Raw genomic sequence first — 56,435 nt, 5'->3', positions numbered from 1 at the left:
TCGCGTCGCTCCCCGCGGACTCATGATGCCGATCCCGGGTCGTGTGTCACAACCAGGGCGCTGTCGCGCGAGTCTTCCCAGGGGTCGGACACGAGCGTCATTCTCGTCTGCATCTCCAGTTCTTCCAGCGCATGCAGGTACACCTGCGTCGTGGTTACGCTCTTATGCCCCAGCCGTTGCCGAACCCAGTCGAGCGGGTCACCGAATACCCGCGTGTAATGGTTGCGCTGCGCTGGATTCAGATGCGTGAGCGACGCGATGTGTCCTCGTTGCAGTTGCTCCAGCGTCAGGACCGCGAAGGTGTGGCGCAGCATGTGCGCATGGGCGGAAACACCGATGTCGTGTTTCGCGCACCTTTGGTTCGCTTGGCGGAAAAGGTCCTTCCATGTAGACGTGGAGATCGGCATTCCTTCCTCGCTTAGCCACAACGATGCCGGTTCCCAGCCTGACTGCCCGCGCATCAGCAGGAGGCGGCGCTCCTCTGCCGTCAGATGCTCGAGTCTGACGGAGACACTCGAGGATTGGTCCTCCATAGGCGTGTCGTGCACGCGCAATCGGTCGTCGAGGTAAAGAAACCCGCCATTCGCACGTTCATAAGTGCCTCGTCGCTGAGCTCGAGCGATTGAAACTCGCCGATCGATGTCCATGTACGAGTGCAAGGCGCGAAGGAGACGAGTAGGCACATACACCCAGCGAGCGGACCCTCCTTTTGCGATTGCTTCCGGCAACCAGAACCGGTGATACCCGTGGGCGGACTGAACCCCTGGAAGCTCAATCGTCGTTAATGCGGACTGTTCGGCGAGCCGCAAACCGGTGCGGACCATGAGGTCAGTAAACACAGCGTTTCGATCAGCCCACCGGCCGCGGAAGAGCGGGTCCCTCAGACCGTCATGCCCGTATCCGCGCAGACCAACGTCGCGCCATATGCGATACGAACGAGCAGGTAGCCAGGTAATCCGTCCGCGTCTAGCCGAATGCGAATAGGTCGCTGGCGTCAGACCAGGCGCCGACGGGAAGCCGTCTCGAGCTAGATTGCGCTTTGCGCGCTGCGGAATGGGATGCGTCGCGACCTGACGGTTATCGACCTGCCACCGGTAGAAGCGGTCCACCGCGCTCACGCCACGGTCCCACGTACTTGGACTAACGCGCGGGCCAGTCACGTCCTCCCGTCGCCACACCAGATAGGCGCGGTGGTCTTCGGCATTCGCGTCCCGCCATCCCGTGCCATTGCGGCCGTACTCGAGGAAATCCAGGAAGCCCTTCAGATCTCTCGCGTAGCCCAGTCGCGTCGACATACGTGAAGCCAACATGTCGACCGAATAGAAGAACTTGTTCAGCTGGACGTCGTACCTGAGGTCAGGCGCGATGAGAAAGGGCGTACCCAGGGGAATCCCGTTCGTAGACCGCCAGTAGCGCCACTCGGGTTCCGAAAGGGCCGACAATGCTGCGAACTGCGGCGGGGCGAAGGCATCACGCACGCGATACAGCGTCCAACGGCTGCGAGAGTCTGTCACATCGGCGAACGTATGATCACCCCTTTGCACTGGACACCGGACACGCCGCAAACCCCAGCCACAAGCTCGCCACCAATCCGTGCCCGTGCGGCGACTACGGCATCCGCGGCGGCACGTGCACCTGTCCCCCGGCGGCGATCCGGCGCTATCTCGGGCGCCTCTCCGGCCCGCTGCTGGACCGCATCGACATCGAGCTGACCCTCGCGCGCGTCTCCGTGGCGCAGCGCGAACTGGGCCGCGCCGCCACGACCACCGCCGAGGCGAGGGCGCGGGTCTCCGACGCCCGGGCACGCACTGCGCGGCGTCTCGCCGGCACCCCCTGGCGCCTCAACGCACAGGTGCCCGGAACCTGGCTGCGCGAGGGCCCGGGCGCGCCTCCTCCGGCCGTGCGCCGCCCGCTCGATGCCGCTCTGCATCGTGGGGCCCTCACGCTGCGCGGCTACGACCGCGTTCTGCGGGTGGCGTGGTCGCTCGCCGATCTCGGTGGGCATGCCCAGCTGGGCGCGGACCAGATCGGCCGCGCGCTCTACCTCAAGAAGGGAATCGCACTGTGACGCGCTTCGACATCTCCCCCGGTATGGCACGGCGCGCGCTGGCGCCGCTCGGGCATCCGGACGACTCCGACCGGGAAGTGATCGAGCGGTATGCCACCGTCGTCTGGTCGCACCTGGTGGAACCGGGCGACTCCGCCGCAGGGCGCCTGGTCAGAGCGCTCGGTCCACAGGACGCCCTGCGGGTGGTGGTGGCGGACGGGGCGTGGACGCAGGCCGTCGATCCGCGCGACATCACCGAGGGCCGAAAGCGGTGGATGCCTCGGCTCGATGCCGACGCGATCGCTCTGGGCCTTCAGAGCGCGGGAAAGGCGGGCGTATCGCTCGTCACCCGCGCCGACGACGCGTGGCCGCACCAGCTCGACGACCTCGAGACGCATGCGCCGATGTGCCTCTGGCTGCGGGGAGACGCGGAGGCGCTGCAGCGGCTCCGGCCATCCGTCGCCATCGTCGGCGCGCGAGCCGCCACCTCGTACGGAGACCATGTCGCGCTCGAGCTCGCGGCCGAGCTGGCGGGAGGTGGCATCCCCGTCGTCTCGGGCGGGGCCTACGGGATCGACGGGGCCGCACACCGCGCCGCGCTCCAGGTGGGCGGTCTCACGGTCGCGCTGCTCGCCGGCGGCGTGGATCGGGCCTACCCCGCAGGACACGCCGACCTGATCGAGCGCGTGGCGGCAGCCGGCGCGGTCGTCAGCGAAGTGCCGTGCGGCTCGGCGCCGACCAAGTGGCGCTTCCTCCAGCGGAATCGTCTGATCGCAGCACTCACCGACGCCACGGTGGTGGTCGAGGCCGGATGGCGCAGCGGCTCCCTCAACACCGCCGGGCACGCCGCGGCATTGTCCCGTCGGCTGGGCGCGGTTCCCGGTCCCATCACCTCGGCAGCCTCCGCGGGCACGCACCGGCTCCTCCGCGAATACGGCGCTCAGTGCATCACGAGCGCGGCCGATGTCCGGGATCTGCTGGGCCTCAGCCACACGCTCCCGGATCCGAGGGGTGACGGGCGCCCGCACACCGACGACACCACGCGGGTGCGAGACGCGCTCAGCGTGCGAGCCTGGCGAGACTCCGCCGACATCGCGCGCCGGGCGGGAATGGCCGCCGAAGAGGTCGAGGCGATCCTCGGACTGCTGCACCTGGAAGGCGCCGCGACGCGCGGCACAGCAGGCTGGCGCATGGCTCCGACCGAAGGGTGATCGGCCCGGCGAAGTGGCTCAGGTGTCGAGCGAGAGCTCTTCAGGAAGGTGGAAGTCGCGGCGCTGGAGCTCTTCGACGTTGACGTCCTTGAAGGTCAGCACGCGCACGGCCTTGACGAAGCGGTCCGCCCGATAGATGTCCCAGACCCAGACGTCCGTCATCGAGATCTCGAAGTAGAAGTCGTGCTCGGTGTCGCGACGGACGACGTTCACCTCATTGGCGAGATAGAAGCGCCGCTCGGTCTCGATCACGTACTGGAACTGAGAGACGACGTCGCGGTACTCGCGGTACAGCGCGAGCTCCAGCTCCCGGTCGTAGTCCTCGAAGACTTCGTCATCCATGGTGAGTCCATCCTATGGGCGCGAACGGATGCCGCGCCTCCGCTCTCGGTCGGTGGCCGGCCGATCAGAACAGCGTGGGGGCATCGCCCATCGACCACGTGGCGCGGTGGTGGGCACTGATGCCGTGCTCGCGGATGGCTTCACGATGGTCCGGACTCGCGTAGCCCTTGTTGCGGGCCCAATTGTAGGCGGGGAGCTCATCGTGCAGCTGCGTCATCAGCGCGTCGCGCGCCACCTTGGCGATGACGGATGCCGCGGCCGCCGACGCGCAGTCGCGGTCGGCCTTGATGACCGGCCGAACGCGGAGCCCTCGGGCACCCGCGGCGGTGATGTAGTCGTAGTTGCCGTCGAGGATCACGATGGCGTCCTCGGGCACGACGCCGAGCGCCCGCAGATCGGCGATCGCCCGAATGGAGGCGAGCCCCAGTGCCCGGATGATCCCGACCTCGTCGATCTCCGCCGAACTCGCCCAGCCGACCGAGCTCGCCGACACCCACGAGGCTGCTCGTGCGGCGACGTCGGCGCGCTTGGGCTCGGGCACGAGCTTGGAGTCACGCAGTCCGAGCGGGATGCGCTTGCGCGAGCGGGCCGCATCGATCACCGCAGCACCCACCGCCACGGGCCCCGCGAGCGCGCCCCGGCCCACCTCATCACACGCGATCACGATCGCATGCTCCTGGAGGAGCTTCCGCTCCAGCGTCAGGCGCGGCTCGGCGACGGTCATCGAGCGGGCTCCTCCGCGGAGGGCTCGGGGACGCCGGCGAAGTCGTCGTGATGGAAGTCGAGCATCCCGAACCGATCGAGCGGCCAGGTCACGAGGAATGCGCGTCCGACGACGTTCTCGAGGGGCACGAACCCCTTGCCCGGCTGATCCTGGTTGTAGCGGGAGTCCTTCGACCGGTAGCGGTTGTCGCCCAGCACCCAGAGGCTCTCCTCGGGCACGACGATGTCGAAGGGGTCGCCCGACGCCGCGGACTCGCCGGACGGGAGCTTGATGTAGTCCGTCTCATCGACGGGCACGCCGTTGATGGTGACCTGCCCGAGAGGGTTGCAGCACACCACGTGATCGCCGGGAAGCCCGATGATGCGCTTCACGAGGTGGTCGTCGCTGTCGGGGGCCGAAAGTCCGACGAGCGAGAGCACCCAGTCGACGGCCTCGATGACGGGGGGTCTGGCAGGCTCGCTGCTCGGCGGGAGCCAGCCGCCCGGATCCTGGAACACCACGATGTCGCCGCGGTCGTAGGAGCCGAACCGGGGGGTGATCTCGTCGACCAGGATGCGGTCGTTGATGTGGAGCGTGTCCTCCATCGAACCCGAGGGGATGTAGAACGACCGCACCAGGAACGTCTTGACGAGGAACGAGACCAGCACCGCGATCAGGATGATCACCAGGACGTCCCGCAGGAACGTCAGCCAGCCGCGGCGGCGGCGGTGGATGGTCGCCTCACCGGCCGACGGCTGCGAGGGTGTCGGCTCGGCTGAGGCCGTCGTCTCGGTCGTCATTCGGGATCCTCCACCGGCACGCCGCGGATCGGAGGGCCTGTCTCAAGGGTCCCACATTCCTCGGGCCGAGACGTGCCGCGGCCGGGACTTCGCGGAACGTTGCCAGCGGGGATCGACCGCGCACACGACGAAGCCCCGGACCACATGGTCCGGGGCTTGGTCGAGAGAGCGTCAGCGGTCGCGCTTCTCCTTGATCTTGGCCTTCTTGCCGCGAAGGTTGCGCAGGTAGTAGAGCTTCGCGCGGCGGACGTCACCGCGGGTGACGACCTCGATGTGGTCGAGCACCGGGCTGTGCACCGGGAAGGTGCGCTCGACGCCCACCTGGAAGCTGATCTTGCGGACCGTGAAGGTCTCGCGAACGCCGTCACCCGAGCGGCCGATGACGACACCCTGGAAGACCTGGATGCGCGAGCGGTTGCCCTCGGTGATGTTGACGTGCACCTTGACGGTGTCGCCGGCGTTGAAGACGGGGATGTCGGAGCGGAGCGAAGCCGCGTCGACCGAATCGAGGATCTGCATGATCGAGTCTCTCTGCAGCCGCCACAGGTCGACTACGGGAAGTGATTGAAAAGGATGTCGGTGCCCGAAGCCGACGGCATCACACCGGACGGCTGGCTCCCCTGAGGCAGAACCTGGTCAGGGCACAATCATCCATTCTGCCATGGATGACGCGCCCGGCCAAAACGATCAGGGGGCGGACCGGCCCTGCTTCTCGTTGACGATGATGACGTCCTGCACGACCCCCTCCGGCCGCTCCTGCATCGGCGGAAGGTACGCGACGCCGTCGACCGTGTGCATCACGATGCGCGACGGCTTCGCCTCACGCCACAGCTGCCACAGCGCGAGCCAGAAGACCCCGATCCCCACGAGCACGGTCACGACCATGACCGGTGCCCACCAGGCCTGGTTGAAGAAGCCGAGCGATAGCACCAGCAGGTGCCACACGGAGAAGCCGAGAACGTCCCACCACGAGACCGCACGATGCGCTCGGACGGTGCCGCGTGCGCGCACCAGCAGCGTGAGCAGCAGCTGCCACAGGAAGACGCCGGGGATGGCGAGGAACAGCACCCACAGGAACGCCCAGCCACCGGCGTTGAACGCGGCCCAGCCGACGAGCAGCCAGACGGGCAGCACGAACGCGGCGGGGATCATCCACCAGAAGAATGCGCGACGAAGCCACATGGCTTGAATGGTACGCCCGTCGGCACCGCGGTGGCACGGTGTCCGGTGGGTCACGGGGCATCCTCACAGCCCGGAGCGCAGACGTCCGACAGAATGGAGACGACGAGAGGACCACGATGATCGAGCTGCGCACACCCGCTGAGATCGAAGCGATGAAGCCCGCGGGGCGATTCGTCGCCGAGACCCTGGCGACGCTGCGCGACGAGACGAAGGTGGGCACCAACCTGCTCTCGATCGACCGTCGGGCTCACGACCTCATCCGCCGGGCGGGAGCCGAGTCCTGCTACATCGACTATCACCCGTCGTTCGGCGCCAGCCCGTTCGGCAAGGTGATCTGCACCTCCGTCAACGACGCCGTGCTGCACGGGCTCCCCCACGACTACACGCTCCGCGACGGCGACCTGGTCTCGCTCGACTTCGCCGTCTCGGTGGACGGCTGGGTCGCAGACTCGGCGGTCTCGTTCGTCGTCGGGACCGCGCGCGACGAGGATCTTGCACTCATCGACACCACCGAGCGGGCACTGGATGCCGCCATCCGCACCGCGACGGTGCAGCACCGCATCGGCGACATCTCGGCTGCGATCGCCGCCGTCTCCCACGAGGGCGGCTACTCGATCAACACGGACTTCGGCGGGCACGGGGTCGGCCGCATCATGCACGGCGACCCGCACATTCCCAACGACGGCAAGGCCGGACGCGGCTACCCCCTGCGTGCCGGGCTGGTGGTCGCACTCGAGCCCTGGCTCCTGCAGACCACCGACGAGCTCGTCACCGACCCGGACGGGTGGACGCTGCGCTCGGTCGACGGCTCTCGCGGCTCGCACTCCGAGCACACGGTGGCCATCACCGAGGACGGCCCGATCATCCTCACGGACCGGTCCTGGCTCGGAGTGAACTGACGCGGACCGTCAGACCGCGACGATGACCGCCGCGCTGCGCGGCGGAAGCAGCAGCGATCCCCGCACGACGGCGACGGCCGGATCCGTCGCCAGGGCCGGAACCGCGCCGTCGCCGACGGTGAGCGACAGGTCCTCGTTCCCGAAGTTGACGAGGATCTCCGCGGTCCCGCGGCGCAGCCGGAACCACCGCCGCTCCTCGTCCGCCTCGGCCGACAGGGCGTCGAAGCCAGGGTCCGTGAACGCGGGCGTCCGGCGGCGCAGGGCGATGAGCTCGCGGTAGAGGTGCAGCATGCGGGCGTGGGGCGCGGCATCCGTCTCCTCCCAGCGGAGCTTCGACCGTCGAAAGGTCTCGGGATCCTGGGGGTCGGGCACGACGGACTCGTCCCAGCCCATCCTGGCGAACTCCTCGATGCGCCCCCGCGCGGTTGCCTCGCCGAGTTCGGGCTCGGGGTGCGACGTGAAGAACTGCCACGGCGTGGTGGCCGCCCACTCCTCGCCCATGAAGAGCATGGGCGTGAAAGGTCCGAGGACCGTGAGGACCGCGGCGATCGCGAGGCCGCCCTCGTCGAGGGTCTGCGAGAGCCTGTCGCCGGCCGCCCGATTGCCGATCTGGTCGTGGTCCTGAGCGAAGACGACGAGCCGCCACACCGGGATGCGGGGGTCGATCGGACGGCCGTGCTCGCGACCTCGGAAGCTCGACCACGTGCCATCATGGAAGAAGCCGCGGGTCGCCGCCTTCGCGAGGGCCGACAGCGGGGCGAAGTCGGCGTAATAGCCCGTCGTCTCGCCGGTCACCGCAACGTGGAGCGCGTGGTGGTAGTCGTCGCTCCACTGCGCCGTCAGCCCGTAGCCGTCCGCCTCGCGTGCGGTGATGAGGCGGGCGTCGTTGAGGTCGGACTCGGCGATGAGCGTGAGCGGCCGGCCCAGCTGGGCGCTCAGTGCGTCGACGCGCTCGGCGAGCTCCTGGAGGATGTGCGTCGGCGAGCTGTCGTGCAGCGCATGGACGGCGTCGAGCCGCAGGCCGTCGACGTGGAAGTCGCGCAGCCACATGAGGGCGTTGTCGACGATGTAGTCGCGCACCTCGGGTTGGTCGAGATCCACCGAGGATCCCCACGTGGTGCGCTGCGCGTCCCGCAGATACGGGCCGAACTCGGGCAGGTAGTTGCCGCTCGGGCCGAGGTGGTTGTAGACGACGTCCTGGATGACCCCGAGGCCGCGCGCGTGGCAGGCGTCCACGAAGCGCTGATAGGCCTCCGGACCGCCGTAGGCCTCGTGCACGGCGTACCAGAGGACGCCGTCGTAGCCCCAGTTGTGGGTGCCGTTGAACGCGTTGACCGGCAGCAGCTCGACGAGGTCGATGCCGAGGTCGACGAGGTGATCGAGGCGGCGGGCGGCGGCATCCAGCGTCCCCTCGGGCGTGAAGGTGCCGACGTGCAGTTCGTAGATCACGGACCCGGCGAGCTGGCGACCGGTCCAGGCGGCGTCGCGCCACTCGAGATGCGCGGGGTCGAATACGGCGCTCAGGCCGTGAACCCCGTCGGGCTGACGGTGCGAGCGCGGGTCCGGGCGCGCCGCCGCGGTGTCGTCGATCACGAAGCCGTACCGCTCACCCGGCTCGAGCGCGATCGGACCACGCCACCACCCCGCGCCGTCGCGGGCGAGCGGGACGTCCGCGCCGCGCGTCGGCACCCGGAGCGAGACACGGGATGCCCGCGGCGCCCACACCTCGGGGATCACGTCTCCTCCGCCACGAGCAGTGCCACCGGGTAGAGGTCGAGCAGCTCGGCCAGGCGGATGGCTCCCTGGAAGCGCCGACCCGTGAAGACGTCGGTCGTGGGTCCGGCGTGTCTCAGCAAGGTGGTGTCCCCCCAGCCTGTCCCCGACCGCGCCGCCCGTGCCGCCAAGGCGATCGGCAGGCGCGTCGCGACCACGAGTGCGCCGCCCCGGTCCACCGCGACGGCATGGTGCGCGGCGGGCCCGACGACGGTGGCCGGCGTGTAGCGGGTGAACAGCTCGGGCCGCTCCCGCCGCAGCCGCAGCGTCCGCGACGTCACGAGCAGCTTCACCGCCCCGGAGCCGTCGACCAAGGGCTGCTCCCCGCCGTCGATCGCTCCGAGCAGCCGGCGGCGAGCGTCGAAGTCGACGGTGCGCCGGTTGTCGGGGTCGACGAGGCTCTGCTCCCAGAGCTCGCTGCCCTGGTAGACGTCGGGCACGCCCGGACCGGCCAACTGCAGGAGCTTGGCGCCGAGCGCGTTGGACCAGCCGGCGGGCTCGATCTCCGCGACGAAGGACTCGACGCGAGCACGGAGATCGGCGTCGTCGAAGACCCGATCGACGAGGGCGTGCATGCCCCGCTCGAACGCCTCGTCGGGCGCGAGCCAGGACGTCGCCTCGCCGGACTCGCGCGACGCCTTCTCGGCATAGGCGTGCAGTCGTTCGCGGGATGCCGGCCACGCTCCGACGATCGCCTGCCACAGCAGCGCATCGAAGGGTCCGTCGCCGGTGGTGGCGGCATCCCGCAGCTCGTCCAGCACGTCGCCCCACCGATCGGGGATCTCGGCGAGCACGGAGAGCCGGGCACGTACGTCCTCGCCGCGCTTGGTGTCGTGCGTCGACAGCGTCGTCATGGTGTGCGGCCAGACGGCCTGACGCAGCGCCTGGGCGCGATGGAACTCTTCGACCGAGAGAGCGAACTGCGACGGGTCGGCGCCCACCTCGGTCAGCGTGCCGAGCCGGGTGAAGCGGTAGAAGGCGGTGTCCTCGACCCCCTTGGCCATGACCATGCCGCTCGTCTGCTGGAAGCGAAGGGCGGCCGGATGCCGCGGATCGCCGAGCGACGGCAGCACCGCGTCGATGGCCTCCGCCAGATCGGGGCGCCGGTCGCGCGCGTGTGCCGCGGCCCGCTCGAGGTGCTCGGCGCCCGCCGGCAGGTACGAGCGATAGACGGGGAAGTTCGCCAGCAGCTCGGCGAGCGCATCGGCGACATCGTCGCGGGGCAGAGCGAGCTCGCGCTCCAGGCGGCGCACCTCGGACTGCAGGATGCCGTCGGCCACTGCGCGCTTCGTGCTCGCGATCAGCGGCTCCCACCCGGGGTTCGGCTCCAGGCCGGTCGCGGCGCGCAGCCGGCGGTCGAGCTCGTCCAGACCGGTCTCACCGGCCGCGTCGACGAACACGCGGTCGAACTCGGCCAGGGCGTCGTAGCCGGTCGTGCCGTCCGCGGCGAAGAACTGGGGCAGCTGTTCGCCGCGCTCGAGGATCTTCTCGACCAGCGTGTAGGCGCCACCGCTCAGGGCTGCGAGGCGTTCGAGGTAGTCGACCGGCGCCCTCAGCCCGTCGGGATGGTCGATGCGCAGCCCGTCCACGAGTCCGTCGCCGATCCAGCGCGCCACCTCCGCGTGCGCCGCGTCGAACACGTCGTCCTCCTCGACGCGGAGCGCGGCGAGGCTCGACACCCCGAAGAACCGGCGGTAGTTGAGGTCGTACGCCTCGCGCCGCCAGTCCATCAGCTCGTAGTGCTGGCGCCCGTGCACCTCGAGGACCTCGTCGCCGTCTGCACGGCTTCCGGGCGCGAGCGGGAACCGATGGTCGTGGTAGCGCAGCTCGCCGCCCTCGACGCGCAGGGAACCTGACGCCGCCGCGTCGGCGAGGCTCTCGCCGAGGACGGGCACCCGCAGCTTGCCGGCGCCGAACTCCCAGTCGATGTCGAAGTAGTGCGCGAAGCGCGACCCGGCGCCATGGGCCAGCACGTCCCACCACCAGGCGTTCTCCTCGGCGCGTGCGACGCCGACGTGGTTGGGCACGATGTCGACGAGGACGCGGAGCCCCCGATCGTGGAACGCCCGGGCCGCGGCGTCGAGCCCGTCCGCTCCCCCGCGCGCGGGGTCCACCGCGCCCGGATCGACGACGTCGTAGCCGTGATCCGAGCCGCCGGAACTCGTCAGCACGGGCGACAGGTAGACGGCGTCAACGCCGAGATCGTGCAGGTAGTCGGCGAGCGCCGCCGCGTGCTCGAGCGTGAACGACGGCCGGACCTGAAGCCGGTACGTGGAGCGTGGGGACCGCGCAGGGGCCATGTCCGCCTCCGTCAATGCTCGATCTCGGCCTTCGGGGCGGCGCCGGGCATGTCGTCGGTGGCCGGGGACGGGGCCACCGCCAGGGACGCGGCCACCGAGTGATCGGGCTCGACCTCGGCGAGCTCATGTTCGCGCAGCACCATGAGCGACCGTGCCTCGACGCGGACGATGGCTCCCGGCTCGATCGGGGCGCCGTCGGCGCGCTCGCCCGCGGTGTCGATGAGCACGTCCCACTCGGGGCTGAACTCCACCGCCGGGATCACGAAGTCCACGGCCTCGTCGCCGGCGTTGAAGAGGATGAAGAAGTGGCTGTCGGAGATCGGCTGCCCGCGGCGGTCCCGCTCGCGGATGCCGTCGCCGTTGAGGAACACCGCGACCGCGCGCCCGAACCCGGAGTCCCAGTCCTCCGGCTGCATCTGGGTGCCGTCCGGCCGTCCCCACACGATGTCGGGGATCGGCGCCCCCTCTTCTCGGCGCACCGGCCGGCCGTCGAAGAACCGGCGGCGGCGGAACGTCGGATGCAGCCGGCGGAGGCGGGCCATGGCGGCCGTGAACTCGATCAGCGGCTGATCGGCCGCCTCCCAATCCACCCACGTCGTCTCGTTGTCCTGCGCGTACCCGTTGTTGTTGCCGTTCTGGGTGCGACCGAGCTCGTCGCCGTGCGACAGCATCGGCACCCCCTGCGACAGCATCAGCGTCGCGATGAAGTTGCGCTGCTGCCGAGCCCGCAGCCTCAGCACCTCCGGATCGTCGGTCGGCCCCTCGACGCCGCCGTTCCACGACCGGTTGTCGTCTGCGCCGTCGCGGTTGTCCTCGCCGTTGGCCTCGTTGTGCTTGTCGTTGTACGAGACGAGATCGCGCAGCGTGAAGCCGTCGTGGGCGGTGACGAAGTTGATCGACGCCACCGGGCGGCGTCCGGAGTGCTCGTACAGATCGGCCGACCCCGTCAGGCGGGACGCGTACTCGCCGAGGGTCGCCGGCTCTCCTCGCCAGAAGTCGCGCACCGTGTCGCGGTACTTGCCGTTCCACTCGGTCCACTGCGGGGGGAAGTTGCCGACCTGGTACCCGCCGGGCCCGACATCCCAGGGCTCGGCGATGAGCTTGACCTGCGAGACCACCGGATCCTGCTGGACGAGCTCGAAGAAGGTCGACAGCTTGTCCACCTCGTAGAACTCCCGGGCGAGCGTGGAGGCCAGGTCGAACCGGAAGCCGTCGACGTGCATCTCCAGCACCCAGTAGCGCAGCGAGTCCATGATCAGCTGGAGCGTGTGCGGGTTCCCCGCGTTGAGGCTGTTCCCCGTGCCGGTGTAGTCGGTGTAGTACCGCTTGTCCTTGTCCTCCAGCCGGTAGTAGGCCTCGTTGTCGATGCCCCGCATCGAGAGCGTCGGACCGAGGTGGTTCCCCTCCGCCGTGTGGTTGTAGACGACATCGAGGATCACCTCGATGCCCGCGGCGTGCAGCGCCTTCACCATCCCCTTGAACTCCTGCACCTGCTGGCCGCGCTGGCCCGTCGAGGCGTAGGTGTTCTGCGGCGCGAAGAACGCGATGGTGTTGTAGCCCCAGTAGTTCGAGAGCCCCTTCTCCTGGAGGATCGAATCGTCGACGAACTGGTGCACCGGCATCAGCTCGATGGCGGTGACGCCGAGCTTGTGCAGGTGCTCGATGATCGCCGGGTGCGCGATCGCGCTGTAGCTGCCGCGGATCTCGTCGGGGATCGCCGGATGCCGCATCGTCAGGCCCCGCACGTGAGCCTCGTAGATCAGCGACTCGGAGTAGGGCGTCTTCGGCAGCCGGTCGCCGGCCCAGTCGAAGAACGGATTGACGACGACCCCGAGCATCTGGTGGCGCGCCGAGTCCTCGTCGTTGCGCGAGTCAGGGTCGCCGAACGTGTAGCCGAACACCGGCTGACCCCACTCGATCTGCCCGTCGACGGCCTTGGCGTAGGGATCGAGCAGCAGCTTCGACGGGTTGAACCGCTTGCCCTTCGCAGGGTCGAACTCCCCGTGGATCCGATAGCCGTAGCGCATGCCGGGCTGAACGCTGGGCACGTAGCCGTGGTGGACGAAAGCGTCGACGTCGACGAGATCGACGCGGGTCTCCTTGCCGCGATCGCCGAACAGGCAGAGCTCGACGCGCTCGGCCCCCTCGCTGAACACCGCGAAGTTCGTCCCGTTCCCATCGAACGTGGCTCCGAGCGGGTAGGACGAGCCGGGCCAGATCTGCATGGGACCTCCAAGTCGGCGAGACCTCACGATATCGAGGAATCGGATGCCGCAGCCCGGGGTGGCGGGATCGGGGCGCCGTGGGGTAATGAGCGGGCGCGTCCTGCTCGACGGCGCCTCCGGAACCTCACATCAGGCGGCCGGACGGTGTGAGGGAAACGTTCGCTCGAGGTAACCGGCGATGGCCGGGCGTCGAAACACCGCTCTCCTACCGTGAGGGTCACCGAGAGATCTTCCGTCGATCAGGAGACGCCATGACCGAGGAATCACCCCGCACCGCGGCGAACGACCGCACCGCCGTCGTCAAGAGCCCGAAACATGGCGCTGACTCGCCCGCAACATCGCCCGCGTACGGTGACGGCATGGAGCCCACCCCCCGCCCCGGCAGGCATGTCGTCGTGGTGGGCGCAGGGATGGTGGCTCACCGGTTCGTCGAGAGCCTGCTGAGCCGCGCCGGCGAGGACTGGCGGGTGACCCTCATCGGCGAGGAGCCGCGCCACCCCTACGATCGCGTCGGGCTCACGGGGTTCTTCGGCGGGGCGTCGCCCGATGACCTGACCCTCGACCGCTCGGTGCTGGACGGAGACGAGCGCCTCCGCTTCGTGCGCGGCGACGCCGCCGCTCGCATCGACCGCACCGCGCGCCGCGTCACCACCAAGAGCGGCCTCAGCGTCGCGTACGACCGACTCGTCCTCGCGACCGGGTCGTATGCCGCACGTCTGTCCGTCGACGGCTTCGGGCTGGACGGCTGCTTCGTCTACCGCACGCTCGACGACGTCGAGAAGCTGCGGGCCTTCGTCGAGAAGCGCACCCGCGAGCTCGGCCGGCCGCTCACCGGGACGGTCATCGGCGGCGGCCTGCTCGGCCTCGAGGCCGCGGGGGCGCTGCAGGGACTCGACGTCTCCCCCACGGTCGTGCAGTCCTCCGACCGCCTCATGTCGGCTCAGCTGGACCTCTCGGGCGGAAACTCGCTGCGCCGCCTCATCGAGGCGCGCGGCATCCGCGTGCGCACCGACACGATCACCACGCGGCTCGACCCCGACCGCAGCGGCCAGGTGACCGGGCTCGAGTTCCGCGACGGCACCTACGAGCGCACCGACGTCGTCGTGTTCACCGTCGGGGTGCGCCCCCGCGACGAACTCGCCCGGAGCGCGGATCTCGCGGTTCACGAGCGCGGCGGCGTGCTCATCGACGACGGGTGCCACACCTCCGACCCGCGGGTCCTCGCGATCGGCGAGGTCGCCAATTTCGACGGCATGTGCGTGGGCCTGGTCGCGCCGGGCTATGCGATGGCGGAGGTCGCGGCCACCCGGCTGCTCGGGGGCGAGGCATCCTTCCCCGGCTACGATCTCTCGACCAAGCTCAAGCTCTCCGGCGTCGACGTGGCGAGCTTCGGCGACGCCTTCGCCACCACGCCCGGTGCGCTGGACGTCGTCTACGCCGACCCCGTGGCGGGCGTCTACAAGAAGCTCGTGCTGTCGGACGACGCGAAGACCCTGCTCGGCGGCATCCTCGTCGGCGACGCGTCGGCGTACGGCTCACTCCGCCCGCTCGTCGGCGGGGCACTCGGCGGCGATCCCGCGGCGTACCTGATGCCCGAGGGCGGCGTCGCGGCGCCGACCGGCGAGCTTCCCGACGAGGCGCTGGTCTGCTCGTGCAACAGCGTGACCGCCGGCGCCATCCGCCACGCCGTGCACGAGGAGGGCTGCAGCGACGTCGCGGCGATCAAGTCGTGCACCAAGGCCGGGGCCGCGTGCGGCTCCTGCGTGATGATGGTCAAGAAGATCGTCGGGACCGAGCTCGCCAAGTCCGGCGCCGCGCTCAGCAACGCGCTGTGCGAGCACTTCGACATGTCGCGCCGGCAGCTGTTCGATGCCGTCCGCGTGTCGGGGCTGTCCACCTTCAGCGCGGTCATCGAGCGCTTCGGCGTCGGGCGCGGCTGCGACATCTGCAAGCCCGCGCTCGCCAGCATCCTGTCGACGCTCGTGGGCAAGCACGTGCTCGACGGCGAGAACGCCACCCTGCAGGACACCAACGACCACGTCATGGCGAACCTCCAGAAGGACGGCAGCTACTCGGTCGTCCCGCGCATCCCCGGCGGCGAGGTCACCCCCGAGGGACTCGTCGTGATCGGCCAGGTCGCGCAGGACTTCGGGCTCTACACGAAGATCACCGGCGGCCAGCGCATCGACCTGTTCGGCGCACGCCTCGAGCAGCTCCCCGACATCTGGAAGCGCCTCGTCGATGCCGGCTTCGAGTCCGGCCACGCCTACGGCAAGTCGCTGCGCACCGTGAAGTCCTGCGTCGGATCCACCTGGTGCCGCTACGGCGTGCAGGACTCCGTGGGCATGGCCGTGCAGCTCGAGCTGCGCTACCGCGGCCTCCGCTCGCCGCACAAGATCAAGCTCGGGGTCTCGGGTTGCGCCCGCGAGTGCGCCGAGGCGCGCGGCAAGGACGTCGGCGTCATCGCCACCGAGGCGGGCTGGAACATGTACGTCGGCGGCAACGGCGGTTTCACGCCTCGCCACGCCGTGCTCCTGGCCGAGGGTCTGAGCGACGAGGAGCTGCTCACCGCGATCGACCGGTTCCTGATGTACTACATCTTCACCGCGGACCGCCTCCAGCGCACCGCGCCGTGGTTCGAGGACCTGGAAGGCGGGATCGACGCCCTGCGCGCGGTGATCTTCGACGACAGCCTCGGCATCTGCGCCGACCTGGACGCGGCCATGGCCACCCACGTCGACTCCTACGAGGACGAGTGGAAGGCGACGCTGGAGGACCCCGAGAAGGTCCGCCGATTCGCCTCCTTCGTCAACGCCCCGACCACCCCCGACCCTTCGCTCGCCTACACCGCCGAGCGCGGTCAGGGCCGTCCTGCCACCGAAGCGGAGCGCGAGAGCGGCGGCGTCCTGATCGCCGGAACGATCCTGGAGGTGCGCCGATGACGCTCGTCGACCCGCAGACCACGGCCGCCGATGCGCCGCCGAGCGGATGGGTGCGCGTGTGCGCCGTGAGCGACCTCGAGGTCGAGCGCGGCCGCGCCGCCCTGCTCGGGGGCACCCAGATCGCCCTGTTCCTGCTGCACGGAGCCGACGGGAAGCCCGGCCGCGTGCACGCCGTGTCGAACTTCGACCCGTACAGCCGCGCGAACGTCATCTCGCGCGGCATCGTCGGCACCCGTCAGGATGCCCCGACCATCGCCTCGCCGATGTACAAGCAGGTGTTCGACCTGCGCACCGGCGCCTGCCTCGACACGCAGGGCAAGGAGCCCATCGGACTCCACGTCTGGCCCGTGGCCGTGAGCGACGGCGACGTGCTGGTGCGGTGGGAGGCGGCGTCATGACCACGATGCTGGGCGTCTCGCTCGCCGGCCGGTCCGTCGTGATGGTCGGCGGCGGCTCGGTCACGGCCCGCCGGCTCGAGCGCTTCCTCGCCGACGGCGCCGACGTCACGGTCATCGCCCCCGAGCTCACCGACGCCGTGCGGGAGCTGGTCGACGCGCACGAGCTGACCTGGCTCCCCCGCCGTGCCCGCGCGGCCGATGTAGCCGGCGCCTGGCTGGTCCACACCGCGACCGGGGACGCCCGGGCCGACGCCGATGTCGCCGCGACCTGCGAGCGGCGGCGCGTGCTGTGCATCAATGCCTCCGACGGCGCTCACGGATCGGCCCGCCTGGCTGCCGAGACCCGCTCCGGCGACGTGATCGTCGGCGTGGTGTCCGACGCGGGCGTCGACCCCGGCCGCGCGGCGCGGCTGCGGGATGCCGTCGCCGACCTGCTCCGCCGGGGCACCCTTCCGCTCCGCCGGCGCCGCGCCACGCCGCAGGGCCGTGTCGACCTCGTCGGCGGCGGGCCTGGTCCCGCCGACCTCATGACCATCCGCGGACGACGGCTGCTCGCCGAGGCGGACGTCGTCGTGGCCGATCGCCTCAGCCCGACGGACGTGCTCGCCGAGCTCGACCCCGAGGTCGAGATCATCGACGTGGGCAAGCGCCCCGGCCACCACCCCGTGCCGCAGGCGGAGATCAACGCGCTGCTCGTGGAGCACGCCCGCGCGGGCAAGCGCGTGGTGCGGCTGAAGGGCGGCGATCCCTTCGTCTACGGCCGCGGCGGCGAGGAGGTCTCGGCGTGCCTCGAGGCCGGCATCCCGGTCGAGGTCGTCCCAGGACTCACCAGCGTGGTCTCGGTGCCGCAGGCGGCCGGCATCCCGGTCACCCATCGCGGGACCGCGGCATCCGTCCATGTCGTCAACGGGCAGGCGCAGACGACTCCGGCGACCCTCGCGGCGCTCGCCGACGAGACCGTCACGACGGTCGTGCTGATGGGCGTCGCCGCGCTCCCCCGTCTGGTCGATGCCGCGCGTGCCGCGGGCGTGCCGGCGGACCGCCCGATCGCCATCATCGAACAGGGCCACACCCCGCAGCAGCGCACCACTCGAACGACGCTCTCCCACGCGGTCGCGGATGCGGCCGCGGCGGGCGTGCGCAACCCCGCCGTCATCGTGATCGGCGACGTCGCGCGTGCCGGACTCCTCCTCCCCGAGCGAGAAATGGCCGGTGGCAGCACCAGGTGACGATCTCCGAACGCCCGCCCCTCTCCGCCGCGCTCGGCGGCTGCACGATCGTCATCGCCGTCGATCGGCGCTCACTCGAGCTCGCGGCCGCGCTGGAGCGGCACGGTGCGGTGGTACGGCACGCCCCGGCCCTGACGATCGTGCCGCACATCGACGACGACGCGCTGATCGCCAGCACGCGGGAGCTCATCGCTCAGCGGCCCGAGATCGTGGTCGTCACGACCGGCGTGGGCTTCCGCGGCTGGATGGAGGCGGCCGACGAGGCGGGACTGCTCGATGATCTCCAGGCGGCCATCGCGAGCGCGCAGATCGTCGCACGCGGACCGAAGGCGCGCGGAGCCATCCAGCAGGCAGGCCTCACCGCCGACTGGGTCGCCGAGTCCGAGACCTCGGTCGAGCTCGGCGAGTACCTCCTCGCCGAAGGGGTGGCGGGTCGCCGCATCGCGGTGCAGCACCACGGCTCCGGTGCCGACGGCCTGGATGAGCTGTTCGAGGAGGCAGGCGCGGACGTCGTGAGCCTCACGGTCTACCGCTGGGGACCCCCGCCGGACGCCGCGGCCGTGTGCCGCTCGGTCACGTCGACCGCGCAGGGCGAGGTCGACGCCGTGCTGTTCACCTCCGCCCCGGGCGCGGCCGAATGGCTTGCGGCGGCGGCACGCGAGGGAGTCCTCGACGACATCGTGGACCTGGCCGCCGGCGGACGCGTGCTCATGGCCGCGGTCGGCCCGATCACCGCCGGGCCACTCGTCGACGTCGGGATCACGCCGCTGATCGCCGAGCGGGGGCGACTCGGCTCCCTGGTGCGCGCAGTGGTGACGCACTTCGGCGGCGGCCACGCCGCGTGGCTGCCCACCACGGCCGGACGCCTCGAGCTGCGCAGCACCGGCGCCGTGCTGGACGGCGTCCACGTGCCGCTGTCACGGACGGGCACCGACATCCTCGCCGCCCTGTTCGAGGCCGGCGGCGGAGTGGTGTCGCGTCAGCGCCTGCAGAACGCGCTGCCGAGGTCGGGCGCCAACACCCACGCGGTCGAGATGGCCGTCGCCCGGGTGCGCGAAGCGCTGGCGGTGCCGGATCTCATCAAGACGGTCGTGAAGCGCGGCTACCGGCTGAACGTCCTCGATCCCGCCGAGGCCACGGCCTGACGCAGCCCGTCAGGCGAGCAGGTCGGGGCGGTTCGCGCGCGTGCGCTCGAGGCTCTGCTCACGTCGCCAGGCCGCGATCGCGCCGTGATTGCCGCTGAGCAGCACCGGCGGCACCTCGTGACCCCGCCACAGCGCCGGCTTCGTGTAGCTCGGATACTCGAGCAGGCCGTCCTCGTGCGACTCCTCGACGAGGCTCTCGGGGTTGCCGACCACGCCGGGAACGAGCCGGGACACCGCCTCGACCACCGCCATCGCGGCGACCTCGCCGCCGTTGAGCACGTAGTCGCCGAGGCTGACGAGCCGCACGCGCCCGCGCTCGGCGTAGTGATCGACGACGCGCTGGTCGATGCCCTCGTAGCGGCCGCACGCGAACACGAGGTGCTTCTCCGCCGCGAGCTCGCGGGCCATCGCCTGCGAGAAGACCTCGCCGGCGGGCGACGGGACGAGCAGCACCGATTCCTCGGTGAGGAGGGCGTCCAGCGCCTCGCCCCACGGCTCGGGCTTCATCACCATGCCCGCTCCGCCGCCGTACGGGGTGTCGTCGACGGTGCGATGGCGATCGTGCGCCGACTCGCGCAGATCGTGCACCTGCATGTCGAGGATGCCGCGGTCGCGGGCCTTCCCGATCAGCGAGACGTCGAGTACGTCGAAGAACGCCGGGAAGATCGTGACGATGTCGACGCGCATGGGTTCGAGTCTAGGCATCCGCCCATGTTTCCGATGTGTGACCAGACCCTAACGGGGCGCACCGGTGCGGCGTGACCCACGCGTGACCGAGAAGTAACCGCCCGGGGGCAGGCGCCGAAACACGCCCTTCATACGGTGAAGGCACACTCAAAGCAGGAGGCGCCATGACCACGACAGTCACTCCGTCCACGACGGACGTCGCAGCTCCGCCGCCGGCGTCCGCGCCGGTCGTCCTCACCCATCGGCCGGGTCGCTGGATCGACGGCTGGAACCCCGAGGACACGACTTTCTGGCAGGCCGGCGGGCGCGCCATCGCCGGCCGGAACCTGCGCTGGTCGATCTTCGCCGAGTTCCTCGGCTTCATCATCTGGCAGCTGTGGAGCATCGTCGTCGTGATGCTGCCGGCGGCCGGCTTCGACCTCTCCAGCTCGCAGCTCTTCTGGCTGATCTCGGTGCCGAGCCTGGTCGGCGCCACCCTGCGCTTCCCGTACACGTTCATGGTGGCGATCTTCGGCGGTCGCAACTGGACGATCGTCTCGGCGGGGCTGCTGCTCATCCCCGCCGTGCTCCTGGGCTTCGTCGTATCCAACCCCGAGACCCCGTTCGGCGTGCTCCTGCTCGTCGCGGCCCTCGGCGGCATGGGCGGCGGCAACTTCGCCAGCTCCATGGCGAACATCACCTACTTCTTCCCGCAGAAGGAGAAGGGCTGGGCGCTCGGCCTGAACGCCGCCGGCGGCAACCTCGGCACCGCGGTCGCTCAGCTGGCCGTGCCCATCGTGGTCACCATCGGCGCGGCGTCGACGCTCAACATCGCGCTCGCGGGCTGGATGTGGATCCCGCTGATCCTCGTCGCGATGTGGGGCGCGTGGCGCTACATGGACAACCTGTCCTCGGCGAAGGCCGACTTCGGTGGTTCGGCCGCGGCGCTGCGAGAGCCGCACCTGTGGCTGATGGCCCTGCTGTACATCGGCACGTTCGGCTCGTTCATCGGCTTCGCCAGCGTCTTCCCCAAGCTCATCGCCGACCTGTTCCCGGCGTTCTCGACCTTCCAGCTCGGGCAGGCCTCGATCACGCTGGCCTTCCTCGGCGCCCTCGTCGGCTCCCTCGCCCGTCCGTTCGGCGGCCGGCTGGCGGATCGCTTCGGCGGGGCGCGCGTCACCGTCGGGGCGTTCGCGGTCATGGCGCTCGGAGCCCTGTCCCTCATCTGGACGCTCCCGCTCCAGAGCTTCTGGGTCTTCCTCGGCTGCTTCCTGGTGCTGTTCGCCGCCACGGGCATGGGCAACGGCTCGACCTACCGCATGATCCCGAGCATCTTCGCCGCTCGCGGCATCGCCACCCAGGCGCTGCCGGGGACCCCCGCCGGGATCAAGATCCAGCGCAAGGCCGCGGCCGCCCTCGGGCTCATCTCGGCGATCGGCGCCTACGGCGGCTTCCTGGTTCCGCAGGTGCTCAACGCCTCACAGCTCGCCACGGGCGGATACACCGCAGCGTTCTACGGATTCGTGGCCGCCTACGTCGCCCTGATGATCCTGACGGTGCTGGTGTACGTGGTGCCGCGGAAGTCGCTCGCGGGCCAGCGCATCTGATCCACGCCTTCGAGGCGGGCCGCATCCACACCGGGTGCGGCCCGCTTCGGCGTGCGCGGCGGAGAGCCGCGAGCAACCAGGCCCCCGAGCAACCAGGCGGGGATGGGCAGCGGCAGTGGGCTCAGTACACGTCGCGGACGTAGCGCTTCTGCGCCACGAGGCTCTTCTTGTACTCGGCAGCTGCGTCCTCGGACAGGCCGCCGTGCCGCTGCGCGATCGTCGTCAGCGTGTCGTCGACGTCCTTGGCCATCCGGCTCGCGTCTCCGCACACGTACAGATGGGCGCCGTCCTGCAGCCAGCGCCACAGCTCCAGCCCGTGCTCGACCATGCGGTCCTGCACGTAGATCTTCTGACGCTGATCGCGCGAGAAGGCGAGGTCCATGCGCGTGAGGATCCCGTCCTCGCGCATCTCCTCGAGCTCATCGCGGTAGTAGAAGTCGGTCGCCTCGTGCTGCTCCCCGAAGAAGAGCCAGTTGCGTCCGCGGTGGCCGTCGGCGCGCCGGTCGTGCAGGAAGGCCCGGAACGGCGCGATGCCGGTGCCGGGGCCGATCATGATCATCGGCGTGTCGGGAGAGTCCGGAGCGCGGAAGTGCGCCGAGCGCTGCAGGTAGACGGGAGCCGGCGAGTCGCCCGCCACATCGGAGAGGAACGTCGAGGCCACACCGCCGCGGCGACGTCCGGTCTCGGTCTCGAATCGCACGACCGAAACGGTCAGCTGCACCTCGTCCGGGCTCGTCTTCGGGCTGGAGGAGATCGAGTACTGGCGCGGCTGCAGGCGCTTGAGCACTGTCATCCAGTCCTCCGCGTCGGTGCGGACGGGGAAGGCGTGCAGCAGATCCACCGCGTGCATGCTCCAGAGGTACTGCTCGAGGCGGCCTTTGTTCTCACGGCGCAGCAGCGCGGCGAGCGTCGGGTCGGGATTGCGCTCGGCGACGAAGGCCAGCAGATCGGGTGTGATGCGGGTGATGTCGAGGTGGGACTCGAGCGCCTCCTCGAGGAAGCGCTCCTGGCCCTCGAACTCGACCACGGTGCGCGGCGCGAGCCCCGTCGCCGCGAGCCACTCCGAGACCATGCTCGGCGCGTTGGCGCAGACGACGCCGAGCGAGTCCCCCGCCTCGTACGACACACCGGCGTGCGAGAGGTCGAATCCGAACTGCCGCACCTCCTTGGCGGAACCTGCGCCGCTGAGCAGCGTGTTCGTCACGAGCGCGGCCCGTACCGGGTTGCTGCGCGTGAACAGGCGCCGGGTCGCCGGCAGGGCGGCGACCTCGGGAAGGGCAGCGGATGCGGCGTCCCCGGCCGTCAGCGTCGAGATGACCTGCTCGAGCCACGCCGCGGCGGGCTCGGCGTAGTCGGGCTCGCAGTCCACACGCGGCAGCAGCGCCGTCGCCCCGAGGGCACCGAGCCGGAGGTCGATGCCGCGCCCGTGGCCGCAGAAGTCGTCGTAGCTCGAGTCGCCGATGGCGAAGACCGCGTAGTCCAGCTCTGCGAGGGGCGGGACGTCGTCGCCGGTGAGGTCGGCCCAGAGATCCGCGGCGTTGTCGGGCGGCCCGCCGTCGCCGAAGGTCGAGGTCACGACGAGGAGCGTGCGCACGGCCGCCAGTTCGGCGAGCGACATCTCGACCATACTCACGGTGCGGGCCGGGATGCCGCGTGCGGTCAGGGTCGCGGCGCACGTCGCGGCGACCTCCTCCGCGTTGCCCGTTTGCGAGCCCCACAGCACCGTGACCTCGTCCCGCGCGGCGGCGGCGACCGGCACCGCGAGCGGCGACCGCGAGTACAGTCCCGCGAGGACCCCGTCGAACCACGCGCGTGACACCTGACGCAGCGGCGCCGACCCGGGAAGGACGGGCACGAGGCCGGCCCCCATCGGCGCGGCCTCGAGGGCGGAGAGGAAACCGGAGACGTAGGCGCCCTCGGCCTCGGTCAGCACGGGCGTGCCGCCCGCCGCGATGCCCGCGGTGGCGAGCACGTCGCGGGCGACGCCGGGCTGCGGCATCCGCTGCTCGCTCGTGGAATCCTGGCTCGCCGTCGGCGGCGGGCCGACTCGGCGGAGCGAGACCGCGGCGAACTTGAACTCCGGCTGCAGCGAGGCCGCATCGACGGCGTCACTCGTCACAGCGTTCACCGTGAGGTACTCGCCGTGCTCGTCGTTCCAGTGGAACGGCGCGAAGCATCCGCCGGGCTGGACCCGGTCGGTGAGCACCGCCGGCAGCACGACGCGCCCGCGACGCGAGGCGATCTCGACGAGGTCTCCGGCGGCGATGCCCTGCGCCTCGGCATCCTGCGGATGGATCTCGACGAAGGGATCGGGGTTCAGGCGCATGAGCTTGCCGACCTTGCCGGTCTTCGTCATGGTGTGCCACTGGTGCTGCAAGCGGCCCGTGTTGAGGATCCAGGGGAAGTCGTCGTCGGGGAGCTCGCTCGGCCCGAGGTGCGGGCGGGCGAAGAACTGGGCACGACGCGATGGGGTCGCGAACGCCAGCCGGGGCACGCTGCCGTCCGCGTGGCGGTGCAGGCTCTGGCTGACGCCGTCGTTGACGTAGCGGATCGGATGCCGGTCCTCGACATCACCGGCGGGCGCCGGCCACTGCACCGGTCCTCGGCGGAGGCGGTCGTAGCTGACGCCGCGGACGTCCCACCCTGTCTGCGGGTTCCAGAAGCGGCGGATCTCGTCGAAGACCTCCTCGGCGCTTCCGAACGCGAATCCCTCGGCGAAGCCCATCGCCTGCGCGACGCGGCAGATGGTGAGCCAGTCCGGCAGCGCATCGCCCGGCGCCTCGGTCGCCCGCTGCACGAGGGTCATCGTGCGGTCGCTGTTGACCATCACGCCCTCCGACTCGACCCACAGGGTCGCGGGCAGCAGGATGTCGGCGTACGCGTTGGTCGCGGTCTCGGTGAACACGTCCTGGACGATCACGAGCTCGGCCGCCTCGAGCCCCGCGATCACCGAGGCGCGGTTCGCGACGGACGCCACCGGGTTGGTGCAGATGATCCACGCGGCCTTGATCTCGCCGGCCGCCATCGACCGGTACATGTCGATCGTGCCGGTTCCGGCCTCGTCGCGGATCGTCCCGGGGGCGAGACCCCAGACGTCCTCGACGAAGGCCCGGTCCGCGGGGTTGAAGACCGCCCGCTGACCGGGGAGCCCCGGACCCATGTACCCCATCTCACGGCCGCCCATGGCGTTCGGCTGCCCCGTGAGCGAGAACGGGCCGCTGCCCGGCCGGCAGATCGCGCCCGTCGCCAGGTGCAGGTTGCAGATCGCGTTCGTGTGCCAGGTGCCCTGCGTGGACTGGTTGAGACCCATCGTCCAGAGCGTCATCCACTCCCCGGCCTCGGCGATCCACCGGGCGGCGGTGCGGATGTCGTCCTCTGCGAGGCCGGTGACCTCGGCGACCCGCGCCGGATCGTACTCGGCGAGGAACTCCGGCATCCCGTCCCAGCCGTCGGTGTGGGCGGCGATGAAGTCCGTGTCGATGCTCCCGTCCGTCACCAGGAGGTGGAGCAGGCCGTTGAGAAGGGCCAGGTCGGTGCCGGGCGCGATCGGCAGATAGAGGTCGGCGCGATCGGCGGTCGCGGTTCGCCGGGGGTCGACGACGATGAGCTTCGCGCCCTGCTTGAGACGGTCGGCCATCCGGAGGAACAGGATCGGGTGGCAGTCGGCCATGTTCGAGCCGATGACGAAGAAGAGGTCGGCGCGGTCGATGTCCTCGTACGACCCGGGCGGACCGTCGGCGCCGAGGGACTGCTTGTAGCCGGTGCCGGCCGAGGCCATGCACAGGCGTGAATTGGACTCGATGTGCAGGCCGCGCAGGTAGCCCTTGACGAGCTTGTTGGAGAGGTACTGCGCCTCGATGGACATCTGGCCCGAGACGTAGACGGCCACCGAATCGGGGCCGTGCTCGTCCACGATGGCCCGCAGCCGCGCACCGGCCTCGGCGATGGCCGTGTCGATCGGGGCGGGCACGGCGGCCTCACCGCGGGCCGGGCGGATGTAGGCCGTGGACATGCGTCCCGGCGCGTGCATCAGGTCGACGTGCGTCGCGCCCTTCGTGCAGAGGCGGCCGGCGTTCGCCGGGTGAGCCTTGTCGCCGACGGTCTTGGTGACGGTGGACCCGTCGCCCGACTCCGAGGGCCCGGTGGAGACCGTGATCCCGCAGCCGACGCCGCAGTACGAGCACACCGTGCGCACGTCGGTCGGCGGCGCGCTGACGCGCGGCTCCGACGTCTGTGCGATGGTGCCCATGCCCCGATGATCCCCGAGGCATGTTCCACCCGGTCGTGCCGGGTGTTACCGGCGGATCACATCGGGCTCACGCTGTGCCGAGAGCGGCTGTGAGCCCCCGCGACGGCTCAGTCCTGCTGATCGGCGTCGCCCTGCTCAGCATCGCCCTGCTCGGCGTCCTCGTCGCCGTCGTCGCCCGCGAGGTCTTCGAAGAGACCGGGAGGCGGCGTCACCACGACACGACCGGCCGGGATGTCGACCTCAGGCACGATCGCCTTGACGAACGGGACGAGCACCTCGCGCGCCTCGGCGTGGGCGTCCGTCGAACTCATGCGCACGATCAGCAGATCCTGAGCGGGCATGTGATCGACACGGATGACGCGGCCGACGGTCTGGCCATCACGCACCACGTCGAGGCCGACGAGCTGGTGATCGAACCACGCGTCCTCCTCGGCGGGAGCGGACTGCGTGTCCTGATCGATCCAGAGGATCGCGCGGATCAGCTCTTCGGCGGCATCGCGGTCATCGACTCCGTCGAAGAATGCCACCGGGTGGCTGTTCATCCACCGGAACTCGCGCACCGTGAGCGACTTGCCGTGCCACGGAGAGGACTCCGGCACCTGCAGCGTGAAGGTGGCGCCCGGCGCGAAGCGACCGGCGGGATCGTCGGTGTAGAGCTCGAGCTTGATCGCGCCCTTGAGGCCGTGGGCCTTGACGAGGCGCCCGACGCGCAGCTGCGTCTTGCCGGACGGCGGGGCAGCCGTGTCCTTCGGTGAAGACTCCGGGTTCACGCCCGAGTCCTCCGTTTCGCCTGCCACCTCAGTCGTCCGCGACGTCGACGCGGACGCGCCGGCCGTCGGCGAGCGCGCTGATGAGGGTGCGCAGGGCTTTGGCCGTGCGGCCGCCGCGCCCGATCACGCGACCCCGGTCGTCGGGGTGGACGTGCACCTCGAGCACGTCGCCGCGAGGCGACGTGGACGAGTCGATGCGCACGGCGTCAGGGTGATCGACGATCGCCTTGACGACATGCTCGAGCGCGGCAGCCAGCAACGGACTACGCTTCGGTCGACTCGGCGGCCGGCTCGGCAGCCTCGTCAGCGGAGGTCTCGGCCGGAGCCTCCACCTTCTTCTCGACCTTGGGCTTGACGACCGACTTCTTGGCGGCGTCGATCTCGAACGGCTCCTTCGGCGCGGCGACGCGCACGGTGGAGACGGCGTTCTTGTCGCCCTTGAACTGGCCCCAGTCGCCGGTCAGCTTGAGGAGCGCGAGAACCTGCTCTGTCGGCTGGGCGCCGACGCTGAGCCAGTACTGCGCACGCTCGGAGTCGACCTCGATGAACGAGGGCTCCTCGGTGGGGTGGTACTTGCCGATCTCCTCGATGACACGACCATCGCGCTTGGTGCGCGAGTCGGCGACGACGATGCGGTAGTACGGCGCGCGGATCTTGCCCAGGCGCTTGAGACGAATCTTGACAGCCACGATTCTCCTGAATTGTGTGTAGAGGTACGAACCGATCGCCTGGAGAGTGGGGTGCACACCCGGCGGAAGCTCAGAGGAGGACCTACCTGCTGGATAGAGGGTCGAGCAGGTGATCCGACCCTCTATTCTGCCAGATGACAGCGTGCGCTGCGAACCGACCGGCTCCGGGGCATCCGCGTGGCAAACTGTGCCAATGACGGTGCCCTTCGCGACCTCCGCCCGTTCCTCGGTAGGCCTCGAGTGGGAGCTGATGCTCGCGGACGGTGAGACCGGCGATCTCGCGCCCCGTGCGCCCGAGATCCTCGAGGAGCTCGAAGAGCTCACCAGCCACGAGCGCTACACGATCACCGGCGAGCTCCTCACCAACACGGTCGAGGTCACGAGTGGGGTCGGCGACACCGTCGCGGCCGCGACGGACGACATCGCCGACGCGATCGCGGCGCTCCGCACGGCGACCACCCCGCGGGACATCGAGCTGCTCTGTGCGGGGAGCCACCCCTTCGCCCAGTGGTTCGACCAGCGCGTCACCGACAAGACCCGGTACCACAAGCTCATCCAGCGCACGCAGTGGTGGGGCCGCAACATGATGATCTGGGGCATCCACGTGCACGTCGGCGTCGACGACGTCAACAAGGTGTTCCCGATCATCAACGCCCTCGCCGCCTTTCTCCCCCATCTGCAGGCGCTCTCCGCGTCGAGCCCGTTCTGGGCCGGAGAGCGCACGGGGTACGCGTCGAACCGGTCACTGGTGTTCCAGCAGCTCCCGACGGCCGGACTCCCCTGGCCGCTCGACGACTGGAGCCAGTTCGAGGGGTATCTGGACGACCTCGTGGGCACCGGGGTCCTGGAGGACGCCACCGAGGTGCGCTGGGACATCCGCCCGGCTCCCCGCTGGGGAACGATCGAGGTCCGCGCGTGCGACGGCATGTCGACGCTTCCCGAGCTCGCCGCGGTGGCGGCGCTGGTCCAAGTGCTCGTCGAGCACTTCTCGCGCCAGCTCGACGAGGGCCGGGAGCTGCTGACCCTCCAGCCCTGGTTCGTGCGGGAGAACAAGTGGCGCGCCGCCCGGTACGGGCTCGAGGCACGGGTGATCGTCGACCGCGAAGGCACCCAGGTCCCGGTGACCGAGCACCTGCGTCAGGTGCTCGAGGAGCTCGGCGACATCGCGGTGGAGCTCAAGTGCGCGCGGGAGCTGTCCGGCATCGCCACCACGCTCGACCAGGGTGCCAGCTATGAGCGCCAGCTGCTCGTGGCGGACGCCGCGGACGGCGATCTGCGCGAGGTCGTGAAGCACCTCATCCGCGAGTTCCGCTCGGGGCCGACGCTGCGCGAGCACCTCTCCACGCTCGGGCACTGACGCGCGGACGAGGGCTCAGCGCGCAGCGGCCGGGTCCGGACGCGCCGCGCGGATCAGCCCTTGCCGAGGAGCTTCTGCAGCTCGGCGAGGTCGGCCTCGTTGGGAGCGCCCTTTGCGCCGCCGCCCAGGCCGAAGCCCGAGCCGGTGGGAACGACCGGCGCGGCAGCGATGCCGGCGTTCTCCGCGGCGCGCTTGGCCGGATTGCCCGAGCGCGAGCCCTTCGCCTTGGGCTGCTTGCCGCGCTTCGCGGAGGCACCGGGACGCGCACCGGGCATGGGACCCATGCCGGGGATGTTCGGCATGCCGCCGCGTGCGACGGTCTTCATCATCTTCGCCGCCTGGTCGAACCGCTGCACGAGCTGGTTCACGTCGGTGACCGTCATGCCGGCACCGCGGGCGATGCGCAGCCGCCGGGAGCCGTTGAGCACCTTGGGGTTGCGCCGCTCCCCCGGGGTCATCGACCGGATGATCGCCTCGGTGCGATCGATCTCGCGCTCGTCGAAGTTCTCGAGCTGGTCCTTCATCGACCCCATGCCCGGGAGCATCCCGAGCATCTTCTTCATGGAGCCCATCTTCTTCATCTGCTGCATCTGCTCGAGGAAGTCCTCCAGCGTGAAGGTCTCCGTCGCGAGCTTCTCGGCCATCTTCATGGCCTCGTCCTCGTCGAAGGCCTGCTGCGCCTGCTCGATGAGGGTCAGGATGTCGCCGAGGTCGAGGATGCGGCTCGCCATGCGGTCGGGGTGGAACGCCTCGAGATCGTCGAGCCCTTCTCCCGTCGACGCGAAGATGATCGGACGGCCCGTGATGCTCGTGACCGAGAGGGCCGCGCCGCCCTTCGAGTCGCCGTCGAGCTTGGAGAGCACGACACCGGTGAAGTCGACGCCTTCCTGGAAGGCCTTCGCCGTGTTGACGGCATCCTGGCCGCTCATCGCATCGATGACGAACAGCACCTCGTCGGGGTCCGTCGCCCTGCGGATGTCGGCGGCCTGCTTCATGAGCTCGGCATCGACGCCGAGTCGACCCGCGGTGTCGATGATGACGATGTCGTGCTGCTGCCGGCGGGCGTGCTCCACGCCGTCGCGCGCGACCCGCACAGGGTCTCCCACGCCGTTGCCCGGCTCCGGCGCGTAGATCGCGGCACCGGCGCGCTCGGCCACGACCTGGAGCTGGTTCACCGCGTTGGGGCGCTGGAGGTCGGCGGCGATGAGGAGCGGCGTGTGGCCGTCCTTCTCGAGCATCCTCGCGAGCTTGCCGGCGAACGTCGTCTTGCCCGAGCCCTGGAGGCCCGCGAGCATGATCACCGTGGGCGGGTTCTTGGCGAACTGCAGCCGACGCTGCTGTCCGCCCAGGATCGCGACGAGCTCCTCGTTGACGATCTGCACGACCTGCTGCGCCGGGTTCAGCGCGCGGTTCACCTCGTCGCCGAGTGCGCGCTCGCGCACCTTCGCGGTGAACTCCTTGACGACGGGCAGCGCCACGTCGGCGTCGAGCAGTGCGCGGCGGATCTCGCGGACCGTTCCGTCGACATCCGCGGGCGTCAGCTGCCCCTTCTTGCGGAGGTTGCGGAAGGTCTCGGTAAGCCGGTCTGAGAGGGTGCCGAAAGTCGCCATGATCCCCCGATTCTACGCGAGCGGATGCCGCCTCCCGCCGCCTGCTCGCACTCAGGCGACAGCGACGCCGAGCGCAGCCCGGAGCTGCTCCTTCGCCCGCTGGTACCTGCTTCGCGCCGTCGAGTCGGGGATGCCGAGCAGGTCGGCGGCCTGGACGAGCGTGAGCCGCTCCCAATGGACGAGCCGCACGAGCTCCGCGAGGTCGGGCTCGAGCCGGCCGATCGCGTCGCGGACCTCGATGCCCGCGTCGGCGGGCGGGGCTGCCGCATCCGTCGCCGCGTGGCCGCGGATGCGATCGGACAGCGCCCACCGTCGGCGCTCCCCGCGTGCGTGGTTCAGCAGCGTGCCGCGCGCGATGCCGAACAGCCACATGCGGGCCTGCTCGGGGTCCCTCGGAAGGTCGCCGACCCGCCGCCACGCGATCACCATGGTCTCGCCGAGCAGGTCGGGAGCGTCGCCTGGCCCGACCCGGCGCTGCAGGTAGGCGAGCAGATCGGCGGATGCCGCGGCCAGCGCCTGGGTGAGACGATCGTCGCCGCGGCTCACGAACCGGCACCCGCCGGGTAGGGCTCACCGTCGACGTCGAAGCACTGGATCTGCCCGTTGCGCTCGCTGTCGACGAGGCCAGGATCGGGGATCGTGAAGCCGACGTCCCTCAGCGCCTGAGTCTCGAGGTCGCTCACGACGAGGTCCCACGCGATCCACTCGTCCACCCAGGCGTTGTGCGCCATCTCCTCAGCGCGCTCCGTCGGCGACAGCTCCGCCAGCTGCGCCTCGAGTGCGGCTTGCTCCTCGGCCGTCCTCATCGCGGCGTAGTGCTCCCGCTTCTGAGGGAGGAGCGCCTGCGCTTCTGCGACGACATCAGCCGTGCGGTACCACTCTTCGAGGGCGCGGTTGACCTCGGCGACGTACGTCGGGTCAGCGCCGCCCCGGTACTCCGAGAACCGCAGTTCGCAGTCGAGCCCGTTCGGCATGGTGAACGACACCGCGCCCACGGGCTCCTGCACCCACGGGATCCAACGGAACCCGTCCGTCGCGGTCGCGACGCCGGCACCTCCCACGAGCACGATCGCGAGGGCGCCCGAGAGAGCAGCGATCCGTCGCCGCCGGCGGGGCGGCACCTCTCGGCGCGCCGCGCCGATCATCGCCTCCAGGTCGGACTCGGTCGCTGCCCGGGCGGCCGGCGCGGAGCGATCGAGCAGATCGTCGAGCGGATCGCGGGTCATGGTGCCTCCATCGTCGGGGTGGTGTCACTCCGTACGTGTCCGGCATCCGGCGTTTCGTCCGCGCTACTCCGGCCCGAGTTCCTGGAAGAGCGTCAACTGGAGCCCGGCCGGACCGCGCAGCCGCGCGTTGACCGAGCGCCAGGGCGTCTCGCGAGCGGATGCCTCGACCTCGGCCCCGCCCGCCTCGAGCTGTGCGACCATCGCCGCGGTGTCGTCGACCTCGAGCCCCAGGCGGATGCGATCGCTCGTGCCGCCGGCGGTCTCGACCGCATCGATGAACCTCACCTGCGCCGCATTGGCGATCTCGAGCGTCGCGCGTCCGGCGTCGAGGATGGCGACGCGCGCGCCGCCCTCGGCCTCGTAGGCCTCGGCCTGCGGCATGCCCACCACATCGCGGTAGAACGCGAGCGCCTCGTCGAACTCGGATGCCTGCACGACGACGCGCAGCTGGCGGACGGTGCCGGACGGCCCGATCCCCGAGGTGACCGCGGCGGCATCGGCCGCCCGGGCGAGGAACCGGTCGAGCGATGTCACCCCGGCGCCGTCGTGGGCCCACGCCTCCACCGCCGCGAGCACCGCCCCGCCCCACGCCGCACCGGCGACCTCGGCGTGGAGCCGGTCCGCTCCGCCGCGTGCCAGTCGCTCGGCCACCGCCCGCGCGATCCGGGAGCGCCGCATCGCGGCCTCGCGTGCGAGCTCGGCGTCGAGGCCCATCGCGGTGGCGTTCACCGCGGCGAGCGCGAGGCTGTCCGGGGCGAAGCCCTTCCCGATCTCGAGAACCCCCGCGCGGACCGAGGCCGCGGCGTCCGCGTCCTCATCGGCGGAGAGGCGCCGCTCGAGCCCCGCCAGCCGCTCATCGAGGCCCGCCCACAGGATGTCGGACTTGGAGGCGAAGTAGTTGAAGAAGCTCGACCGGCTCACACCGGCCCGGCGCGTGATGTCGGCGATGGAGGTCGCCTCGAAGCCCTGCTCCAGGAACAGCTCGCACGCGGCCTCGGCCAGAGTCTCCCTCGACGAGGCTTTGGGCCTTCCCACGCGTCCGGTGCTGCTCATCCCCCACACGCTAGCGCGGCGTTGCGTGCGGTCGACACTGGCGTAATGTTGCACTCGATCCATCAATCGCCACAAGCGGAGGAGCATCATGCTCGAGATCCAGACGGTCGGCCTCTCCCCGGACTACGTGCCCTTTCTCGACGGCTGGGCGCTGCAGCGCAGCGTGCATGCCGACGTGGTCGCCGGAACGCACGCCGACACGCTGCTGCTCCTCGAGCACGAGGCGGTCTACACCGCAGGCGCTCGCACCGCGCGGCACGAGCGTCCGACCGACGGCACGCCCGTGGTGGATGTGGATCGCGGCGGCAAGATCACCTGGCACGGACCCGGTCAGCTCGTCGGCTATCCCATCGTCCGGCTGGCCGAGCCCGTCGACGTGGTCGCCCACGTCCGGCGCATCGAGCATCTGCTGATCGAGGCGCTGCAGGAGCACGACGTCGACGGGTACCGCGTCGAAGGCCGCAGCGGCGTCTGGGTGCGGCGCCCCCTCGGCGAGGACAAGATCGCCGCGATCGGCGTGCGCGTCCAGCGCGGCGTCACGATGCACGGCTTCGCCCTGAACTGCGACAACTCGCTCGCCGGGTTCCGCGGCATCATCCCGTGCGGGATCACCGACGCCGGGGTCACCACGATCAGCGAGGTGGTCGGAGCGGATGTCGCGCCCGCCGACGTGCTCGACACCGTGTCCCGCGTCTTCGCCGCCGAGTTCGCCGGAGTCCCGGCATGAGCGCCTGCGGCACCCCTGCAGCTGCCCCCGCGAGCGGACCGGACGGGCGGAAGCTGCTGCGCCTCGAGGTGCGCAACGCCCAGACGCCGATCGAGCGCAAGCCCGAGTGGATCAAGACCAAGGCGAAGATGGGCCCGGAGTACCAGGCGCTCCATGCGCTCGTGAAGAAGGAGGAGCTGCACACCGTCTGCCAGGAGGCGGGCTGCCCCAACATCTACGAGTGCTGGGAGGACCGCGAGGCCACGTTCCTGATCGGCGGATCGCAGTGCACGCGTCGCTGCGACTTCTGCCAGATCGACACCGGGAAGCCCGCCGACTACGACATCGACGAGCCGCGACGGGTGGCCGAGAGCGTCGTGCGGATGCAGCTGCGCTACGCCACGGTGACCGGCGTCGCCAGGGACGACCTGCCCGACGGCGGCGCCTGGCTGCACGCCGAGACCGTCCGCCGCATCCACGCGGAGAACCCGCACACCGGGGTCGAGATCCTCGCCACCGACTTCAACGGCGACCCCGCCCTCCTCACCGAGGTCTTCGACAGCCGGCCCGAGGTCTTCGCGCACAACGTCGAGACCGTGCCCAGGATCTTCAAGCGGATCCGCCCGGCCTTCCGCTACGACCGGTCGCTGGGGGTGCTCACGCTGGCCAGGGATGCCGGACTCATCACCAAGTCGAACCTCATCCTGGGCATGGGCGAAGAGCCCGAAGAAGTCGTGCAGGCGCTCCAGGATCTTCGCGACGCCGGCACCGACATCATCACGATCACGCAGTACCTCCGGCCTTCGCCGCGGCATCTGCCGGTGGCCCGCTGGGTGAAGCCGCAGGAGTTCGTCGAGTTCAAGGAGGAGGCGCAGCGCATCGGGTTCCTCGGCGTCCTCGCCGGACCGCTCGTGCGCTCGTCCTATCGCGCCGGGCGGCTGTGGGCTCAGTCCATGGTCTCGAAGGGCCGGGACATCCCGCCCGAGCTCTCGCACCTCGCGCAGGACATCGCCCAGGACGGACTCACCTTCGCGCAAGCGGTCTGATCGGCGCCGCCGATCTAGGGCTTCGGCCAGATGTAGGGAAGGTCGTCGGGGACGTCCCCGAACAGCGGGCGGTAGAACTCCGGGTCCTTGCGCACGAGGTTCGAGCGGTGAGAGCGGTGGAAGTCCGGGTCTCCCAGCCACCGCGGCAGCTCGAGCTCGTCCTCCGGCACTCCATCGACGTCGGGCACGAATTCGAGCAGCTGCGCGCGAACGGTGTCGGCCCGCCCGAGGGCGGTCCAGGCATCCGTCATCGCGAGCCCGTAGGCCACCAGAGCCGGCAGCCGGCCGGCCCACATCTTCGCCGCCGGATGGTGCCGCCAGCCGTAGTCGGGGATCGTGTTGGCTCTCAGCAGCTGCAGCGTCTCGACGCGCTGCTTGCCCAGTCGCAGCGGGTCGAGCGCGGCCGCCGACTCGCGGAAGGACGGAAAGGGCAGGAAGGTCTGCACCCGGTCACTCGGCGCTGGTCACCGACAGGACTGCAGCCTCGGAGTCGAGGTTGACCAGGAGGACGTCGTCCGTCGCATCCGGATCGAGGGCGTACTCGAGCACCGCGAACGGGTCGGCGCCGCCGTGCTCGTCGGCGAGGATCGTCATGCTCATGAACTGGAGGGAGCGGATCACGTCGATCTGCACGTCGCCCGAGATGTCGACGAGCAGGGCTTCGAGCTCGTCGCCGAGCGTCTGCTGCTGCTGCAGGATGTACTCGGTCACCTCGCTCGTGCGGTCGTTGAGCTCGTCCACCATCGCATTGCGGGCCACGCGGTCGATCGTCTCGATGGATGCGATCAGTCCCGCCGCCACGTCCAGCGCGGCCTCGGAGACGTCCTCCTGGTCGGGCGCGGTCAGATCGACCGTGACGGACTGGTCTCCCAGTTCGACGTTCTCGGACCAGAAGATCGATCCGTCCGGCCCGGACTCGAGGAGTCCGAAGTAGTCGTGCTCGATCGCCATGACCCCATGAAACCAGCCTCGACGCCCAGACGGTACCCCTCAGCGCGAGTCGCGCGGATCCGTTACGTGCGCGACATGTCGGGGCGCGATTCAGTCGACGAGCGACGCCGCGAAAACGTGGGGGGTGAAGCCCGTCAGGTCGCCGATCCCCTCGCCCTGACCGAGCAGCTTCACGGGGATGCCGGTGCGCTCCTGCACCGCGAGGACGAAGCCGCCGCGGGCGGAGCCGTCGAGCTTCGTGAGCACGAGGCCGGTCACGCCGGCGTGCTCGAGGAACGCCTGCGCCTGCAGCACGCCGTTCTGGCCGGTCGTGGCGTCGAGCACGAGCAGGACCTCGCTGATCGGCGCCTGCTTCTCGATGACGCGCCGGATCTTGCCGAGCTCGTCCATGAGCCCGCCCTTGGTGTGCAGGCGGCCTGCGGTGTCGACCAGCACGATCTCGGTGCCTGTCTGCTTCGCGTACTCGATGGTCTGGAAGGCGACGGATGCCGGATCCTGCCCTTCCTGCTGGGGCCGGACGATCGCGGCTCCGCCTCGTTCGGCCCACGTGGCGAGCTGATCGACCGCGGCGGCGCGGAACGTGTCGGCGGCTCCCACCACGACGGTGCGTCCGTAGCGCTGCAGGAACTTCGCGAACTTGCCGATCGTGGTCGTCTTGCCGACGCCGTTGACCCCGACGACGAGCACGACGGCGGGACGCTCCGTGAGCCGCAGCGTCGTGTCGAACTTGGCGAAGTGCTCCTCGAGGGTCTCCTTCAACATGCGCTGAAGGTCCTTGGGGTCGGTGGTGCGGAACCGCTCCACCTTCTCGCGCAGCTCTTCGACGATGCGCTCCGAGATGTCGGGGCCGAAGTCCGCCGTGAGCAGCGCCGTCTCGAGGTCGTCCCACGTGGTCTCGTCGATCGTGGGCTTGACGAACATGCCGCGCAGCGCGCGACCCAGCGACCAGGAGCTCTCAGCCATGCATCCAGCCTAGGCGGGCAGCGTGCGCGCCTCGCACCCGGTCGGCGATCACTCGTCTTCGGGCCACCGCACCATGATGCGGGCGTGATCGTCTACGAACTCCCTGTACTCCGTCACCGCATCTCCGCCCGGAGGGCAGAGGACTCCAAGGAGCAATCCCGCCGCCATCTCTCCGAAGCCGCGCGCCGCCAGAACAACCGTTCCCTCCTCGGAGGCACCGTGCCAAACGCGGAAGTCCATGGTCGCGGTCTCATCCTCCTGCCAGAGCGCGTCATCGGTCGCAACCGCCCCCATTGTGTCGATGTCCGCGCTCGAGGGCGACTCCACCACACTCCGCGCAAGTATCGTGTCCGAGATCACGCGATCGTTCTCGGGCACCTCCTCTTGTGTGAGTCCGCTGACCTCCATCAGGATGCTGCACCCGTTCTCCGTGTCGAAGATCTCGCGAACAGGTGGTTGGTCGTCAGACACGCTCTCCTCGAATCGTTCGTCGCCATCCGGGAACGGAGGAACCCATCCCATGAGCCAAGACCCGGTGACCTGCTCCTCCTCTGCGCCGAAGCCAAGATCGATAGGTTCGGGGGTGGGGGCGGGGTCGACGCGCGTCGATGAGGGCGGCGGGACAGACTTAGTCGCCTCCGCCATCCCGCCAGCGGGGTCACCGGCTGTGGCAGTGCACCCCGAACTCATGAGGACCGCGGCACAGGCGAGCACAGCGCAGTCCCACCGCCGCTTCACTCCGCCACCACGACCCGGAGGTGGCTCTCCGCAAGCCGGCCGAACTCGTTCGATGCGTCCACGCCCGCGGGGCACGCCAGCGATACGGTGATCCCGCCGCCACGAGTGCCGAACATCCGCGTCGCCTGGACGATGGTTCGTCCGTCGGGAAACGTTCCGCCGATGATGCGGGCTTCCACCGCTCCCTCACCCGGTTCGGTGCCGAATGCGAAGTCGCCGGCGCTGGCAGCGATGGAGGCGATGTCCTCCGGAGTCGGGGTGCCCGTCGCGAGTGTGGCGAGCATCTGATCAGATGCGGCGCGGTCGTCCTGGGTGTAGTCGAGATCGAAGATCTGGCCCTGGTAGAAGTGGATCTCGCACGCGGTCGCCGTCTCCGTATACGACCACGAACCTGCGCCGTCGTCCGCCGCGAGCACGGCAAAGCCCTCATCGACCGCGAACGGGTCCGCCCATCCGATCTGCCATTCAGGCTTGACGCTGTCTTCGGTGTTCCCGAACGCGAGGTCGACCAGGTCCTCCTCCGCCGGCTCGACCGTCGGGGAGCTGGATGGCGTCGAGTCCGGCGTCTTCGACGGCTTCGAGGTCGACGCACTGGGCGTCGCCGCCGAGTTCGAGGCGGGCGAACAGGCGGAGAGCAGGACAGCAGTCACGGCGAGGGCGATCACGCTCACGCGCCGTTGCGCGGCGAGGTTCATGGCGCAACCGTAGTGCGAGTGCCGCAAAAGCGATATAGGCAGATCAGGCCTGGATTTCAGCTGGCGGCGCGCTCCCCGAGCCGCTGTCCGACCACGGCCGAGACGCCGTCCTGACGCATCGACACGCCGTACAGCGCGTCGGCGATCTCCATGGTGCGCTTCTGGTGCGTGATCACGATGAGCTGACTCGACTCGCGCAGCTGCTCGAAGACGCCGAGCAGGCGGCCGAGGTTCGCGTCGTCGAGCGCCGCCTCCACCTCGTCGAGGATGTAGAACGGGCTCGGCCGCGCCTTGAAGATGGCCGTGAGCAGTGCGACGGCGGCCAGCGACCGCTCCCCTCCCGACAGCAGCGAGAGCCGCTCGATCTTCTTGCCGACGGGACGCACCGCGACTTCGATCCCCGTCGTGAGCGGCTCGTCCGGGTTGGTGAGCGAGATGCTCCCCGAACCGCCCGGGAAGAGGATCGGGAAGACCTCGCCGAACGCCGTGCGGGTGTCCTCGAACGCGGCGAGGAAGATCACCTGCATCCGCTCGTCGAGCTCGTCGATGATCGTGATCAGGTCCTTGCGGGTCTGGGCGAGGTCGGCGAGCTGCTCGGTGAGGAATCTGTGGCGCTGCTCGAGCGCGGCGAACTCCTCCAGGGCCAGCGGGTTCACGCGCCCCAGCTGGCCGAGCTTGCGTTCCGCGTCCTGCAGGCGGCGCCGCTGCTGGGCGCGATCGTACGGAACGGATGCCTCGGCCCCGGCATCCTGCCCGTCAGTCGCGTCGGCGACGGGAACCGGCTGATCGGGACCATATTCCGAAACGAGAATGTCTTCGTCGAGCCCGAGCTCGGAGGAGACGCGTTCGAGGATCCCCGACACGTGCAGGCGCTTCTCGTGGATCTGCAGCTCGAGGCTGTGCACGCTCTCGGTGAGCCCCGCCAGCCGTTCGCGGGCAACCGACTCCCGGGCGCGCAGGTCGGTGAGCTCGGCGGTCAGCGCGGTGCGCTCGGCCTCGGCCCGGACGAGCTCGAGGCGCGCCTGCACGAGCGAGCGCTCCAGCGAGTCGAGCACCGCCGGCAGCTGCGCCGCGACAGCCGCAGCGGTCTCGCGCTGCGCGCGTCGGACGACCGACCGCCGGGCGGCTTCGGCCGCGGCATCCCGTTCCCGCTCGCGCTGACGCTCGAGGCCGGCGACCCGCGCCTCGCCCGCGCGGATGCGCTCCTTCAGCGTCTCGACGTCGAGGCGAGCGCGCATCTCGGCATCGCGCGCGGACTCGAGCGCGGCGAGCATGCCCTCACGTGCGGAGGCGTCGAGCATCGGCCGCGGAGCCTCGAGGGCCGACCTCAGTTGGTCTTCCGCCGACCGTGCCGAGCCCTCTGCTTCCTCGACCGCGGTGGCGGCCTGCGCGAGTCCGGCTGCCAGGCGCTCGCACTCGGCCACGGCCGCTTCATGCCGCACGGTGGCGCGGTTGACCTGCTCGGTGTGGGCGGCCAGTGCGGCGTCGTGCTCGCGGAGCGTGGTCAGCGCCGCCTTGGTGCGCTGACGGCCCGACTCCAGGGTGCCCGCGGCCTCGGCCAGCGCCTCCCGCAGCGAGTCGGCGACCACGGCGATCTCGTCGCGGCGCTCGGAGGCGGCATCCCGTTCCGCCGCCAGTTCGAGGCGGGAGCGGCCCTGCCCGGTGCCGGCGCGGACGGTGAACTCGGTGACGACCTCTCCCGAGCGCGTGACGATCGTGACGGGCCCTCCCACGTCGGCCGCCGCCAGCGCCGGACCGGCCGCAAGGGCGGCATCGAAGTCGTCCGCGACGACCACGTAGGACAGGATGCCGAGCACGCCCTCGGGCGCCGAGACGACGTCGCGGGCAGGAGTGATCCCGTCGAGTGCGGGGAACGACGGGCGCGACGACCCGGCGTCGGCGATCGCGATGTCGACGGCGCCGAGGTCGCCGTCACGCGCGAGCCGCGCCGTGGCGACGGCGTGTGCGCGCGTCTCGACGAGGATCCCCTCGACGAGCGGGCCGAGGGCGCCGGCGATGGCGGCCTCGTAGCCGGCGGTGATCTTGACGGAGTCCCCGAGCAGGCCTCGCACACCGGCGGCGCCGCGCGCGACGATCTCGGCGGCGGCGTTCCTCCCGCCGAGGGCGCGGCCGAGCGCCGAGGTCTGGGCGGTCAGCGCTTCGACCTCGCGCTCGGCGGCGTGCAGCCGCTCCCGCAGTGTGCCGACGTTCCCCTCGGCATCGTTCGCCTCGCGCTGCGCCCGCTCGTAGGCGCTCGCATACTCCGCGGAGGACCCTTCGGGGACGAGGTCGGGGTCGACCCCGGCCAGGATCTCCGCGGCCTCCGCGCGACGTGCGAGCGCGGCATCGAACGCGCGCTGCTGACGGTCGACGGCCGCGCGCACGGCGGCCAGCGCGGAGGCGGCGGCGTCCGCCGAGCCCTGCAGAGCCGTCAGGCGCATGTCGTGCTCGGAGACGAGCGCGCTCTGGGCGGCGATGTCGGTGTCGAGGGCATCGAGCTCGGCGCGGGCGCGGATCACCTGCCGCGACGCTTCGGCCGCGGCATCCTGAGCACCCCCCAGCCCGTCGCCGATCTCCTGGATCTCGGCGCGCGCTTCGTCGATCATCGCCTGGGAGACCGTGGTGAGCTCGATCCGCTCGTCGTCCTCGGCCTCGCCGAGCAGGGCGAGGCGCTGCCCCGCGAGCGCGTACAGGCTGCGAAGCCTCTCCTGGACCCGTTCCAAGCCGTAGGTCACCTGCCGCGCCTGGTCGACCGCCTCGGAGCGCTGCTCGGCCTCGAGCTGCTCCAGCCGCGCCCGGGCATTGTCGAGCTGATCCTGCAGCACCAGGCGTTCGCCGAGGCGCTCCTGCTCGCTCCTCGTGTGCGAGGCGAGCTCGGCGCGCAGCGCGACGACCTCGTCGGCGAAGAGCCGAGCCTTGGCGTCGCGGACCACGGCCGCGATCGTCGCCGCCTCCCGAGCGATCTCGGCCTGGCGCCCGAGCGGCTTGAGCTGTCGCCGCAGCTCGCCTGCCAGGTCGCTCAGGCGGGTGAGGTTCGCCTCCATCGCCTCGAGCTTGCGGAGGGTCTTCTCCTTGCGTCGTCGGTGCTTGAGAATCCCCGCCGCCTCTTCGATGAAGCCGCGGCGGTCCTCGGGCGAGGCCTGGAGCACGCTGTCGAGGCGCCCCTGTCCGACGATGACGTGCATCTCACGGCCGAGGCCGGAGTCGCTGAGCAGCTCCTGCACATCGAGCAGCCGGCAGACGTCCCCGTTGATCGCATACTCGCTGGCGCCGTTGCGGAACAGCGTCCGGCTGATGGTGACCTCGGAGTACTCGATCGGAAGCGCACCGTCGCTGTTGTCGATCGTCAGCTGCACCTCGGCCCGGCCGAGCGGACCGCGCGTCGCGGTTCCGGCGAAGATGACGTCCTCCATCTTGCCGCCGCGGAGGGTCTTCGCGCCCTGCTCCCCCATGACCCACGCCAGGGCGTCGACGACGTTCGACTTGCCCGAGCCGTTGGGGCCGACGATGCAGGTCACCCCCGGTTCGAGAGCGAACGTCGTGGGCTGGGCGAACGACTTGAACCCTTTGAGCGTCACGCTCTTCAGGTGCATCTGGTCGCCTCCGCGGTGTCGGCCTGCCACAGCCTGGGGACGCCCGACATTCCGGGCGTCCCCAGGCTACCGGAGGGCGAGGGCCCCGCCCGGAAGCACCGCCGGGTCAGGCTGCGTCGGCCTGCTTCGCCGCCTTGGCCGCCTTGGCCGCCTTGGCGAGGTTCCAGAAGACGCTGAAGGTGCCGAGCGCGGCGAAGAGCAGCGCGAACAGGATGTCGGGGGTCAGCTGCTCCCAGAGCTCGGGGTTGTCGGTCACGTTGAGCACGTACAGGTCCCAGAACTCCGCGGAGCCGATGGCCGTGAGCAGGTCGATCTCCAGGAACGTCGCCAGATCGGCGGCGATTCCGGCCAGGAAGGCGAGCACCAGGGTGACGAGGGTCACGACGATCGTCGCGGCGATGCCGACCGCGCCGATGCGGCCACCCGACCCACGGCGATAGAGCCAGGCCGCGCCGACCGCCACGCCGAACGCGACGATCGCGCTCATGAAGCCGAGCTGCCAGATGATCGTCCAGGCGAGCACGCCTGCCGGGATGATGAGCAGAGACAGCAGGATGCCGCGACCCACGCGCTCGGGACCGGGCTCCGGAGCGGAGATCCCTGTCTCCGGCGCCTCGTCGCCCGCGTCGGGTGCCGCCGGTGCCTTCGATTCGCTGTCGACGACGGCGGTCTCTGCGGGCACGATCGCGACGGCGTCCGTCGCGTTCGGGGCGGACTCGGCGGTGGGTTCGGTGGACTCTGCCAAGGGGTTCTCTCTTCTGCGATCGGAGCCCGGCTGACTCCAGGCGACGGCACAACGTACCAGAGCGCCGCGACCCGCTCCGGACACTGTCCACAGGGTCGTGCGGCGCGCGCGACACGCCCGTCGTCCGCCGAATCTGCGAAAACGCTTGACGTCGCATCCGAATCCGCGCTAGTGTCACTCTCCGCGTCCGAAGTTGAGAAAGGAGGTCCCCGAAATGATGCACATGAACACCACTGGAGTCGTCGCCCCAACCGGCGAAGCGGCTCGTGTTTCTGCGCCGGGGACCCGCTCCTTCGGCACGTTCCAGAACGCCTGCGTTCACACCGCCGGCTGACCCCCGCAGGGGAGAACTCTGCCCTCTCGAGGGCATGATCCTCCTGCGCCGCCCCGTTCCCGGGTGCTGAGCGCATCTCCCTGCCGTCATCCCCGTCGTGCTGCGGCACGGCATCCCCCGCCCGACCCCGCGTGGTCCGGGCATCCGCCTCCCATCCATCCGGAAGAGAACCATCATGAGTACAATCCACGCGCCGCAGCGCACGTCGGGCATCCCCGATACGCTGCGGCTTCAGAGCCGCGACCCCCGCACCTCGCTCGCCGACCGCATCGCCCTTCACATCGGGCTGCGGCTGCTGATCTGGGGGACGAGGACCCCGCGACTCACCGACGATCGCGAGCGGCACGCTCGTGCGCACCGTGCCCACGCCGCCACCGCGACCCGCGAGCACGGCTACCTCCGCGAGGCACTCCTCGCGCCCCGGCCGTGACGGCCACCGGGGTCCGTCGCCCCACGAATCGGGCGACGGACCCCCACCCTCCACTTCCCCCGCATACCGAAGGACGCACGATCATGAACACCCTGACCGACATCGAGTTCCGCCCGCTGGTGGTACCGGAATCGATCGACGCACCCGATGCCTCCGACTTCATCGAGATGGTCCGCGTGCGCAACGACATCTACCGCGAGATCTCCGGCCACGGCGATCACAGCATCGTCGCCGACGAACTGCTCCCGCACTTCAAGCCCAACGATTACGAACAGCGCAACATGTGGGTGGTCGTCGACGACGGGGCGATCATCGGGCGGGCCGCCGTCGACTTCCCGCTCGAGGACGGGTCGAAGGTGGCCTTCTGGCTCATCGAGCTGCTCCGCGACAGCTGGGGCCGCGGCATCGGCTCCGCCGCCTACGAGCTGATCGAGCGCACGGCTCGCGAGAACGGCCGCAGCGTGCTGCAGTCGTGGGCCGAGCACCCCGCCGCACCTGGCCCGACGCTCACGCCGCCGACCGGATTCGGAGAGATCCCCGAGGATCATGCAGCCCGGTTCTTCCAGCACCACGGGTACACGCTCGAGCAGGTCGAGCGCAACAGCGCGTTCGATCTGACGGCACCGTTCGACACCGTCGAGCGGCTGCTCGCCGAGGCCCGAACCGCGTCCGCGGACTACCGGATCGTGCAGTGGTCCGCACCGACGCCGGCGGAGTACGTCGACGGCTACGCGTGGATGAAGTCCCGCATGGTCACCGACGCACCCTCCGCCGACATGGAGTTCGACGAGGAGGTGTGGGACGCCGCGCGCATCGCCGAGCACGACGCGAAGTACACCGGGTCCGGCCGCACCATCCAGGTGACCGCCGCGCAGCACATCGCCACCGGGGAGCTGTGCGCCTTCAACGAGCTCGTCGTGGGCAAGGACCGCACCGAGGCGAGCCACCAGGAGGACACGCTGGTGCTGAAGGAGCATCGCGGGCACAAGCTCGGCACCCTCGTGAAGTGCGCGGGGCTGCTGTCCTGGCGCGACTTCGCGCCGGACTCACCGCGCGTCATCACCTATAACGCAGAAGAGAATCGCCCGATGCTCGACATCAACGAGGCGATCGGCTTCGTCCCGATCGCGTACGAGGGCGCATGGAAGAAGGTGCTGTCATGACTGATCTCGCACAGGCGGCCACGCTGGTGGTCCGCCCGATCCCGGTCCCCGCGTCCGTCGACGCTCCCGATGCCGGTCTGTTCCTCGAGATGGTGCGCATCGCCAACGCGGTGTGCCTCCACGACGCGGGTCACGACTATCTGCACGAGGACGCCGACGAGATGCTGGGCTTCCTGCACGACCAGACGGACTGGACGCAGCCGGCCTTCGCGGTGGAGCGCGACGGCACGGTGCTCGGCGTCGTCAAGATGATGGTCTCGAACGAGCCGGATGCCTCCACGGTCGAGTTCGATCTCATGGTCGACCCGCCGATGTGGGGCCGGGGCGCGGAGGAGCTGCTCCTCGCCGAGGTCGAGCGCGAGGCGCGGGAGCGCGGACTCGCCACCATCCAGACGTGGACGCTGCACCGCCCGGATCAGCCCGGCGAGCACCTGCATCCCCCGACCGGTTACGGCTCGATCCCCGCTGAGGACCGGCAGACGGTGTTCCAGCTCGCGAACGGCTTCGCGCTCGAGCAGGTGGAGCGCAACAGCGTCTTCGACCTGACCGGCGAGTTCGAAGTCGTCGAGCGCATGCTCGCCGAGGCGACCGAGGCGGCCGGTCCGGACTTCCGCGTCGTCTCCTGGACGGCGCCGACGCCGGCCGAACACCGCGACGGGTTCGCGTACGTGCTCTCGCGCATGTCGACCGACGCGCCCACGGGCGGGATGGTCGTGGACGAGCAGCACTGGGACGCCGCGCGCGTCGAGCGCCGCGACGCCCGGCAGCGGGCACAGGGACTCACCGTCTCCGTCGCCGCGGTGCAGCACATTCCGACCGGCACGATCGCCGCGTACAACGAGCTCGTGATCGCCGAGGACCGCACCGGTGCGACCTCGCAGTACGGCACGCTCGTCCTGAAGGAGCATCGAGGTCACCGGCTGGGCACGGTGGTCAAGTGCGCCAACCTGCTGCGCTGGCGCGACCTCGTGCCCGAGTCGCCGCGCGTGTCGACGTTCAATGCCGAGGAGAACCGGCACATGCTCGACATCAACGAGGCGATCGGCTTCGTGCCCGCGTCCTATGCCGGCGCGTGGAAGAAGACGCTCACGGTGTGCCCTGGGGCGGCCGCGGCACCCGCTCTCAGGGGAGAAGGGATGCCGCGGCCGGGGCCCGCGCTGGCAGTGCGGGCAGAAGTGGCTCGACCGGTTGGTGAACGAGACCCTCACGATCGGCCGACCGCACCGAGGGCACGGCTCGCCGGTGCGGCCGTAGGCGTTGAGCGAATGCGCGAAGTAGCCGGCCTGCCCATTGACGTTGACGTACTGCGCGTCGAAGCTGGTGCCGCCCTCGGCCAGCGCCTTCTCGAGCACGCGCCGCACCTCGCCGAGCAGCCGGTTCACCGCTCGCGTCGCCAGATCGCCTGCCTGCGTCTCGGGGTGGATGCGCGCCGCCCACAGCGACTCGTCGGCGTAGATGTTCCCGACCCCGCTGATGACGGTCTGGTCGAGGAGCACGCGCTTGATGGCCGAGCCCTTGCGGGCGAGCGCGCGGCGGAAGGCGGCATCCGAGAAGGCGGGATCGAGCGGATCGCGGGCGATGTGCGCCACCTGCCGGGGAACGGATGCCTCCGCCCCGCCGTAGCCGCCGGGCGCCCCGTCAGGGGTGGGGATGAGCTCGTCGATGGCGAGCGAGCCGAAGGTGCGCTGGTCGGCGAACACGACCGACACCTCCCCGTGCGTGGGGTGCGCGAGGTCCATCCGCACCCGCTCATGGCGCTCCGGGGCGGCGCCGGGAGACCGCAGGAGGACCTGGCCGCTCATCCCGAGGTGGCCGACCAGCGCCTCGGTGGGTTCGGCGCCGCTCGCCCGGGCCTCGAGCGGCAGCCAGAGGAACTTGCCGCGACGGGCGGCCGAGCGGATGACCCGGCCGGTCAGCGCGGCCTCGAAGTGGGCGCCGTCGCCCGCGTGCCTGGTGAGCGCGCGCTCATCGAGCACGGAGACGCCGAGCACGGTGGCACCGGTGACCGCGGGAGCGAGGCCGGCACGGACGACCTCGACCTCGGGTAGTTCAGGCACGCCCGCTGAGCTCCTGCCAGGCGGTCAGTGCGGCGGCCATCTCGGCCTGCTTCTTGCTGGTCCCGACGCCGTGGGCGGAGACGTCGCCGACGACCACGGTGGCCGTGAACCGTCGGTCGTGGTCGGGTCCGGTGGAAGACACCGAGTACGCGGGAGGCTGCGCGCCGGTGCGGGCAGCGAGCTCCTGCAGGCTCGTCTTGGGATCCATCGAGGCGCCGTAGCGCTCGGGGTCGGCGAGCAGCGGCTCGACGAGGCGCAGCACGAGGGCGGTCGCCGCCTCCGGGCCGGCCGACATGTACGTCGCGCCGATGAGCGCTTCCATCGTGTCGGCGAGGATCGAGTCCTTGTCGCGGCCGCCGGTGAGGTCTTCACCGCGTCCGAGCATGAGGTACTCCCCCAGCCCGATGCGCCGCGCGATCTCGGCGAGGGCGACCGTCGACACGACGCTGGCGCGCCGCTTCGCCAGCGAGCCCTCTTCGAGCTCGGGGTGAGCGGTGAACAGCCGCACGGTGACCGCCTGCCCGAGCACGGAGTCCCCGAGGAACTCGAGGCGCTCGTTGTGCGGCACCTGGCCGTTCTCGTACGCCCACGATCGATGGGTGAGCGCGAGCGACAGAAGCTCGGGGTCGATATCGACTCCGAGCTTCTGTGCGAGGTCTGCGAGCGCGAGGCGCTCGCCGGTGACGTCTGTCACGACCGGTCGTGTGCGTCTATCAGACGTCGGCGACCTTGCGGCCCTTGTACTCGAGGAACAGCTCGGTGCCCTGCGAGTCCGTGACGACCTTCGCCTGGTGGGGACGGCTGTAGACGGTCTTGCCGTTCTCGACCGTGGTGGTCAGCGTGATGGGCGCCGCCTTCCACTGAGCACGACGCGAACGCGTGTTGGAGCGGGAGACCTTCCGCTTCGGGGGGTTACCTGCCATGGCTAGCTCTCTTCTGTGTTCTCGGCGCCGGCGCGCGGGGCGTCGTCGTCGTGGTCTGTGGTGTAGTCCTGGAGCGCGGCCCAACGAGTATCGAGGGGCTCGCGCGGCTCTGCGCCGGTGCTGACGGTCATCCGCTCACCCGTAGCCGGATCAAGGCCGGGGCAATCCGGCTGACACACCGGCTGAAACGGAAACGACAGGACAATCGCATCCCTGACCAGAGTTTCAAGATCCACGTGGTCGTCTTGAACCTCGAAGTCAGTTGCTTCCTCTCCAGGATACGCGAAAAGCTCCTGAAACTCGACTTCGACGGGTTCGGCGATGTCGGTGAGGCATCGTCCGCAGACTCCCGCGTACACCGTCGCGATGCTGCCCGACACGAGAATCCCCTCGTGGACGGACTCGAGGCGGACGTCGAGATCGATCGGAACGCCCGCATCGACGGACACCAGTCCCTCGCCCCACTTCTCCGGGGCGGGCACCTCGAACGAGAATTCGCGCATCTCGCCGGGACGGTGCACGATATCGCGCACCTTCATCACGAACGGACCTGTCGCATGCTGTCTGACCACGATCCCCCATCGTAGTGGCGCTGCGCTGTGCGGGGCCCGGGAGCGTCAGTGACCGCGGGCGCCCGTGTCGAGGAACCGCGCGACCGCGTCGGGCACGAACGGCGAGACGTCGCCGCCGAGGGAGGCCACCTGCCGCACGAGCGAGCTCGAGACGAGGGCGTGCGCCGGATCGGGAAGCAGGAAGACCGTCTCGACGTGGGCGAGATGCCGGTTCACGATCGCCATGGGCGTCTCATAGGCGACGTCGACCTGTGAGCGGATCCCCTTCACGAGCACGCCGGCATCGACATCCGTCGCGTAGTCGACCAGCAGACCCATGCTCCACGAGGCGACGATCACGTCGCCCTCGATGTCGCTCTCCGCGATCGACTGCTCCAGCAGCGCGAGCCGCTGCGCGAGCGGGAGCATCGCCTCCTTGCCGGGGTTGTGCACCACGAGCACGTGCAGCTGGTCGTAGAGCGAGGCTGCACGGCGGATCACATCGAGATGACCGAGGGTCGGCGGATCGAAGGATCCTGGGACGACGGCGATCCGGCTGTTCATGTGGTCAGCCTATCCGCCGGCGGTCGCCCGAAGAGGCGACGACCGTCCGGTCAGTTCTTCACGAGCGCCGCGCGCTCCTCCACGCCCACCCGGCGCTCGAGGGCCGCGGTGAGCCCCGGATGCCGCAGCAGGGGGGGGTCCTCCTCCAGCACGCGCTCGGCCGCGACGCGCGCGTCGGCGATGATGTCGGCGTCCTTGACGACCCTCAGCAGCTTGAGCGACGAGCGCGCCCCCGACTGCGCGTCGCCGAGCACGTCGCCCTCGCCCCGGAGCTCGAGATCCACCTCGGCGAGCTCGAAGCCGTCGAGCGTGGCCGCGACCGCGTCGACACGCTGGCGTGCCGGCGACCCGGCCCCCGCCTCGGTGACGAGCAGGCACAGGCCAGGGACCCCTCCGCGCCCGACGCGCCCGCGCAGCTGGTGCAGCTGCGACACGCCGAACCGGTCGGCCTCGAGGATCGCCATGGTGGAGGCGTTGGGCACGTCGACGCCGACCTCGACCACCGTGGTCGCAACGAGCACGTCGATGTCGCCGCGGGCGTAGGCCTGCATCACGGCGTCCTTCTCGTCGGACGGCATCTTGCCGTGCAGCATCTCGACACGGATGTCGGAGAACGCCGGATGCCGCGACAGCAGGTCGGCGACCTGCACCACGCCCCACCGGGTCTTCGGCGTCTCGCCCTCGACGTCGCCCGGAGGCTCGTCGGCGGTGTCGTCCTTGAGCAGTGCCTCCGCATCGATCGCGGCGCACACCACGAAGGCCTGTCGGCCCTGCCGGACCTCTTCGGCGATCCGGTCCCAGACGCGCCCGAACCACGCGGGCTTCTCGGCGAGCGGTGCGACGAAGGTCTCGATCCCGGCCCGGCCGGCCGGCATCGTGCGGATGGTCGACACGTCGAGGTCGCCGAACACCGTCATCGCGACGGTGCGCGGGATGGGCGTGGCGGTGAGCACGAGGGCGTGGGGCGAGGACCCCTTGGCCCGCAGCGCCTCGCGCTGCTCGACGCCGAACCGGTGCTGCTCGTCCACCACGACGAGGCCGAGGTCGGCGAAGGTCGTCTTCTCGCTGAGCAGGGCGTGGGTGCCCACGACGATCCGGGCCTGCCCCGATGCCACCCGGAGCGCGGCCTTGCGCCGCTCGGCGGCCGTGAGCTGACCCGTGAGCAGCGTGGGGATGAGTTCCGGCGCGAGCTTCGGACCGAGCATCCGCGCGATCGAGCGGATGTGCTGGCCCGCGAGCACCTCGGTCGGGGCGATCAGGGCGGACTGCCCGCCGCTCTGCGCCACCTGGAGCATCGCGCGCAGGGCGACGAGGGTCTTGCCCGAGCCGACCTCGCCCTGGACGAGCCGGTTCATCGGCCAGTCGCCCTGAAGGTCGCGCTCGACCTGTTCGCCGACGCTGATCTGATCGGCGGTGCGCGGGAACGGCAGGAGCTCGTCGAAGCGCTCCAGCAGCGAGCCCGGTGCGCGCCTCGTCGCCGAGAGCCCCCGGACGAACGCGCGCTGCTGCAGCAGAGCCGCCTGGAGCACGAACGCCTCGTGCATCCGCAGCGTCTGGCGCGCCGGCTCGATCTGGTCGTCGGACTCCGGGCGGTGGATGCGCTCGATCGCCGTCCGCGCGTCGAGGAGCGCGTGGCGGATGCGCAGCTCGTCGGGGAGCGGATCGGGCACGGGGCCCAGTCCGTCGAGCACGAGGTCGACGATCTTCTGCAGCTGCCAGCTCGCCAGCGTGCTGGTGGCGGGGTAGATGGGGATCGGCAGGTTCGCGTTCGCCTCGGCGGTGAGGCGCGCGGTGGCCTCATCGTCGAACAGCTCGTAGTCGGGGTGGGCAAGCTGCTTCGCGCCGCGGTACTCCCCGACCTTCCCGGCGAAGATGCCGCGACGGCCCGGATGCAGATCCTTGATGCGCCAGGACTGGTTGAAGAACGTGAGCGAGAGGTCGCCGTTGCCGTCGCTGATCACCACTTCGAGGATCGAGCCGTTGCGGTTCTGCATGCGCCGCTCGCTCGCGCGCCGGACCTCCGCCACGATCGTGACCGCCTCGCCGACGGGCAGCGACGAGATCTGGGTCAGCTCGCCGCGCCGGGCGTACCGGCGAGGGTAGTGCGAGAGCAGATCGCCGACCGTCCGCATGCCGAACGCACGCTCGAGCGCGGACGCCGTCTTGCCTCCCACGGCGCCGTCCAGGCGCGACTCGAGGGTGAACGACGTCATGCCACGAGTCTAGAAGCGAGCGGCGACCCCTGCTGTCGGCGCTGCGGGGCACGCGCCCAGGTCGGACGCGTACGGTTGCGGGGTGATCCGCTCGCTTCTCGCCCGTCTCTACTGGGCCTTCAGTCGCTGGACCTTCGCGTCCACCCCTGCGCCCTCGCGCCCCACGGTCCTGATCGGGGCGCCGCACACGTCGAACTGGGACTTCGTCCTGATGCTCGGGATCGCCTGGCGCCTGCGGATCCACCTCCGCTGGCTGGGAAAGGAGAGCCTCTTCCGGGGATGGCGCGGACCGATCATGCGGGCCCTCGGCGGGATCCCCGTCGACCGCGCGAACCCCCAGAGCGTCGTCGCGGACGTCGTCGCGCGCGTCCGCAGCGGCGAGGTGTTCGGCCTTGTCGTGACTCCGGAGGGCACGCGCGGCGCGGGCGCCTACTGGAAGTCGGGCTTCTACCGCATCGCCCGCGAGGCGGGCATGCCGGTCACGCTGGGCTACGTCGACCGCACGACCATGACGACCGGCCTCGGCCCCACGATCGAGCTCAGCGGCGAGGTCTCCGCCGACATGGATGCGGTCCGGGCGTTCTACGCCGACAAGTCGGGGCTGCGGCCGGAGAATCGCACCGAGCCGCGGCTGCGGGAAGAGGACGCGGCACCGACCACGCCGTGAGGCCCCCGACTATCGTGGGCGTGTGACGCGCATCATCGCCGGCCGGGCAGGCTCCCTCACGCTCGAGGTTCCGGACGCCGGGACCCGGCCGACCAGCGACCGCGTGCGCGAGTCCCTCTTCGGAGCCCTGGAGTCCGCCGACGCCCTCCGGGGTGCCGCCGTGCTCGACCTGTACGCGGGGTCCGGCGCCCTCGGGCTCGAGGCCGTCAGCCGGGGAGCGGCCCGGGCCGAGCTCGTCGAGAAGGCGCCGCGCGCGGCATCCGTCGTCCAGCGCAATGCGGCCCGGGTGGCCAAGGCGATCGGGCGGGATGCCGCGATCGAGGTGCACCGGAGCGCCGTCGTCACCTACCTCCAGGCCGTCCGTGGGCCGTTCGACGTCGTCTTCGTCGACCCGCCGTACGACCTGGCCGAGCACGACCTGGCGCACAACCTCGAACTGCTCGTGCGATCTCTCGCCCCCGGGGCGATCGTGATCGTCGAACGGGCCTCCCGCTCCCCCGAGCCGGCGCTGCCTGCGGGGCTCGTCGCCGATCGCTCGAAGCGCTACGGCGACACCACGCTGTGGTGGTCGCGTCCCGCCGCCCCGGCAGCGGACGACGCCGACGACTGAAGCGGATCAGCCGCGTCCGGCGTCCCAGTCCCGGTAGGGGTCCCAGCCGGCGGTGCCGTCGTGGGGATGGCCGTCGACGAGCACATCGTGCCCCGCTCTGGCGACAGCCTCCCCCACGCGCCGGAATCCGTCGGGCAGCGGGGTGCCGGCGGGGAAGGTCGCGAGGAGCGCGTGGTCCTCACCGCCGGAGAGGGCGGCCGCGGCATCCGCTCCCAGCGCCGAGCTGTCGATGCGGACGGTGATCCCGGATGCCGCGGCCAGCCGGGACGCATCGAGCACCAGGCCGTCGGACACATCCATCATCGCGGTCGCCCCTGCGTCCGCCGCGACCGGGCCCAGCGGGAGCGGCGGAGAAGGGCGGAGCTGCACCGCGAGATCGGCCCGCTCGGCGGCGCCGAGTACGGTCTCGTCGATCGCCGTCGGCGAGCCTGCGGCATCCGTGAACCGGGAGAACAGGATGCCGAGTCCCCGTGCGGCACGGCCCAGCGTGCCGGCGACCGCCACGACGTCTCCCGGCCGCGCGCCGGAGCGGAGCACCGGGGCCCGCCCGTCGAGCACTCCCAGCGCAGTGACGGCGATCGTGAGCGTGTCCGAGACGGTGAGGTCGCCGCCCTCGACGGCGCAGCCGGGCGCCAGCTCGTCGCAGGCGGCGCGAAGGCCGTCCGCGAGACCCTCGACGAATGACAGGCGGGTCTCCTCGGGCATCGCCAGGGCGACCAGCAGCGCGGTGGGGCGGGCGCCCATCGCGGCGACGTCGGCGAGGTTCACGGCGGCGGCCTTCCAGCCGAGGTCGAACGCGCTCGACCATGCCAGCCGGAAGTCCGGGCCGTGCACGAGGGTGTCCACCGTCGCGACGACGCGCCCGTCGGGAGCCGACAGCACGGCGGCGTCATCCCCCGGACCGACCTCCGCCCGGGAAGCACCCACGCGATCGAGGATCCGTCGCAGGATCGCCCCCTCGCTCAGGTCACCCACGCACGGATCGGTCTCACTCACCCCTCCACGGTAGCCTGGAGGGGTGATCCGAGCGCGCCGAGTCCCCGCCTCCGTGCTCGTCCTGACGGCCGCCGTCGCGCTGGCCGGCTGTACGACCACCGTGTCGATGGAACCCGCACCCGGAGCGAACGATCCGGCCTGTGCCGAGATCTCGGTGCTGCTGCCGGGCACGCTCGACGGCCAGGACCGGCGGTGGACCGACGCCCAGGCGACCGGTGCGTGGGGCGACCCGTCCGCGGTGCTGTTCACCTGCGGACTGGAACCGCCCGGGCCCACGACCCTCCCCTGCCAGACCGTCAACGGCGTCGACTGGATCATCGACGAATCCGCCGCGCCGAACTACCGCGTCACCAGCTTCGGCCGTGAGCCTGCCGTCGAGATCTACCTCGACAACGACGTCGTGGGCAGCGCCGAGGTGCTCGACCGGCTGTCGCTCATCGTGTCGCGCCTGCCCGAGACAGGCGCGACGTGCCTCGACCGGGCCGACGCCGAGGACTGATCGCGGTCCGGCCGGCGGTCCGGTGCACAGAGTGAGCTAGGCCGCCCGCTCGAGGGCCGTGTCGACGAGCTCCGTGATGAGCTCCGCGTAGGTCAGTCCCGAGGCGATCCAGCACTTCGGGAACATCGAGATCGGCGTGAACCCCGGCATGGTGTTGAGCTCGTTGACGTAGAGGCCCTCGGCCGTCAGGAAGAAGTCGACGCGGGCGAGACCCCGCCCGCCGACGGCCTCGAACGCACGCACGCCGAGCTCCTGGATCGCCGTGACCTCGGCCTCGGTCAGGTCTGCCGGGCACACGACCTCGGCACCGTCCCCGCCGAGGTACTTGCCCTCGAAGTCGTAGAACTCACGGGTGGTCAGCACGATCTCGCCCGGAAGCGATGCGCGGGGCGCGGCTCCGTCGCGGCCTTCGAGGATGGCGACCTCGACCTCCCGTCCGACGATCGCCGTCTCGATCAGCACCTTGTCGTCCTCGGCGAACGCCAGCGCGAGGGCGTCAGCGAGCTCGGACGGGTCGTGCACCTTCGAGACCCCGACACTCGATCCGGCGCGCGCCGGCTTGACGAAGGTCGGCTCGCCCAGGGCCGCGGCATCCGCTCGCACGCCCTCCGGGTCGCGCTCCCAGCGCTGACGGGTCACCGTGATCGACGGCGACACCGGCACTCCGGCCGCGGCGAGCACGATCTTCATGAAGTGCTTGTCCATGCACAGCGCCGAGTCGAGCACGCCGCCGCCCGCGTAGGGGATCTCGAGGGTGTCGAAGAAGCCCTGGACGGTGCCGTCCTCGCCGTGCACGCCGTGCAGGATCGGCAGCACGACGTCGAGGTCGCCGAGCGCCTTCACCGTCCCGTCGGCGCGTCGCACCCGCAGCGCCCGATCTGCTCCGGGCTCGGGCCACAGCACGCGGGTGCCGTTGTCGACCACCTCGGGCAGCCGCTCGGCGTCGAGGGCGAACTTGTCGGGGTCGTCGTCCTCGAGGACGAACACGCCGTCTCGCGTGATCCCGACCGGGATCACGCGGTAGCGATCACGATCGATCGCCCGCAGCACCCCGCCCGCCGTTGCGGAACTGATCGAGTGCTCGCTGGATCGACCGCCAAAGAGCACCGCCACCGCCGGCCTGTCCATTCTGCGTCCTCTCACCCATCGGGGTGTCGTCGTCTGTCGTGAGATGTGGCGCGATGTCGCGCGGGTTCATCGTTCCGTCGAGAACCATCTTGACCTGCTCGACGATCGGCATCGCGACGCCGACCTCTCGCGCGAGCTGCAGGATGGGCGCCACCGAGGCGAGGCCTTCGGCGGTCTGGTTCATCTGCTTGACCACGTCGTCGAAGCGGTAGCCCTGGCCGAGCAGGCGGCCGGCGGTGTTGTTGCGGCTCAGCGGGGACTGGCACGTCGCGATGAGGTCGCCGAGGCCCGCCAGCCCCTGAAGCGTCTCGGGGTGGGCGCCGAAGGCGACAGCGAAGTCGGTCATCTCGACCAGACCGCGCGTGATGATGGAGGCCTTGGTGTTCTCGCCGTACCCGACCCCGTCGACGATGCCGATCGCCACCGCGATCAGGTTCTTGAGCACGCCGCCGAACTCGGTGCCGATCACGTCCGTGTTGACGAAGGTCCGGAAGTACGAGTTGCGGGCGAGGCGGGCCACGGCGTCGGCCGTCTCCTGGCTCGTCGACGAGATCACGGCGGCGGTCGGCTGCTCGCGGGCGATCTCGAGGGCGAGGTTGGGGCCGGATGCGACGGCGATGCGCGCGGGGTCGCAGTGCAGCTCCTGCTCGATGACCTGGCTCATGCGCAGCCCCGTGCGGCGCTCGACGCCCTTCATGAGCGACACGATCGGAACGTCGGTGCGCGCGACCAGCGGTCGCACCGCCTTGAGGTTCTGCCGCACCGCCTGGCTGGGGATCGACAGGTAGACCTGGTCGGCCCCGTCGAGCGCGTCGGAGAGGTGGTGCGTCGCCGACATGTTGCGCGGCAGGTTGATGCCGGGCAGATACTCGCTGTTGCGCTTGCCCTCATGGATCTCGCTGGCGAGCTCGGCACGGCGCGCCCACATCGTGACGTTGGCACCGCCGTCGGCGAGGATCTTGCCGAAGGTCGTGCCCCAGCTTCCGGCTCCGATCACCGCCACACGAGGGCGGGAGGCATCCTGTCTACGGCTCAAGGCGGCCCGTCTCCTTCTGCCCGTGGTCGGCGGGGTTCCACCGCGTCGCGGGTGCGGGCTCGTCGCGCAGCTGCGAGAGGAGCGCTGCGATGTCGGCCATCACCAGGTCCGTGGCGACCGTCAGGTTGGGCGTCTGGGCGTCACTCTGGACCGACGACAGATCCACGGGATCGCCGAAGAGCACGCGCACGCGTCGGCGGAGCGGCCACAGGCGCAGCTTGCCGTACCGCGGCATGACCTGCTGGCAGCCCCAGTGGGCCATCGGGATGACCGGGATGCCGTCGGCCAGCGCGAGTCGGACCGCGCCGGTCTTGCCGCGCATCGGCCAGAGGTCGGGGTCGCGCGTGAGCGTTCCCTCGGGGTAGACGATCACGCCGCGCCCGTCGCGCACCAGCATCTCGGAGGTCTCGAGCGTCTGCCGGGCGGAGGCCGCCGAGGACGACCGCGCGACGGGCACCATGCCGGTCACCCGCAGGATCCAGCCGAGCACCGGCACGCGGAAGAGGCTCTCCTTCGCCATGAAGCGCGGTGCCCGCCCCGCCTTCCAGACCGCGAGGGCGACCGCGAGCGGGTCGGCCTCGGAGTAGTGGTTGGGGGCGATGACGTACGCGCCCTCGCGGGGCAGCTTCTCGGCGCCTTCGATCTCGAGTTTGAACACGAGCGCGATCAACGGCGCGATGACGGCGGCGAGCGGCCAGAAGACGCTGGGCCGGGACTTCTCACGGGACGCCCGCGGCATCGGGGACGAGGGGGCCACGCGGCTATCCGATGACGTCGAAGTCGGCGCCGAGGGTGTCGAGCTTCGTCAGGAACTTCTCGTAGCCGCGGCGGATGATGCCGACGTTGCGGACCACCGATTCGCCCTCGGCGGCGAGAGCCGCGATCACGTAGCTGTAGCCGCCGCGGAGGTCGGGCACGACCACATCGGCGCCGTGGAGCGGGGTGGGACCGGTGATCACCGCGGCCTGCTCGAGCGCGCGACGCGGGACACGACGGTCGGACGACTCGATCCCGTTCGGGTGCACGACGATGTTCGCGCCCATCTGGTTGAGGGCCTGCGTGAAGCCGAGACGGTTCTCGTAGACGGTCTCGTGGACCGTCGAGACGCCGTCGGCCTGTGTCAGGGCGACGATCAGCGGCTGCTGCCAGTCGGTCATGAACCCGGGGTGCACGTCGGTCTCGACGACCACCGGCTTGAGGCTGCTGCCGCGACGGAACTGGATGCCGTCCTCGCGCACGTCGAACCAGCCGCCCGCCTTGCGGAAGACGTTGAGGAAGGTCAGCATCTCCTGCTGCTTCGCGCCGCCGACGAAGATGTCGCCGTCGGTGGCGAGAGCCGCGCAGGCCCAGGAAGCGGCCTCGTTGCGGTCGAACACCGCGCGGTGGTCGTAGCCGCTGAGCGAG

The 56,435-nt window shown here is 70.5% G+C and carries 51 protein-coding genes and 3 pseudogenes (1 of these 54 running past the window's edge); 18 read left to right on the top strand and 36 right to left on the bottom strand.

Features of this window, described 5'->3' with window-relative positions:
* Positions 1 to 20 precede the first annotated feature (20 nt).
* Entirely contained in the window at positions 21 to 1,478 is a 1,458-nt protein-coding gene (locus SOM19_RS08430; protein ID WP_320486080.1) for a tyrosine-type recombinase/integrase, read from the bottom strand.
* On the opposite strand from SOM19_RS08430, the pseudogene SOM19_RS08425 reads away from it, so the two are divergent.
* The 3 genes and pseudogenes from SOM19_RS08425 to dprA all read left to right on the top strand — a co-directional run.
* Positions 1,442 to 1,720: pseudogene (locus SOM19_RS08425) on the top strand (ATP-binding protein); the annotation flags it as partial. The gene SOM19_RS08430 and the pseudogene SOM19_RS08425 sit on opposite strands and share 37 nt — an antisense overlap.
* 9 nt (positions 1,721 to 1,729) lie before the next feature.
* Positions 1,730 to 2,068, top strand: a complete 339-nt coding sequence (locus tag SOM19_RS08420) for a magnesium chelatase subunit ChlI family protein (RefSeq protein WP_320486695.1) — start codon at positions 1,730 to 1,732, stop codon at positions 2,066 to 2,068.
* Positions 2,065 to 3,258: a DNA-processing protein DprA gene (gene dprA / locus SOM19_RS08415; RefSeq protein WP_320486079.1), complete on the top strand. Its 1,194-nt coding sequence runs from the start codon at positions 2,065 to 2,067 to the stop codon at positions 3,256 to 3,258. The genes SOM19_RS08420 and dprA overlap by 4 nt, the downstream gene beginning before the upstream one ends.
* Positions 3,259 to 3,276: 18 nt before the next feature.
* Here dprA and SOM19_RS08410 read toward each other — a convergent pair whose 3' ends face one another.
* The 5 genes from SOM19_RS08410 to SOM19_RS08390 form a co-directional block, all read right to left on the bottom strand.
* Positions 3,277 to 3,600: a DUF2469 family protein gene (locus SOM19_RS08410; RefSeq protein WP_137844915.1), complete on the bottom strand. Its 324-nt coding sequence runs from the start codon at positions 3,598 to 3,600 to the stop codon at positions 3,277 to 3,279.
* A 64-nt stretch (positions 3,601 to 3,664) separates the two neighbouring features.
* A complete protein-coding gene (gene rnhB, locus SOM19_RS08405; protein ID WP_320486078.1) occupies positions 3,665 to 4,324 on the bottom strand; it encodes a ribonuclease HII in 660 nt (219 codons plus the stop codon).
* Positions 4,321 to 5,103 carry a signal peptidase I gene (lepB, locus tag SOM19_RS08400; protein ID WP_320486077.1) on the bottom strand — a complete coding sequence of 261 codons (783 nt, stop codon included), beginning with the start codon at positions 5,101 to 5,103 and terminating at the stop codon, positions 4,321 to 4,323. The genes rnhB and lepB overlap by 4 nt, the downstream gene beginning before the upstream one ends.
* Before the next feature lie 171 nt (positions 5,104 to 5,274).
* Entirely contained in the window at positions 5,275 to 5,622 is a 348-nt protein-coding gene (gene rplS / locus SOM19_RS08395) for a 50S ribosomal protein L19 (protein ID WP_320486076.1), read from the bottom strand.
* A gap of 168 nt (positions 5,623 to 5,790) precedes the next feature.
* Entirely contained in the window at positions 5,791 to 6,285 is a 495-nt protein-coding gene (locus SOM19_RS08390) for an MFS transporter permease (protein ID WP_320486075.1), read from the bottom strand.
* Between the two features lie 116 nt (positions 6,286 to 6,401).
* On the opposite strand from SOM19_RS08390, the gene map reads away from it, so the two are divergent.
* Complete coding sequence (map, locus tag SOM19_RS08385; protein WP_320486074.1) at positions 6,402 to 7,184, top strand: type I methionyl aminopeptidase; 783 nt, start codon at positions 6,402 to 6,404, stop codon at positions 7,182 to 7,184.
* A 9-nt stretch (positions 7,185 to 7,193) separates the two neighbouring features.
* Here the strand turns inward: map and treZ are convergent, their stop codons facing one another.
* Genes treZ through glgX form a run of 3 tightly spaced genes read right to left on the bottom strand, consistent with a single transcriptional unit; the run spans position 7,194 to position 13,482 of the window.
* Positions 7,194 to 8,921, bottom strand: a complete 1,728-nt coding sequence (gene treZ, locus SOM19_RS08380) for a malto-oligosyltrehalose trehalohydrolase (protein WP_320486073.1) — start codon at positions 8,919 to 8,921, stop codon at positions 7,194 to 7,196.
* Positions 8,918 to 11,257: a malto-oligosyltrehalose synthase gene (gene treY / locus SOM19_RS08375; protein WP_320486072.1), complete on the bottom strand. Its 2,340-nt coding sequence runs from the start codon at positions 11,255 to 11,257 to the stop codon at positions 8,918 to 8,920. Before treY ends, treZ begins: the two co-directional genes overlap by 4 nt.
* Positions 11,258 to 11,268: 11 nt before the next feature.
* On the bottom strand, positions 11,269 to 13,482 hold the full coding sequence (glgX, locus tag SOM19_RS08370; RefSeq protein WP_320486071.1) for a glycogen debranching protein GlgX: 2,214 nt from the start codon (positions 13,480 to 13,482) through the stop codon (positions 11,269 to 11,271).
* Between the two features lie 359 nt (positions 13,483 to 13,841).
* On the opposite strand from glgX, the gene nirB reads away from it, so the two are divergent.
* The 4 genes from nirB to SOM19_RS08350 are packed head-to-tail and all read left to right on the top strand — an operon-like array spanning position 13,842 to position 19,196.
* Positions 13,842 to 16,424, top strand: a complete 2,583-nt coding sequence (nirB, locus tag SOM19_RS08365; protein WP_320486694.1) for a nitrite reductase large subunit NirB — start codon at positions 13,842 to 13,844, stop codon at positions 16,422 to 16,424.
* Positions 16,421 to 16,822, top strand: coding sequence for a nitrite reductase small subunit NirD (gene nirD, locus SOM19_RS08360; RefSeq protein WP_320486070.1), 402 nt, complete (start codon positions 16,421 to 16,423; stop codon positions 16,820 to 16,822). The genes nirB and nirD overlap by 4 nt, the downstream gene beginning before the upstream one ends.
* On the top strand, positions 16,819 to 18,051 hold the full coding sequence (gene cobA / locus SOM19_RS08355) for a uroporphyrinogen-III C-methyltransferase (RefSeq protein ID WP_320486069.1): 1,233 nt from the start codon (positions 16,819 to 16,821) through the stop codon (positions 18,049 to 18,051). The genes nirD and cobA overlap by 4 nt, the downstream gene beginning before the upstream one ends.
* Entirely contained in the window at positions 18,048 to 19,196 is a 1,149-nt protein-coding gene (locus SOM19_RS08350) for a uroporphyrinogen-III synthase (protein WP_414683632.1), read from the top strand. Before cobA ends, SOM19_RS08350 begins: the two co-directional genes overlap by 4 nt.
* Before the next feature lie 9 nt (positions 19,197 to 19,205).
* On the opposite strand, the gene trmD is transcribed toward SOM19_RS08350, so the two are convergent.
* Positions 19,206 to 19,883: a tRNA (guanosine(37)-N1)-methyltransferase TrmD gene (gene trmD, locus SOM19_RS08345; RefSeq protein ID WP_320486068.1), complete on the bottom strand. Its 678-nt coding sequence runs from the start codon at positions 19,881 to 19,883 to the stop codon at positions 19,206 to 19,208.
* Positions 19,884 to 20,047: 164 nt separating this feature from the next.
* On the opposite strand from trmD, the gene SOM19_RS08340 reads away from it, so the two are divergent.
* A complete protein-coding gene (locus tag SOM19_RS08340; RefSeq protein ID WP_320486067.1) occupies positions 20,048 to 21,469 on the top strand; it encodes an MFS transporter in 1,422 nt (473 codons plus the stop codon).
* A 121-nt stretch (positions 21,470 to 21,590) separates the two neighbouring features.
* Here the strand turns inward: SOM19_RS08340 and SOM19_RS08335 are convergent, their stop codons facing one another.
* From SOM19_RS08335 to rpsP, 4 genes are all read right to left on the bottom strand, one after another.
* Positions 21,591 to 25,718, bottom strand: a complete 4,128-nt coding sequence (locus SOM19_RS08335; RefSeq protein ID WP_320486066.1) for a bifunctional nitrate reductase/sulfite reductase flavoprotein subunit alpha — start codon at positions 25,716 to 25,718, stop codon at positions 21,591 to 21,593.
* A gap of 107 nt (positions 25,719 to 25,825) precedes the next feature.
* Positions 25,826 to 26,488 (bottom strand): ribosome maturation factor RimM, encoded by a 663-nt coding sequence (gene rimM / locus SOM19_RS08330; RefSeq protein ID WP_320486065.1) that lies wholly within the window; start codon positions 26,486 to 26,488, stop codon positions 25,826 to 25,828.
* A 28-nt stretch (positions 26,489 to 26,516) separates the two neighbouring features.
* Positions 26,517 to 26,747 (bottom strand): RNA-binding protein, encoded by a 231-nt coding sequence (locus SOM19_RS08325; RefSeq protein WP_320486064.1) that lies wholly within the window; start codon positions 26,745 to 26,747, stop codon positions 26,517 to 26,519.
* Between the two features lie 4 nt (positions 26,748 to 26,751).
* Entirely contained in the window at positions 26,752 to 27,177 is a 426-nt protein-coding gene (rpsP, locus tag SOM19_RS08320; RefSeq protein WP_320486063.1) for a 30S ribosomal protein S16, read from the bottom strand.
* A gap of 193 nt (positions 27,178 to 27,370) precedes the next feature.
* Between rpsP and SOM19_RS08315 the strand changes: the two genes are divergently transcribed.
* A complete protein-coding gene (locus SOM19_RS08315; RefSeq protein ID WP_320486062.1) occupies positions 27,371 to 28,534 on the top strand; it encodes a glutamate--cysteine ligase in 1,164 nt (387 codons plus the stop codon).
* A gap of 53 nt (positions 28,535 to 28,587) precedes the next feature.
* Here the strand turns inward: SOM19_RS08315 and ffh are convergent, their stop codons facing one another.
* The 4 genes from ffh to SOM19_RS08295 all read right to left on the bottom strand — a co-directional run bounded on the left by ffh (position 28,588) and on the right by SOM19_RS08295 (position 32,423).
* A complete protein-coding gene (gene ffh / locus SOM19_RS08310; protein WP_320486061.1) occupies positions 28,588 to 30,144 on the bottom strand; it encodes a signal recognition particle protein in 1,557 nt (518 codons plus the stop codon).
* Positions 30,145 to 30,195: 51 nt separating this feature from the next.
* Complete coding sequence (locus SOM19_RS08305; protein ID WP_320486060.1) at positions 30,196 to 30,690, bottom strand: RNA polymerase sigma factor; 495 nt, start codon at positions 30,688 to 30,690, stop codon at positions 30,196 to 30,198.
* The gene (locus tag SOM19_RS08300; RefSeq protein ID WP_320486059.1) at positions 30,687 to 31,370 is read right to left on the bottom strand and encodes a hypothetical protein; all 684 of its coding nucleotides are present in this window, start codon (positions 31,368 to 31,370) and stop codon (positions 30,687 to 30,689) included. Before SOM19_RS08300 ends, SOM19_RS08305 begins: the two co-directional genes overlap by 4 nt.
* Before the next feature lie 63 nt (positions 31,371 to 31,433).
* On the bottom strand, positions 31,434 to 32,423 hold the full coding sequence (locus SOM19_RS08295) for a TetR family transcriptional regulator (RefSeq protein WP_320486058.1): 990 nt from the start codon (positions 32,421 to 32,423) through the stop codon (positions 31,434 to 31,436).
* 88 nt (positions 32,424 to 32,511) lie between these two features.
* Between SOM19_RS08295 and lipB the strand changes: the two genes are divergently transcribed.
* The gene (gene lipB / locus SOM19_RS08290) at positions 32,512 to 33,150 is read left to right on the top strand and encodes a lipoyl(octanoyl) transferase LipB (protein ID WP_320486057.1); all 639 of its coding nucleotides are present in this window, start codon (positions 32,512 to 32,514) and stop codon (positions 33,148 to 33,150) included.
* Positions 33,147 to 34,175, top strand: coding sequence for a lipoyl synthase (lipA, locus tag SOM19_RS08285; RefSeq protein ID WP_320486056.1), 1,029 nt, complete (start codon positions 33,147 to 33,149; stop codon positions 34,173 to 34,175). Before lipB ends, lipA begins: the two co-directional genes overlap by 4 nt.
* A gap of 14 nt (positions 34,176 to 34,189) precedes the next feature.
* Here the strand turns inward: lipA and SOM19_RS08280 are convergent, their stop codons facing one another.
* From SOM19_RS08280 to SOM19_RS08250, 7 genes are all read right to left on the bottom strand, one after another.
* A complete protein-coding gene (locus SOM19_RS08280) occupies positions 34,190 to 34,621 on the bottom strand; it encodes an MSMEG_6728 family protein (protein ID WP_320486055.1) in 432 nt (143 codons plus the stop codon).
* A gap of 4 nt (positions 34,622 to 34,625) precedes the next feature.
* Positions 34,626 to 35,126: a DUF2004 domain-containing protein gene (locus SOM19_RS08275; RefSeq protein WP_320486054.1), complete on the bottom strand. Its 501-nt coding sequence runs from the start codon at positions 35,124 to 35,126 to the stop codon at positions 34,626 to 34,628.
* Positions 35,127 to 35,216: 90 nt separating this feature from the next.
* Positions 35,217 to 36,089 (bottom strand): signal recognition particle-docking protein FtsY, encoded by an 873-nt coding sequence (gene ftsY / locus SOM19_RS08270; protein WP_320486053.1) that lies wholly within the window; start codon positions 36,087 to 36,089, stop codon positions 35,217 to 35,219.
* Between the two features lie 48 nt (positions 36,090 to 36,137).
* Positions 36,138 to 36,734 (bottom strand): hypothetical protein, encoded by a 597-nt coding sequence (locus tag SOM19_RS08265; protein ID WP_320486052.1) that lies wholly within the window; start codon positions 36,732 to 36,734, stop codon positions 36,138 to 36,140.
* A gap of 89 nt (positions 36,735 to 36,823) precedes the next feature.
* Complete coding sequence (locus SOM19_RS08260) at positions 36,824 to 37,522, bottom strand: hypothetical protein (RefSeq protein WP_320486051.1); 699 nt, start codon at positions 37,520 to 37,522, stop codon at positions 36,824 to 36,826.
* Positions 37,523 to 37,578: 56 nt separating this feature from the next.
* Positions 37,579 to 41,115, bottom strand: a complete 3,537-nt coding sequence (gene smc, locus SOM19_RS08255; protein WP_320486050.1) for a chromosome segregation protein SMC — start codon at positions 41,113 to 41,115, stop codon at positions 37,579 to 37,581.
* A gap of 106 nt (positions 41,116 to 41,221) precedes the next feature.
* On the bottom strand, positions 41,222 to 41,860 hold the full coding sequence (locus SOM19_RS08250) for a hypothetical protein (protein ID WP_320486049.1): 639 nt from the start codon (positions 41,858 to 41,860) through the stop codon (positions 41,222 to 41,224).
* Between the two features lie 509 nt (positions 41,861 to 42,369).
* Between SOM19_RS08250 and SOM19_RS08245 the strand changes: the two genes are divergently transcribed.
* The 3 genes and pseudogenes from SOM19_RS08245 to SOM19_RS08235 all read left to right on the top strand — a co-directional run.
* Positions 42,370 to 42,624 carry a hypothetical protein gene (locus tag SOM19_RS08245; RefSeq protein ID WP_320486048.1) on the top strand — a complete coding sequence of 85 codons (255 nt, stop codon included), beginning with the start codon at positions 42,370 to 42,372 and terminating at the stop codon, positions 42,622 to 42,624.
* A gap of 83 nt (positions 42,625 to 42,707) precedes the next feature.
* Positions 42,708 to 43,787 (top strand): GNAT family N-acetyltransferase, encoded by a 1,080-nt coding sequence (locus SOM19_RS08240; protein WP_320486047.1) that lies wholly within the window; start codon positions 42,708 to 42,710, stop codon positions 43,785 to 43,787.
* Positions 43,766 to 44,212 (top strand): annotated as a pseudogene (locus SOM19_RS08235) (GNAT family N-acetyltransferase); the annotation flags it as partial. The gene SOM19_RS08240 and the pseudogene SOM19_RS08235, both read left to right, overlap by 22 nt.
* 729 nt (positions 44,213 to 44,941) lie before the next feature.
* Here SOM19_RS08235 and mutM read toward each other — a convergent pair.
* The 6 genes and pseudogenes from mutM to SOM19_RS08205 form a co-directional block, all read right to left on the bottom strand.
* A pseudogene (gene mutM / locus SOM19_RS08230) lies at positions 44,942 to 45,844 on the bottom strand (bifunctional DNA-formamidopyrimidine glycosylase/DNA-(apurinic or apyrimidinic site) lyase); the annotation flags it as partial.
* Positions 45,837 to 46,538 (bottom strand): ribonuclease III, encoded by a 702-nt coding sequence (gene rnc, locus SOM19_RS08225; protein WP_320486046.1) that lies wholly within the window; start codon positions 46,536 to 46,538, stop codon positions 45,837 to 45,839. The pseudogene mutM and the gene rnc, both read right to left, overlap by 8 nt.
* Positions 46,539 to 46,557: 19 nt before the next feature.
* A complete protein-coding gene (gene rpmF / locus SOM19_RS08220; protein ID WP_055965500.1) occupies positions 46,558 to 46,767 on the bottom strand; it encodes a 50S ribosomal protein L32 in 210 nt (69 codons plus the stop codon).
* A 2-nt stretch (positions 46,768 to 46,769) separates the two neighbouring features.
* On the bottom strand, positions 46,770 to 47,270 hold the full coding sequence (locus SOM19_RS08215; protein WP_320486692.1) for a YceD family protein: 501 nt from the start codon (positions 47,268 to 47,270) through the stop codon (positions 46,770 to 46,772).
* A 114-nt stretch (positions 47,271 to 47,384) separates the two neighbouring features.
* Positions 47,385 to 47,882 carry a pantetheine-phosphate adenylyltransferase gene (gene coaD / locus SOM19_RS08210; RefSeq protein ID WP_320486045.1) on the bottom strand — a complete coding sequence of 166 codons (498 nt, stop codon included), beginning with the start codon at positions 47,880 to 47,882 and terminating at the stop codon, positions 47,385 to 47,387.
* Positions 47,883 to 47,932: 50 nt separating this feature from the next.
* Positions 47,933 to 50,095 carry an ATP-dependent DNA helicase RecG gene (locus tag SOM19_RS08205; protein ID WP_320486044.1) on the bottom strand — a complete coding sequence of 721 codons (2,163 nt, stop codon included), beginning with the start codon at positions 50,093 to 50,095 and terminating at the stop codon, positions 47,933 to 47,935.
* Between the two features lie 82 nt (positions 50,096 to 50,177).
* Here SOM19_RS08205 and SOM19_RS08200 point away from each other — a divergent pair, with 82 nt between their 5' ends.
* Positions 50,178 to 50,762 (top strand): 1-acyl-sn-glycerol-3-phosphate acyltransferase, encoded by a 585-nt coding sequence (locus tag SOM19_RS08200; protein WP_320486043.1) that lies wholly within the window; start codon positions 50,178 to 50,180, stop codon positions 50,760 to 50,762.
* Positions 50,763 to 50,784: 22 nt separating this feature from the next.
* Positions 50,785 to 51,372, top strand: coding sequence for a 16S rRNA (guanine(966)-N(2))-methyltransferase RsmD (rsmD, locus tag SOM19_RS08195; RefSeq protein WP_320486042.1), 588 nt, complete (start codon positions 50,785 to 50,787; stop codon positions 51,370 to 51,372).
* A 6-nt stretch (positions 51,373 to 51,378) separates the two neighbouring features.
* Here the strand turns inward: rsmD and thiL are convergent, their stop codons facing one another.
* Positions 51,379 to 52,368 (bottom strand): thiamine-phosphate kinase, encoded by a 990-nt coding sequence (gene thiL, locus SOM19_RS08190; RefSeq protein ID WP_320486041.1) that lies wholly within the window; start codon positions 52,366 to 52,368, stop codon positions 51,379 to 51,381.
* A 22-nt stretch (positions 52,369 to 52,390) separates the two neighbouring features.
* On the opposite strand from thiL, the gene SOM19_RS08185 reads away from it, so the two are divergent.
* Positions 52,391 to 52,867, top strand: coding sequence for a DUF3515 family protein (locus SOM19_RS08185; protein WP_320486040.1), 477 nt, complete (start codon positions 52,391 to 52,393; stop codon positions 52,865 to 52,867).
* A 36-nt stretch (positions 52,868 to 52,903) separates the two neighbouring features.
* Here SOM19_RS08185 and SOM19_RS08180 read toward each other — a convergent pair whose 3' ends face one another.
* The 4 genes in view from SOM19_RS08180 to murA are tightly spaced (at most 22 nt apart) and all read right to left on the bottom strand, a layout consistent with a single transcriptional unit that may run on beyond the window.
* Positions 52,904 to 53,995, bottom strand: coding sequence for a D-alanine--D-alanine ligase family protein (locus SOM19_RS08180; RefSeq protein WP_320486039.1), 1,092 nt, complete (start codon positions 53,993 to 53,995; stop codon positions 52,904 to 52,906).
* The gene (locus tag SOM19_RS08175) at positions 53,895 to 55,031 is read right to left on the bottom strand and encodes an NAD(P)H-dependent glycerol-3-phosphate dehydrogenase (protein WP_320486038.1); all 1,137 of its coding nucleotides are present in this window, start codon (positions 55,029 to 55,031) and stop codon (positions 53,895 to 53,897) included. Before SOM19_RS08175 ends, SOM19_RS08180 begins: the two co-directional genes overlap by 101 nt.
* Positions 55,021 to 55,770 (bottom strand): lysophospholipid acyltransferase family protein, encoded by a 750-nt coding sequence (locus tag SOM19_RS08170; RefSeq protein WP_320486691.1) that lies wholly within the window; start codon positions 55,768 to 55,770, stop codon positions 55,021 to 55,023. The genes SOM19_RS08175 and SOM19_RS08170 overlap by 11 nt, the downstream gene beginning before the upstream one ends.
* A 22-nt stretch (positions 55,771 to 55,792) precedes the next feature.
* Positions 55,793 to 56,435, bottom strand: the end of a protein-coding gene (gene murA, locus SOM19_RS08165; protein WP_320486037.1) for a UDP-N-acetylglucosamine 1-carboxyvinyltransferase. The gene runs 728 nt beyond the window's last position; the window shows 643 of its 1,371 coding nt (coding positions 729–1,371); its start codon lies beyond the right edge, outside the window — the gene reads right to left on this strand; its stop codon occupies positions 55,793 to 55,795.

Source organism: Microbacterium sp. CFBP9034 (assembly GCF_034045255.1).
Taxonomy (GTDB): Bacteria; Actinomycetota; Actinomycetes; order Actinomycetales; family Microbacteriaceae; genus Microbacterium.
Note: the sequence above shows the minus strand (reverse complement) of the source record. Positions and strands in the feature narration are given on the sequence as shown.

Excerpts from the sequence above, each read along its gene's own strand:
- SOM19_RS08410 (WP_137844915.1), bottom strand. The coding sequence starts at position 3,600 with ATGGATGACGAAGTCTTCGAGGACTACGACCGGGAGCTGGAGCTCGCG.
- rnhB (WP_320486078.1), bottom strand. The coding sequence starts at position 4,324 with ATGACCGTCGCCGAGCCGCGCCTGACGCTGGAGCGGAAGCTCCTCCAG.
- lepB (WP_320486077.1), bottom strand. The coding sequence starts at position 5,103 with ATGACGACCGAGACGACGGCCTCAGCCGAGCCGACACCCTCGCAGCCG.
- rplS (WP_320486076.1), bottom strand. The coding sequence starts at position 5,622 with ATGCAGATCCTCGATTCGGTCGACGCGGCTTCGCTCCGCTCCGACATC.
- SOM19_RS08390 (WP_320486075.1), bottom strand. The coding sequence starts at position 6,285 with ATGTGGCTTCGTCGCGCATTCTTCTGGTGGATGATCCCCGCCGCGTTC.
- map (WP_320486074.1), top strand. The coding sequence starts at position 6,402 with ATGATCGAGCTGCGCACACCCGCTGAGATCGAAGCGATGAAGCCCGCG.
- treY (WP_320486072.1), bottom strand. The coding sequence starts at position 11,257 with ATGGCCCCTGCGCGGTCCCCACGCTCCACGTACCGGCTTCAGGTCCGG.
- glgX (WP_320486071.1), bottom strand. The coding sequence starts at position 13,482 with ATGCAGATCTGGCCCGGCTCGTCCTACCCGCTCGGAGCCACGTTCGAT.
- nirB (WP_320486694.1), top strand. The coding sequence starts at position 13,842 with ATGGAGCCCACCCCCCGCCCCGGCAGGCATGTCGTCGTGGTGGGCGCA.
- nirD (WP_320486070.1), top strand. The coding sequence starts at position 16,421 with ATGACGCTCGTCGACCCGCAGACCACGGCCGCCGATGCGCCGCCGAGC.
- cobA (WP_320486069.1), top strand. The coding sequence starts at position 16,819 with ATGACCACGATGCTGGGCGTCTCGCTCGCCGGCCGGTCCGTCGTGATG.
- trmD (WP_320486068.1), bottom strand. The coding sequence starts at position 19,883 with ATGCGCGTCGACATCGTCACGATCTTCCCGGCGTTCTTCGACGTACTC.
- SOM19_RS08340 (WP_320486067.1), top strand. The coding sequence starts at position 20,048 with ATGACCACGACAGTCACTCCGTCCACGACGGACGTCGCAGCTCCGCCG.
- SOM19_RS08335 (WP_320486066.1), bottom strand. The coding sequence starts at position 25,718 with ATGGGCACCATCGCACAGACGTCGGAGCCGCGCGTCAGCGCGCCGCCG.
- SOM19_RS08315 (WP_320486062.1), top strand. The coding sequence starts at position 27,371 with ATGACGGTGCCCTTCGCGACCTCCGCCCGTTCCTCGGTAGGCCTCGAG.
- ffh (WP_320486061.1), bottom strand. The coding sequence starts at position 30,144 with ATGGCGACTTTCGGCACCCTCTCAGACCGGCTTACCGAGACCTTCCGC.
- SOM19_RS08300 (WP_320486059.1), bottom strand. The coding sequence starts at position 31,370 with ATGACCCGCGATCCGCTCGACGATCTGCTCGATCGCTCCGCGCCGGCC.
- SOM19_RS08295 (WP_320486058.1), bottom strand. The coding sequence starts at position 32,423 with ATGAGCAGCACCGGACGCGTGGGAAGGCCCAAAGCCTCGTCGAGGGAG.
- lipB (WP_320486057.1), top strand. The coding sequence starts at position 32,512 with ATGCTCGAGATCCAGACGGTCGGCCTCTCCCCGGACTACGTGCCCTTT.
- lipA (WP_320486056.1), top strand. The coding sequence starts at position 33,147 with ATGAGCGCCTGCGGCACCCCTGCAGCTGCCCCCGCGAGCGGACCGGAC.
- SOM19_RS08275 (WP_320486054.1), bottom strand. The coding sequence starts at position 35,126 with ATGGCGATCGAGCACGACTACTTCGGACTCCTCGAGTCCGGGCCGGAC.
- ftsY (WP_320486053.1), bottom strand. The coding sequence starts at position 36,089 with ATGGCTGAGAGCTCCTGGTCGCTGGGTCGCGCGCTGCGCGGCATGTTC.
- SOM19_RS08265 (WP_320486052.1), bottom strand. The coding sequence starts at position 36,734 with ATGGCGGAGGCGACTAAGTCTGTCCCGCCGCCCTCATCGACGCGCGTC.
- SOM19_RS08260 (WP_320486051.1), bottom strand. The coding sequence starts at position 37,522 with ATGAACCTCGCCGCGCAACGGCGCGTGAGCGTGATCGCCCTCGCCGTG.
- smc (WP_320486050.1), bottom strand. The coding sequence starts at position 41,115 with ATGCACCTGAAGAGCGTGACGCTCAAAGGGTTCAAGTCGTTCGCCCAG.
- SOM19_RS08245 (WP_320486048.1), top strand. The coding sequence starts at position 42,370 with ATGAGTACAATCCACGCGCCGCAGCGCACGTCGGGCATCCCCGATACG.
- SOM19_RS08240 (WP_320486047.1), top strand. The coding sequence starts at position 42,708 with ATGAACACCCTGACCGACATCGAGTTCCGCCCGCTGGTGGTACCGGAA.
- rpmF (WP_055965500.1), bottom strand. The coding sequence starts at position 46,767 with ATGGCAGGTAACCCCCCGAAGCGGAAGGTCTCCCGCTCCAACACGCGT.
- SOM19_RS08215 (WP_320486692.1), bottom strand. The coding sequence starts at position 47,270 with ATGCGCGAATTCTCGTTCGAGGTGCCCGCCCCGGAGAAGTGGGGCGAG.
- coaD (WP_320486045.1), bottom strand. The coding sequence starts at position 47,882 with ATGAACAGCCGGATCGCCGTCGTCCCAGGATCCTTCGATCCGCCGACC.
- SOM19_RS08205 (WP_320486044.1), bottom strand. The coding sequence starts at position 50,095 with ATGACGTCGTTCACCCTCGAGTCGCGCCTGGACGGCGCCGTGGGAGGC.
- SOM19_RS08180 (WP_320486039.1), bottom strand. The coding sequence starts at position 53,995 with ATGGACAGGCCGGCGGTGGCGGTGCTCTTTGGCGGTCGATCCAGCGAG.
- SOM19_RS08170 (WP_320486691.1), bottom strand. The coding sequence starts at position 55,770 with ATGCCGCGGGCGTCCCGTGAGAAGTCCCGGCCCAGCGTCTTCTGGCCG.